Below are 57,671 nucleotides of genomic sequence, written 5' to 3' on the forward strand. Positions count from 1 at the left end.
CGCAGCCTCACGGGTAGCAAAACCGGCCTGCTGCCGGGGGCCGGACTTTTTGCAAGGAACAACATGACGATCGCTGTCGATCCGCGTACGGACGAGTTATTCGTCTACAACCAGACCGCGGACGTGACGCAGATCCAGGTGAGCGTTTTCGCCGCCAAGGCGAACGGCGACGTGCCGCCGGTACGGACAATCAGCGGTCCAGCCACGGGAATCACTGGCTCTGGCTTGCCGGGAAACAAGATCGCCATCTCCTCGGACGGGCGGCTCCTTGATGCCGAGCCGAACCTGCGCATTCTCGCATTCGCGCCGGGAGCAAGGGGGAATGTGGCGCCGTCTCAGGTCATCGAGGACTCCACCCCCGGTCCAGTCACCCTGGGCGGGATCGCGGTCCGGTCGAGAGGAGGCCGGCAACATGATGGAAATGACGATGATCAATGAAACGGACGAAGCTGGTGGCAAATAATCCGATCAAACTTAGGCCTCTGGCAACGAACGGCCGCTTTGGGTAAATCTGAAGGTCTGTTCAGGGTCGGCTACGGTCCGATACGTGGCCTGCGAGTTCACGCATGCGGGACGTTGGGCAAGCTTCGGCCAACTTCAGTCATCCGGACCGACGCTGCGATTGCCAACAATCAGGCGCCGGTTGCAGAAAAAGGCGGCAGTCAGAAATCGCGTAATACATAAACCAGCATATGTCGCTGAACTGGTTGCACTGGTGTGCCATGGTTACGAAGGGTGAGTCGTTCAGTCAAACAACGACACGGGGCCCATCATGAAGCATTTGCATATTGCACTGGCGGACCGGCAGCTAACAAATTAGCGCAGTGCGGCACAGCGCAAGCCGCTCAAGCCGCATTACCCAGGCACCCGATCCCGACCAGCGTGGCTTCGACGGCGGCATCGAGCGGCGTATGCGGCTCGCCGCCGAGCGTTGCGACAAGCCGCGCATTGTCGAGCCGGATCGGCTCACGCCACAGATAGCGCATCTCCAGCATTTCGCGCAGCGTCGTCACGAAAGGCGCGGCCGCATAGACCAGCATCCATGGAAAGCGGCGCTGGCGTGGCTGCCCGCCGTGCTGGCGCACCACCCGGCAGATAGCGTCGGCCATCTGCGTGCCGTCGGCGTCCCAGTGACCACCAAAATGAAAAGTCGAGAACGGCGGCAGCGACGCCCGCCGCTCGATCAGAGCGAGCATGGTGCGCGCCACGTCTGGAACATAGGCCCACTGATGCCCCACGCCGGGTTGCCCAGGCAGCCGTACGACATTGACCGGTCGACCAGCCTGCACGAGCCCTTGGGCGAACCAGCTATTGCCGGTAAGACGCGGGCCGAAGAAATCGCCAGCCCGGACGACGATCGTGTGCACACCCTGTGACACCGCCGCTTGCAACTGCCGCTCCAGCTCGACGCGGATCACTCCCTTGCGGGTTCGCGGCCGCTGTGGCTGGTCCTCGACCAGCGTCGGGAACGCATCCGGCCCATAGTTGTACACCGTGCCCGGCAACACGATCGTCGCGCCTGCGGCCTGCGCCGCTGCGATGGTGTTGCCGATCATGGGCAGCACGAGCTTGGCCCAGTTCCGGTAGCCCGGCGGATTCACCGCATGGACGATCACCGCGCAGCCGCGCGCAGCACGCATCACCGACGCCCGATCCACGGCGTCGCCCTGCTGCCAGTCGATGCCATCGCCAGCGCGCGCCACCTGCGCCGCCCGACGATGCAGTGCGCGCACCTGCCAGCCAGCTTCGCGCAGCTGACGCGCAACTTCGCCGCCGATTCCGCCTGTCGCGCCCAGCACGAGCGCCAGCTTGTCCTGCTGCCCCTGCTGCAGGGGAAGTGTGGTTGTCGCCATGTCGAGCCTCCGTATCGCTCTGATTGAATCCATGGCGTCATTGTGCTGTCGTTGTCGCACATAATAAATTACCGAGCACAGGCGATCTGATATACATTTATGTATGGCAGCAAATCTGAATTGGGAACTCTATCGGACGTTTCTCGCCGTACTGACCGAAGGCTCGCTTTCGGGGGCGGCGCGCGCGCTTGGCATCACGCAGCCGACGGCGGGACGGCATATCGAAGCTCTGGAAACGACGTTCGGTCAGTCGCTTTTCACCCGTTCACAGACTGGCCTGCTACCGACCGAAGCGGCTACGGCGCTGCGCGGTCACGTCGAAGCGATGAGCAACGCCGCGGCAGCGCTGGAGCGTACGGCGTCCGCCAGAGACAAAGAGATGCGCGGCGTGGTGAGAATTTCCGCGAGCGAAGTGATCGGCGTCGAGGTGCTGCCATCCGTGATCGCGCAGTTGCGGCGTGCGCATCGCGGAATCGTGATCGAGCTGGTAACGACCAATCGCCTGCAGGATCTGCTGCAACGTGAGGCGGATATCGCGATACGTATGACGCGACCTGCACAGGACATGCTGATTGCACGGCGCGTCGGCGCAATCGAAGTAGGACTGCATGCGCGCGACGATTACCTCGCCGCGTTCGGGACGCCAACCTCCCCCGACGAGCTCGCGCACCACGCACTGATCGGCTTCGACGACATCACCCCGTACCTGCGCACCGCAACGAAAGCATTTCCGGCGTGGCGACGCGAGGCGTTCTCGATCCGCGCCGGCAGTGATCTCGCTCAGCTTGCTATGATCCGTGCAGGCTGCGGCATCGGCTTCTGCCAGACCAACGTGGCACGGCGCGACCCGCGGCTTGTGCAGGTACTGGCGCAAGCCTGCACATTGACGCTCGATACATGGATTGCGATGCACGAGGGTCTGCGCGGCAATCCGCACTGCAACGCGGTGTTCAACGCCCTCGCCGACGGGTTGAGGACATATGCGGTCGGGGGTGGAGCAATTCCTGCAGCGTGACTGCTATTCTGCACCGGGGTCTAGTGCGTAACCTCATGCGGCGACATCGTCGCGCGCACACTGTCCCACGAGTGCCTTTCTGTCGATCTTGCCGTTCACTGTAAGCGGGAACGCATCGATGACAACGATCCGTTGCGGCATCGCGTAGACCGGCAAGCGCTGCCGGCACGCCCGCAGAACAAGCGCGGTCTCAACCTGGGGATTCGTCACGAAAGCGACGAGGCCGGTGGCGCGCCCGACTTCGTCGAGCGGCCAGGGGACAACCGCGCACAGCGCAGCATCGCTGGACGCTCGCACGACATGTTCGACTTCTTCTAACTCGATCCGGTTGCCGCGAATCTTTACCTGCGTATCGAGACGTCCCTGAAACACGATTCCGTGCCGCGCCGTTTCGCGCGCGGCGTCGCAGGATCGATACCAGCGATGCGCAGACAGACCCGGATAAGTCCTGGCAATGAACCTTCTATTGCCGGGTTCGTCAGTCGACAGATAGCCGCCGGCAAGCTGCGGGCCACCAATCAGCAATTCGCCCGTCTGCTCCGCAGCGACCGGTTCGAGCTCGGCATTCACGATCATTAGTTCCACCCCTGGGAGCGCCCAGCCCAGCGGGATGACCGCGTGCTGCGGGTCGTCCAGGAATTCGGTAGTCACCTCGAAGCACGTGCTGGCGATGGTCGCTTCAGTCGGTCCGTACATGTGCAGGAGCCGGCCATTCGGCGCGGCCCGCATCCACGCCTGCGCCAGCGAGCGAGGCAACGGCTCGCCGCCGAACAACGACACTCGAAGATTGGGGAATGCACCCGGTGTCAGCTTGCGCATTTGCTGCATGAAGCCAGCTGCTGAAGGCACGCTATTCCAATGCGTAATCTGGTGAGTCTGGATGAAGCCCGCGTTATAGACGGGATCGACGGTTTCAGGCACGTACAGGCAGCCCCCGTTTGCCCAGCAGACGAACATGTCGTGCACGGACGGATCGAAGCTCAGCTCGCATAGCTGCACATAACGCGCATCGCGCACTTTATCCACCAGTTGCAATTGGCCCTTCACATACGCATCGGCATTCGCATGCGTGATCGGCACGCCCTTCGGCTCTCCCGTCGAGCCCGACGTAAAGAGTAGGTAAGCGACGTCGTGCACGGAGCCCTGATGCTGCACATGCGGCGCGGCCGGCAGCGGCGAAATAGCGGGGGCAGCGGAGGGCAGATGCGATCCGTCCGCGTCTTCGTCGAGCAGGAAAATTTGGGGGCTTTCGTCGACTAAGGACAGCACTTCATCGAGCGACGCGGCGCAACGCCGATCGACCAGCATCAACGGCGCACCGGATCGCTTGATGATGGCTGCGATCCGCGTAGCCGGCATCTTTGGGCTGAGTGGCACATAGGCCATACCGGCGTCGAGAATTCCCAGCACGCCAGCATAGGCGGCGACGCTGCGATGTCCAAACAGCAAACATCGGCCCGTGTTGCCGCTCCGTGCAAGCGCCGTCAGTCCCGCAGACACGCGACGTGCCCGAGTTTCCATTTCGCTGTAGCTGTAGAGACGGTCATCGACCCATAACGCAGGGCTGTCCGGCTGGTTCGTAGCAGAATCGAAGAAGTAGGATTGCAACATCTGACCGACTCCGTAGCACACAAATTTTGACCATTTTTAGCGAGTACCGCTCCGCTGCCGCAAGTCGCCTGCATGCGGCGCAACGACATCTTCATTCCTAAGCAATTGAGACTTGAGTTCTTCGATACGATCTTTTATGCGAGCCGCTTCGCTCGGCGGCAACAGATTGCCCACGCCGTGCAGATAGCATTCGAGTTCGTGGATGCGAATGCCGAGCGCCCCTGATGGACGGTCAATGAATAAAATATCGTGCAACGCGATCGACCGAATGACAAAAATCGGCACATCGGATCGCATAGCGCAAATCCTTTCCGAGTGAGCACCGCGAACGGCGCTTAGCGGATGGAATTCGCCAAGCATCAATCCAGCGTTCATATAATGCGGCTTCAATATCGAGTGAGCGCAGTCTATGAACTTGTAGTACGACTCCGGCCGAAGATTTCTTGGAAAGATGCACAGCGATAGCAGATCCGAGCGCCCCGACATGTTCCCGGCAACTTTGTTAAAAAAGGATGTCATGCGCATCATGACGTCGGTAAATACATCGAAGCTCATCTCGCCGACATCCAATGCACAGAAATGAATTGCCGTCGCTTCGTGGGCGGCCTGCGCAAACGGGCAAACCGCCCCCTTGCGCCCCAAATCGGGATGCGGTTGCATGATGAACCTTTCGATCCACGCGAGTCCGGTCGCGAAAGTCGCGCGAAGAGACGCGTCCGAAATCGAGTCGATTTCGGTGGACGGGCATATCGACCGCTCTATTTCCAGGAGCGCTCTGGTCGTCGCCCCTTGTATTAAGCCGACGTCACTAATATCTGTCATTTTCCGGTCCTCGATTAATATGGATCAAGGTTGCTTCTGAGACGCATGCCGGCGAGCTATCGCCTGTCCCTGCGATGCGTCGCCATGACCGCATGGCAAGTCGAAGTATTGACGCCGAACCGGTCTTCGAACGGACTCGTGGCGAGTGAAGTCAGGCGCACGTTCCAGCGGTGTGCCAGCTCCATGGCCTTCGCTAGCCCATTCGCGCGCCCCGTCAACAGCCGGAGCCCCTTACGGGGCTGCGGATCGCACGCCAGTCCATCCGATTCGATCCGGAATGGAGAGCGAGCCAGAAATGTTTGATGCCTTTAAGCACGCGTGGAATGCTGCGCTGTGCTTGAGTCACAACATTATTGATGTCTATTGGTCTGGTCTGTGCGTCACCGAACTTAACTCGTCTGAAGAAACGATGTCCGGACGGGGTGAGTCTGCGCAGGGGAGATCAGGCGGGAAGATTGGCTGGCAGCGATCGCCGCTGCCAAGCTCAAGATGCAACGCCGCTGATCTGCATGGTTTCGACAACGGCCACGCCGACGGCAACCAGGACGGTGGGACGGACGCGTCCGCTTTGGGGCCATTCACGGTCAATTGCCCAAAATGGCCGAAAGGCTGTTGAGGGTCGACTGCATATTCGTTGAAGTTGGACTTGGGCATTCGGTGCCGCGGCATGGCGGACGTCCGGTCAGCGGCAGTTTGCGTATAGGCCAACGCTGATGGACGCATGGCGACTTCGGCCGAACACTACCCACCCTCGTCCTACCACCCCTTATCCGTTCGGCCAAATCAAACATTTAGCCTACAAGGTTGAATGCAACCCACGTGGCCTCGCTTATAATTATCAAGCCGTCGGGAAACACCCAGCGGCCGGGTTTAGCAGCCCGTCGTCGAAAACCGCACACCCGCTCACGCGGGGCGTGCGTCTACCTCTGCACGTCTATATTTCTATGGGCGGGCCGTGGTGGGGAGCCGCAAGGCTCGCCGGTTTGTTTTCGACCCGGTCTGCTAACCTGCTACGTGCCCGCTCACCCACTACCCAAGCGAGTGTCGGGCGATCCAGGAAGTACCAGGGAGATCGCACCATGAGCAAGTCCACCAAAAATCAACCCGCTTCACGTCCACCTGTCGACGCACTCCAGTACGAAAAGCTCGCTCTGTCGGCATTCCATTTATCCGACCGGCACCTGGATCAACTGGACACCTTGATCACACTTGTGTCCTCGATATGTAGGAATCCTTCCATCACGATCGAAGAAAGACGGCGTCGTCAGACGCTCCTTGAATTGCTGGTCGACACGATGGAGCAGTATCAACAGGAACTCGAATGCGACCGCGAGTTGTACCAGGTAATCGCACTCGACGCGAAGGGCGTTGCGCACAGCCGCATCACGGCACGCCAAGCGGCAAACCTGCTTGCAGAGGCGTCGCAGAGAGCGAAAGAACCCGTAGCCACCGCAAACGCGCCAGAGCGCGAAAGCCCGTCATCGGAAAGTGCCGCAGCGTTGAATGCCGACGCCGTCCTGCGACCGGTTGTCGCCACACACTAGGCGATCAGGAAGGGCCACCGAGTGGCACGATGGCCCATCCGAATCGTTCGGAGATTCGTGCACTGAGACGACTGTCGTCCGTCTCAGTGCGGACATCAAAGACGCTCAGCCGGAGCGAAGAATGGCCGCTTTCATCCTGAGTCAATCACGGAAGGCTGAGCCAACTCGAAAACATACGGAGCCCTTAGTCAGCCAGCGCCGCGAGCAATTGATTCTTGACGATCGCGGTGGCCAGCGGCTGCCGCCCGAATTCATACCAGCCGATGTGCCGGCGCCACGCCGTGCCCGGAATCGGCTTCACCGACAGTAGCGGGTCCTCGTCCCAGGCGGCGTGCCGCAAACGCGGCACGATCGACACGCCCACGTTCTGTCGCACCAGATCCGCAATCGCGGCGATCGAGTTCATTTCCAGAATCGGGTTGACCTCGACGCGCAGCCGCCGAAGCAGGCTCGCCACATGGGTACCTGTCAGCGAGGTAGCTTCGAAGCCGATGAACGGGTGACGCTTCAGCAGTGAGGTCACCGGCACATCGGCCGGCGCGATCGCAGGATTGACCAGCAGTACCAGTGGCTCATCGTAAAGCCGCTCCCACGACTCGGGTAGCGTGGTCGCCCGGGGCTCGCTGACGATCACCGCCGCATCGATCTCCCCAGCGCGCACCTGGCGCGCCAGTTCGGCGCTGTCGCCGTGGGCGAGGCGCACCTTCAGGCCGGGGTAGGAAACCTTCAGCCGGATCACGTTGGCCGCCAGAAAACCCATCGACGACACGGTCGAGCCGATCGTAATCGAACCTTCAATGCTGGTTTCGTCGGCCACGCCGCGCAACAGCGAATCGTACGCGGCCACCACCGTGCGCGCCTGCTCGATGATCGAGCGGCCGGCATCGTTCAACTGGATGCTGCGCCCGCTGCGGTCGAATAACTGACGCTGGCACACGCGCTCCAGCGTGCGCATCTGCGCGCCGACAGCGGCGTGCGTGAGCGCCATGCGATCGGCGGCCGCCGCCATGGTCCCATGTTTCTCGATGGCGAGAAACGTCCGCAGCATTCGAATTTCACTCATGCGGGATCTCCTCCAAGGCCTCCGGGACGTACACGGATTGCGCGATTTTTCGCGGTTTCTCCAGGTCGCATGATCGCACGAAACGAAAAAATTTCTTTCCTTTCGGTAAAGAAAATAACGCTTTTTATTTTGTTTGTGGCCCGTGAGAATCGATTTGTCACGAATCAAGCCGGCAACGTCAGCGCGAGTCCAGCTCAGCCTGACGTCTTCGGCGTAGCCACGGTAAGGGTTCTCACAATGTCGCAAATCCAGCAATTTCCTTTCGTCAGCGTGTCCGGCAAGCCGTATGAACGCGGCGTTCAATATGGCCGCGCGGCGGCGGCGCGTGTGCGCCTGAGCGCTTCCCGCTACGGCCAGACGCTGCGCAATCTCGGCTACGGCGAAGCGTCGCAGACAGCGCTGATCCGCTCGCTCGAACAGGTCATCGGCGAGTTCCAACCGGCGTACCTGGACGAGATGCGCGGCATCGCCGTCGGCGCGGAAGTGCCGTTCGAGGACATCGTGATGATCAATGCCCGTACCGAGGTGCTGGCCAAGGCGCGAGCCGAAATGACGCTGCAGGCCGACGACGAAGACGGCTGTACCGGTGTGCTGGTGTTGCCGTCGCGCTCGTCGACCGGGCAGTTGATCCATGCGCAGAACTGGGACTGGAAGGCCGATTGCGTCGATACCGGCATCGTCTTGCGCGTACGCAGCGACGACGGCCCCGATTTCCTGACGTTCGTCGAGGCAGGCGGCCTCGCGCGCAGTGGGCTCAATGCCGCGGGCGTGTCGATCACCGCGAATTATCTCGAGTCCGAGCGTGACTTCACGCAACTGGGCGTGCCGCTGTCGCTGCTGCGCCGGCGCGTGCTGGAAGAGCCGGTGTTCGCGAACGCGTTGCGGGTGATCGCCACCACGCCGAAATCGTGTTCGAACAACATCATGCTCGGGATGGCCGAGGGCTTCGGTATCGATTTCGAATGTGCGCCGAACGAAGCTTTCCCGATCTATCCGGACGATGACCAGATGATCGTGCACGCGAACCATTGGGTCAGCCCGGTCGCCCGCACCAAGCTGTTGGACACCGGTTGCGAGAGCTCGCCGGACAGCTATTACCGCGACTGGCGCGTGCGTCAGTTGTTGAAGGCCGCACCGAAGGTGGATCGCGACGCGGTCAAGGCCGCGCTGTTCGATGCGTTCGGCACGCCGTATTCGGTGTGCCGTCCACCGCGTCCGGGCACGCGCCACACGATGACCGCGACGGTCGCGATGATCGTCATGGTACCGGGCGCAGGGGAAATGGATGTCGCACCGATGCCCGCGCTCAACCGGGTCTTCACCCGCTACAGCCTGCACCGCGAACCGCTCGCCGAAGCGGCGTGAGTTGTGAACAGGCATGTGTGCCGCGCAGCGCGAGGCATTCACGACACCGTTGAAATCGTCAGAGAGGAATGACCGATGTTCGATATAGAGAAGCGATCCGCTCCGGGTCATGAGAAAGCGCAAGCGCTGTATGACCTGGGTTCGACCACTGTGTACGCGAGCCGCCACGATCCGCGCTTTCCGTATGTGCTGTACGTGCCGCCTGAAGTGCTGACACCCGGCAACGACGTGGAACTGGTCGTCGTGATGCATGGCACCGGGCGCCAGTTCACGCAGTATCGCGATGCGTTCGCGCCGTTTGGCCGCTGGAACCGCTGCATCGTGCTGTGTCCGCTGTTTCCGGTGGGCGTGCGCGGCGACGGCGAGCGCAGTGGTTTCAAGCGCCTGATCGAAGGCGATATCCGCTACGACAAAGTGCTGCTCGATATGGTGACCGAAGTGGGCGAGCGTTACGGCAAGCGCTTCGACAAGTTCGCACTGTTCGGCTATTCGGGCGGCGGGCAGTACGTGAACCGCTTTGCGTACGCGCATCCGGAGCGGCTATGGGCCGCGTCGATCGGTGCGCCGGGCAACGTCACCGTGCTCGATCACACGAAGGACTGGTGGCTAGGCGTGGGTGGCTTCGAGCGGCACTTCGGCAAGCCGTTCGATCTGGCCGCGTTGCAGCGTGTGCCGGTGCAGATGGTGGTGGGCCGGGCGGATCTGGAAACCTGGGAAATCACGGTGCCCGAGGATAGCCCGATGTATCTGCCAGGTATCAACGATGCTGGGGCGACGCGCCCGGAGCGGCTCCGCACGCTGAAGGCGTCGTTCGAGGCCGCGGGCATTCGCGTGCGCTTCGACGAGCTGGCCAATATCGCTCACAACGGCATGCAGGTCGTCGAGGTGGTTCAGGATTTTTTTGCGCAGGCGTTGCGCACGCTGCGGGCCGGAGGATAAGCACATGCACATCCAAAGCGATCCCGGGAAGATCTGGAAAACCATTGTATCGACGGTGATAGGTGGCACCTTCGAGTGGTTCGACTTCATGGTGTACTCCTATTTTTCGAGCACAATCGCACGGGTGTTTTTCCCCAGCTTCGATCGCGGCGGGTCGTTGTTGCTGACCTTCGCTACGTTTGCGATCGGCTTTCTGGTTCGGCCGATCGGCGGCGTGGTGATGGGGATGGTCGCGGACCGGGCAGGGCGGGTGAAGGTGCTGTCGTGGATCATGGTCTTGATGTCGGTGGGTTCGCTGTTGTTGGGACTAACGCCGGGCTATGCGACGCTGGGTCTGGCTGCGCCGCTGCTGGTGCTGGTCGGACGCCTGGTGCAGGGCTTTGCGGTGGGCGCGCAGTTTGCGCTGTCGTCCGTGACGATCTATGAGGTGGCGCCGCCCGACCGGAAGATGTTCTACGGCAGCTTCAACATGCTGTCGCTGGGGATTGCGGGGATGTTGTCGTCGGGATGCAGCTTCTTCCTGTCGAGCCATCTGTCGCATGCGGAGCTGGAGACTTGGGGTTGGCGCGTGCCGTTTCTGATCGGCGCGCTGGTCGGGCCGATCGGCTTCTACATCCGGCATCACATTGGCGAATCGGACGAATTTCACCAGATGCAGGCGCGCCCCGCGGCGCGGGCGCCCATGCGCGAGCGGCTGCGCGATTTTGTCCGCGAAAATGGCGACGCCGTGGTGTGCGCGATGGGCGTGATGATCGCCGGCACGTCGCTGAATTATGTCTGGAATGCGTATCTGCCGACTTACGCGCAATACCAGTTACACCTGTCACTAAGTTCGTCGCTGCACGGGGTGTTTGTCACGAGCATCGTGGCGTGCGTGCTGTCGCCAGTGTTTGGCATGCTGGCGGACCGTGTCGGCGCATATCGGCTGTTCTGCTTCTTTATTGCGGGCTGGCTGACGTGCGTCTTTCCGCTGTTCTGGTACTTGCTGGCTGACCCCACCGCCAGCCGTCTGATGATCGTGCAAGTGATCGGCATGTTGTTCGTGACGCTGCAAGGCGCTGCCCATCCAGGGATGCTGGTCAGGATATTCACCGTGCAGGGGCGTTCCACCGGCGTGGCCATTTCGTATAACACCTCGGTCATGCTGTTTGGCGGGTTGGCGCCGTTCTATATCTCGGTGGTGGCGCGTTTCACGAACGCGCGCTTCATTCCGCCGAGCTACCTGTTCGGCACCGGACTGCTGGCGATCGTGCTGGTGCTCGTTACGCGCACTGGGCGACGGGTGTTGCAGGCCGACCGGCTGGAGCGCGGGCAACGGCGTGCGGCACGCGAGACCGGTATGCAGCGGGCGAACTCGGGTGATCGGGCGGTTTAGCTCGGCACCCGAGCAACCCGCGACCGGACGATGCAACGGATCTCATCCGATTTGCGGCTTTAGATAGCGGCAGGCACAAGCGCGAGCTTGGGTACCGGTGCAAACTCGGGCCGCGCTACATTGGGCCGTACGTTCGGATTCCACTGTGGGTCCGCCACCGGAGAACTCCCCTCGACAAGCCCGCTCGGGCCAGAAGCCGATGACGAGCCGCCGGCCCTCGGTTCCCGGTTCCCGTGGTCCGGCCGGCACCTGGATTAACTGGATACCTTGATCACACTTGCGTCCTCGATATGTAGGAATCCTGCCATGTCGCGTCACACTAAGCGATCAAGACAGGCCGGCGAGTGGTAGCGCGGTAGCCCGAATCCTTGGGACGAGAACTACGACTCGCCGCTCAGGCATCAGCCATGTAGGCAAAGCCGCCAGAGACGCTTTGCACGACGCATGCCAGCTATACCTTGCTATATGCACCAGGTACGACCTATAACCTAGACGCGTACACGTTCGTCTACGGGGGCTGTCGGCTATGTGAACAACAGCAGGAACGGTACGTTTTCAGTGTTCGCGACGCCGCGCAATTCGTCCTCGTCGACGACTCCGCTGGCTGGCGAATCGCAAACCGGCGTGTACGTCGGGATGATGCACACGTTCTGATATTCTTTCTAACGTGCTCCGGCGTGTGAATTCGACGTCGGTACCACTGGCAGGCGGTATCCACTCAAGAGGGTAGAGATCATCATGACCAGTCAGTCGAATTCGCGAGGCGTGATCGCCATCATTACGTTGCTCTTCACGGTGCTGACGGCGCTCTACCTGTTGATCGGTGGCGCATGGCTGCTCGCGGTCGGCGGCTCTGCGTACTACGTCATCACAGGCATCGTGCTGTTGGGCGTGGCCTGGCTGCTTTGGCGGCGTAGTCCTGCCGCGCTCGTGCTTTATGCACTTGTGCTTATCGGCACGGCGATCTGGGCTCTCCTCGAGTCGGGTCCCGACTTCTGGGCACTCGCGCCGCGCTCCGGTGTGCTCGTCATCTTCGGCGTGTGGTTGCTGTTGCTCATGAGCTGGCGGCTGGAAGGCGAGCGAAAGCTGGGTGTCGCGGCGCTCGTCGTCGCGCTCGTGGCATGGGCGGGCGTGCTCGTGTACGCGAACTTCAATGATCCGCAGCAGGTCAACGGCACACTGAACGCCGCCGTGCCCGCGAGCGGCGCCAGCAGCGGGATCGACGCCGCCGACTGGCCCGCCTATGGGCGCACCCAGGAAGGCACTCGCTACTCACCATTGCAGCAGATCACGCCTGAGAATGTGAAGAATCTCCAGGTGGCCTGGACCTTCCGCACGGGCGACATGAAGGGGCCCAACGATCCGGTCGAGATTACCAACGAAGTCACGCCCATCAAGATCGGCGACCTGCTCTACCTATGCTCGCCGCATCAGATCCTGTTCGCGCTCGACGCGAAGACGGGTACGCTCAAGTGGAAGTTCGATCCGGAACTGAAGTCTGATCCGTCGTTTCAGCACGTGACTTGCCGCGGCGTGTCGTATGTCGATCTTTCAGCCAGTGCCACGCCCGCCGCACCCGCTGCGGCGCCGGCGAGCGATGCCGCCGCAGCGACAGACGCCTCGGGCGCTGCTACCACGGCGGCGTCGGGCCCTGCAGTCGCGGACGCCTCGGGCGCTGTTGCCACGGCGGCCTCGGGCCCTGCAGTTGCGGACGCCTCCGGCCCCGCCGCCACGGCCGCCTGTACGCGCCGCATCTTCCTGCCGGTCAACGACGGCCACCTCTACGCGCTCGACGCGCTGACGGGCCAACGTTGCGCTGGCTTCGGCAACAATGGCGACCTCGACCTTCAACACGCCCAGCCGGTCACGACACCGGGCATGTACGAGCCCACCTCGCCGTCGATCATCACCAGCACGGTGATCATCGTGGCGGGCGCGGTCGAGGACAATTTCTCGAACCGCGAGCCGTCGGGTGTCATCCGCGGCTTCGACGTGCGCACGGGCGAATTGCTCTGGGCGTTCGATCCGGGCGCGAAGGACCCGAATCACATTCCGGGCCCGGGCGAACATTACACGTGGAATTCGCCCAACTCATGGGCACCTGCCGCCTACGACGCGAAGCTCGACATTGTCTATCTGCCGATGGGTGTGAAGACGCCGGATATCTGGGGCGGCGACCGCACGCCGGAGCTGGAGCGATACGCCAGCGGGCTGCTCGCACTTCACGCCTCGACCGGCAAGCTCGCCTGGTTCTACCAGAGCGTGCACCACGATCTGTGGGACATGGACCAGCCGTCGCAGCCGACCATCGCCGACATCACCGACAAGGATGGTAAGACCGTGCCGGTCGTGTACGCGCCGGCCAAGACCGGTAACCTGTTCGTGCTCGACCGCCGCACCGGTGTGCCGGTCGTGCCGGCGCCCGAAAGGCCCGTGCCGCAGGGCGCGGCGCCCGGCGACCACGTTGAGCCGACACAGCCGTTCTCACAACTCACGTATCGTCCGTCGAAGAACCTGACCGACGCCGACATGTGGGGCGCAACGATGTTCGACCAGCTTGTGTGCCGCGTGATGTTCCACCAGCTGCGGTACGAGGGCACGTTCACGCCGCCGTCGCTACAGGGCACGCTCGTGTTCCCGGGCAACCTGGGCGTCTTCGAGTGGGGCGGTCTTGCCGTCGACACCGACCGCCAGATTGCCGTCGCGAACCCGATCGGTTTGCCGTTCGTCTCGCGTCTGATTCCGCGCGGGCCGGGCAACCCGCTGGAACCGGTGGAGGGCGCCAAGGGCAGCGGCACGGAATCAGGCGTCCAGCCGCAGTACGGCATACCGTACGGCGTGACGATCAATCCGTTCCTCTCGCCGCTGGGATTGCCGTGCAAGCAACCGGCATGGGGCTACATCTCGGCGATCGATCTCAAGACCAATGAGATTGTGTGGAAGAAGCGCATCGGCACTGTGCGCGACAGTTCGCCGATTCCTCTGCCGTTCAAGATGGGGATGCCGATGCTGGGCGGTCCGATTGTCACTGCGGGCGGGGTCGCGTTCATTGGCGCGACGGCGGACAACTACATCCGCGCGTTCAACGTGAACAACGGCGAGCAGCTCTGGGAGGCCCGCCTGCCCGCAGGCGGTCAGGCGACGCCTATGAGCTATTCGATCGATGGCCGTCAGTACGTGGTGATCGCGGCGGGCGGCCATGGCTCGTTCGGCACCAAGCTCGGCGACTATGTGATTGCCTACGCGTTGCCGCAGCAGTAAGCGGCATGCGCCGCTTATTCCACCCCTGCTTCGCGCAGAAAATGCGCGATCGTTTCCTCGATCACCGACCTGGCCAGACCCTGCACAATGAACACGAGCCGTGTCGTGTGATCGTCGTCAGGCCACGCTTCAAGCCGCAACGGTTCATGCAGCAACTGCTGCACGCCGTGGAACACAACAGGCCGCGATTCGCCGATGAAATTGCCGATCCCCTTAACCCGCAGGATGCGTTCGCCGTGATAGCCGAGCAGTACCGTCAGCGCAGTTTCGAATGCCTGCATTGGCAATGCCTGAGAGTAAGTCAGGCAGAAGCTGTCGATGTCTGGATGGGCCACGCGTGACGCCGTCGCGCCACGCATCAGCAACTTGCGCGGCGAAGGCTCGGCACGCAACCAGGGCCGCAAGGCACGCGGCGTCAGGATGTCGAGCAGTTGTTGTGCGTCAATCTCGCCGTTGCGCACCGGGATGCGTGTCGCACCCGGATTCAGCGCCTCAAGCGCCGCTTCGAGGTCGGCAAGCGCGGCTGCATCGACCAGTTCCGCCTTTGTCAGCAACAGCCGGTCCGCGACTGCCACCTGCTGTCGCGATTCCTCATGTCGGGCAAGTTGCGCGGCGCCGTGTTTCGCATCTACGGTCGTCACGATGCCATCGAGTTGCAAACGACCTTCAAGCGCTGGGTCACCCAGCAGCAACGAGATCACCGGGCCGGGCCGCGCAAGCCCCGTCGTCTCGATCAGAATCCGCTCGAAGGCGGGAATCTCGCCGCGCGCGCGGCGCTCTAGCAGATCGGCCACGGTCGCAGCGAGTTCGTCGCGCACGCCGCAACACAGGCAGCCGTTCTCCAGCAGTGCGATGGTCTCGTCGCGCGAGGTGCTGACGAACAGATGATCGAGACCGATCGCGCCCAGTTCGTTGATCACCACCGCACAACGGCCCAGCGCCGGTTGCGGCAGCAGGCGATTGAGCAACGTGGTCTTACCCGAACCGAGAAAGCCCGTCAGCAACGTCAGGGGAATCGCAGCAGATTGCACGGTGGCTTGTCCTGACACTCAGATAACCTGCAGGTCTTTTCCGACGATGATCTGTCCGTCGAAATGTTTGCGCGCATCGGCAGCCCACATTTCGTCGGTGATCGCGGGATCGCCGCCCGGCACGAAATGGCTCAGCACCAGCGTCTTGACGCCAGCCGCCGCGGCGATCTTGCCGACCTGCTCAGTGGTGGTGTGGCTTTTCATGAGGTGATCGAGCAGCGTCGGGGCGTTGTCGACGGTCTTCATCAGCTTTTCGAGCGCGGGCAGGTACATCACTTCGTGCACCAGGACGTCGGCGCCTTTCGCGAACTCGGCAAGCGCCGGGTAGTAGGTCGTGTCGCCGGAGAAAACGACGGTGCGGTCGCGAGTCTCGAAGCGGTAGGCGAATGCCGGCTTGATCGTGTAGTGGTCGACCAGTGTCGAGGTGACGCGCACGCGGTCGTCTTCCATCACCAGGCGCGGGCCGTCGAATTCATGGATGTTGATCAGTGGCCGGAACGGCGGGCGGCCTTCTTCGCGCATTCGCACGTCGAGGTCGATCGCGTTCATGTCGACAAAGTCGTCGATCATCTTTGTCATGCGCGGCGGCCCGTACAGGTTGACGGGCGTGCGCAGGCCGGTGGCCCAGGCGAGGAACACGAGGTTGCCGAGGTCGGCGTTGTGATCCGAATGATGGTGGGTCAGGAAGATGTCACGGATGCCCGGCAGTTTGACGCCCGCTTTGGTCAACTGCAGCGCGACACCGTTGCCGCAATCGACCACGTAGGGCTGACCGTCGACCACCAGCACGTTCGCCGGTGCCGCGCGCAGGTCGGACGGCGTTGGGCCCCCCTTGGTGCCGAGCAGGATCAGCTGTGTGCCTTTTGCCGAATGTCCAGCGACGGGTGCCGTGGTTGCGGAGTTGGCCGGCGACTGTGCCTGGGCGTCCTGCATCCACGGCAGCGCTGCGGTGGTGCCTGCAGTAACGGCAATACGCATGAAATCACGACGGGAGCGTCCGAACGGCTGATCACTCATGAGTCTGTTTCTCCTGGCATGTTGTGGGGTGTGCTCGATTTTCCTGCGGAACAGGGCTCAAAAGCGATTGCGGGCTCAAAAGCGATTGAATTGTAGCGATATTACAAACATGCTTTCACGAGTTTTTTGGCGTCGTCGCGGGCACGACGGCGCTGGAATAAGCCGCTGTGTTCCATCGTTTACTCGTCATGCAACCACGTCCCGAGCGGCAAGGCCTTCCCGTAAAGCCCGCGGCGTGGATTGGCGCAAGCACACCGATGTGCTGGGTGACGCCGCCGACACGACGTCGAAAACGTCGGGAATTCATGTGGTCGTACATCATGGACAAACTGCTTCGTTTCGGGACATTGCTCGTCTGTCTCGGCTTTGCTGCGCCTGCACTCGCGCAAACGTATGACGAGCAACCGGTGCCTGCCGACAGCACGGACAGCACGAATTGCCGCGCAGTTGTCGGGCAGGCCGAAATCGATGGGACGATGCAGCAGGTCGTCGGACGTGCGTGCCTGCAAGGTGATGGGACCTGGCAGATTGTGCAAAGCCAGGATGGCAGCGTGCTCTGGTACCCCGTCGCAGCCTATCCCTATCCCGACCCCTGGTGGTGGGGGCCGCCGATATTCATTGGCGCGGGCGTGAGCTTTATCTTTGTCGACCATTTCCATCACTTCCACCACTTTGACCACTTTCATCAGATGGGTCACGTTCACTTTGCACCAATTGGAGCGGGCTTTCATCGCGGCCCGTTCCCGGGCGGTGGTATGCGTGGTTTCGCTGGGACGAGGGGATTCGGCGGCATGCATGGGGTCGGCGGAATGCATCGGCGCTAGCCGGACGACATACCAGCCACTGCACCCCATCAACGCGAGACCTTTAGAAAAACCAGGGCGTGCCGTTATCAAGTGATGGTCCGACAAAACGTGGACCGGGATCGGAGTCGTCCGGAAATTACTCGGTTCGGAGTCAATGAACGAACTGAGCCATGCTTCGGGTCACGACTTCCGGATGCGCACGTCGTCTACGGGCAGACTGATACCTCCAGTTTCCTTCTGTCCAACCTGCTCTAACAGATCACCCCGTCGACGTGCCGTTCCACATCGGAGCGATTGTGACCAGACAGAAAGGTACCCAAAGGCGTCGATACCTGTGGCGACGCAACGCAGGAGCAGACGGACTTGAGCAGACGTCGTTGAACGTGCCTCCCGCGCGGCGCACGGCAGTATTTGGACTCGTCCTCGTTCTGTTGAGCGTGCCGCTTCTAGCCTTCTGGGGAGCCTATGAGAGCTTGAGCGCCGGCTTCGCCGCACAAGCTGCCAACGAGGCGGATAAAGCTTTCGAGGAGGCCCGCTACAGCGTCGCATGGGAGGAATCTGCGGAGCGCAAGTATTTCCTGGACCCGCGTCCGGAAGTTTTACGCGAGCACCGCGAGGCCGGCCAGGCACTTGACGCGTCGCTGAGGAAGGCGCTGGCACTAGAACCCGGCAGCAGCACGATGCTGCTCGGCCTGCTGGAGAAGCACGCGAAGTATCGATCATTCGCAAAGCCGATGTTCAAGGCCGTTGATGATCACGACATCGCGAGAGCCAATGAGATCGACGAGGATTCGGCCGATCCACTCTTCGACGATATCGAGCAACAGGTCCTCGCAGCAGCGGCACAGCACCGCGACGATGCGACGATGCAACTCGACCGGCTCGTTGCCGTGCAACGGATCGTCCTGATATCGACCCCCGTAGTCCTGGCGATCGGCGTCGGGCTCGCGCTGCTGTTTCTTCAGATGCTGCGGCGTATTCGCAGGAACGTAGACGCGGCGGCCCAGGACGCGCTGCGCACGAGCGAACAGAGGCTGCAGGCGCTGGTCGCCAACACGTCGGATGCGATACTCGTTTCCGACGTCAACGGGACTGTGACTTACGAAGCGCCGACGCGACGACCGGATCCCTTGAACAACATGGGCCAGCTCGTCGGCACCAGTCTGCTCGATCCGATTCATCCGACGGACCGTCCCACGCTGCAGGGCCTGTTGGAGACTGTGTCGTCGACGGCTCGGTCCACGAAATCCATTGAGATCCGTACGCGAGGCGAGGGCGACGCGTGGCGCTATATTCAGCTTACCTTGACGAATCTGCTCGACGAACCGGCTGTCGGCGCGATCGTGGCGACAGCGAGCGACACCACCGAAAGAAAGAACTTCGAAGAACAGCTCGCGCGACGGGCGTTCTACGATACGCTCACTTCGTTACCGAACCGCGCACTGCTGCTTGATCGTGTTAGCCAGGCTGAAGCGCGCGCGCGTCAACGTAATGCGATGATCGGAGTCGTTTTCATCGACCTGGACAACTTCAAGCGGGTCAACGACAGTCTCGGGCATCACGTGGGAGACCGGCTGCTGATCGCAGCGGCCAAGCGCCTCGAAGGGTGCGTTCGCCCCTCCGACACCGTCGCGCGGTTAGGCGGAGACGAGTTTGTCATCCTGCTGGAACACCTGGGGAGTGAAGCAACGAGCGAAGGCACCCTGGTCGCGGACAACATCCTTGCGCAGTTTAGTCAACCGTTCGATCTCGACAACAAACAGTACATCGTCAGCGCGAGCGTCGGGCTGGCATTCGCGCACGCTGGGAGCGGCCGTAGCGATGCTGACACGTTGTTGCGGGACGCCGACGTCGCGATGTACCGGGCCAAGAACGGCGGAAAGGGCCGCTACGTGGTTTTCGAAGAGAACATGCATGCTGATGCAGTCAAAAAGCTGGAGATTGAAACGGACTTGCGTTACGCAATCGAGCATCGCGAACTACGCGTGTATTTTCAGCCCATCATGCAGCTTCAGGTGGCGGGGTGCCGCGAAATGGAAGCGCTCGTGAGGTGGCAGCACCCCACGCGAGGTTTGTTGCCGCCATCCGAGTTCATTGCGATTGCAGAAGAAAGCGGCCTGATCATTCCGCTCGGACGATACGTACTGGAAGAGGCTTGCCGGCAAGTCGCCCGCTGGCAGCAGGAGTTCCCTACAGAGCCGCCGCTGCAGATTAGCGTCAATCTCTCTCCACGGCAGTTCGATGATCCCAACCTCGTTGCCGACGTGGCTGCGGCGCTGTCCAGTGCTCACATCGGCGCTGCCTCGCTGAAACTGGAGGTCACGGAGGGCCTGATCATGCGGGATACGGCAAAGAGCATCGAGACACTCCGAAAGCTGAAAGATTTTGGTGTAACGATCGCAATCGATGACTTTGGTACGGGCTACTCATCGCTAAGTTATCTTCGCAAGCTGCCGCTGGATGTTCTGAAGATCGACCGATCCTTCGTTCAGGGCATTGGCACGAGTGCCGAGGACGATGCAATCGTTCGAGCCGTTATCTCCATGGCGCAGTCGCTTGGACTGTCCGTCACGGCCGAGGGGATTGAAACGAATGAGCAGGCAAGGCTCCTTCGGGAATGGTCCTGCCAAACTGGACAGGGATATCTTTTTTCACAACCCCTACCTGCGGAGGAGTTCACCGCTTTGTTTCGTACGCATTCTCCCGGTTCCAGCCGCAGCCATTCCGCGGGGGACTTCGCCACGGAACTGCTCGGACCCATGCGCGGCTGCCATCGGTTGAGCGTTGATCGGCCGCCTCTGCCGCATCTCGATCTCACGAACCGCCATGAGTACGGTAGGGCAGGACCTCAGGGTTTCAGATACGTCGAACGGTGATCCAAGGGCGTCATGTGTTCTGTCGTCTCACATCATGCCGCCAGGGCTTCCGGTGCCGCCCACTCCAGATCCACCGCTCCCGCCTGTGCCGGCGCCTGGCGATGTCGCAATCGGATGTGCGGCCCCCATCGTGGCCATAAGTGAGACAGCGGCTGCGTCCGGTTCGCCGTTGGCGTCGATTGCGCCGCGAGCGAGGAGCGCTTCGAGATCACTGTCCTCGCCTGGCTGGCCGACAGTGAATGCTGTGGTCAGAAAATTTGGGGCGGAGAGCGTAACGCCGTACGTTTGCTGCAGGCTTTGGACGACAGCGGCCTGCGCAGTCAGAACGTCGGTCTGATTCTGCAGCGTCTGCTGAAACTGCGTGTTCGCCGCGAAGCCGACGATGAGTTCGCTTTCATTCGTACCGAGTTGTGCCGCCAGATACGACAACAACAGATCCGTCTCCGGCGTGACGTTGTACGTGCCACCGGCGAACGCTGCGGAATGCAGCATCGTCCCGCCCGAAGTCGCTGCGATCATGCACGGCATCACTGCGCCGAACGTCGCGTGGTAGTTTCCGTTCGCATCTGCTGCGACCGACATCGAGCCCCGCGCGCAGTTGATGCTAATCGTTGCGTTCGCGAGTGCCTTGCCAGTTGCCGCCGTGCCGGCGATCGAAATCATCGACATGCTGCTTGTGCTACCGCTCCCGCCGCCACCACCGCCGCAGCCAGCGAGCAACGCAACGGATGCGATTAGCAACCCTGCGCTGACAGAACGGGTGACGTGCTGTTGTCGAGTGCTCATCGAAGTCTGCCGTTGGTTCGTATGTGGTCTAAACGATTCTGCGGGGGTGTCTATTCCATCTTTCGCGCAGCCTCTGATGCTGCGAAGGCATTGCGAAATTGGTTGCCCCAAGCTAGGTGGAGGCTCGGCGCCAGAGCTATTCCCGGCTCGGGCACGGCAAGCCGTTAGATCGCCCGATTGGAATATAGCGGCCACGCCGTACGTTTATTAAAGGTGTCGATGCTGGATGTTTCGAGCCACAGACGCGCATCGCGATTGCCATCGCCTGCCCGTCTGGCGGCACCAACCCTGCTCATGGCCGCTGCGCCGTGGTTCGTCGTCACGAGATATCACGCCAAGGAGTCTCAAACGCGCCATGAACGACGGTAGCGACCGGATGAGAGCAGGTTTGGGCAAGCGGGATTTGCGGCCGCTGTCGGCGTTTGCCGACGATGAGCTGTCCGCCAAGGAGCGCGCAACCACGCTCGTTCGGTTGGCGACCGACCCTGGGGCGGCCGGGCGCGTGGCCGATTACCGCGCGCAAAAAGCCGCGCTGACGGCATTGTTCGGAGACCCCCGAGACGACGCGCGTTGTATCGTCGTGCACCGCCGCACGTTGTGGTGGCAGCAGGCAGGCGTGGCGGCATCGTGCGTGGCCATGGGCGTGGCGCTCGGCTCGTCATCCGGTTGGGTGTCGGCGAATTTCGCGGCCGATCCACCCGCGTTCGCGGAGCGCGCCGACATCGCTTTCGCGGTGTACGCGTCTGAGCAACGCCACCCCGTCGAGGTAGCGGCGTCGCAACGCGATCAACTGGTCAACTGGCTGTCACGGCGCCTCGGTCAGCGGTTGTCGGTGCCTTCGCTTCGGGAATATGGGTATTCGCTGATTGGCGGTCGTCTGCTGCCCGGCGAGTCCGGCCCTGCCGCACAATTCATGTATCAGAATACGGCCGGCTCCCGGCTCACGGTGTACGTCGCAGCGGTTCCAAAGGACGCGACGGCATTCCGCCTGTTTCGTGCCGGCAATCGCAGCACGTTCTACTGGGGGAGTCAGGGGACGGGATGCGCGCTGACTGGCCACGTCTCCGAGGTGCAATTGCGATCCATGGCAATCGACGCATGCAGCATGCTTGGGCGGGCGTTCAGAAGCCGGAAAACCGGCGGCGGTTTGAACCCATGATGTTTTGCGGCGTTCGCATTTCCGATCATCCAGCAAGCCGGGGCACACTACCTCGGCGGGATGCGCCGATGCTGCCGCATCGGATACCGTGGGCGTGGACGTGTTGCTGACCGCTCCGAATGGAATATCGTGGCTCCGGTGGACGTTTACCATGCGCAGTCTCGCAAAGCGAAGCTGGCCGCACTCACGGGAGATCACGATGAAAACAACCAGACTGTGACGCTCGACACAACGATCAATCAGGTAAATGCAAATTTCCAGGTCGTCACCGAACTGCTGAAATCAATACTCGACACGAAAACCGTAGCATCGTTGAAGCAATCAGCCGACAGTTTGCAGCAAGTAACCAAAGCGTCTCAGACCGACAAAACCATAAGGATTGCTGTCAATATGGGACCGTCTGGTATTTCCTTCACTGACCTGGCGACCAAGATCAATCGAGACCCGTCAGTCGTGATTCGCGGAACTGCACAGCGGCCACTCGGACCTGGGGAAGAAAAATGAAAGTCGATGCGGGCAGGGCGGCCTTCATCGTGCTCTGTGTCGTCCTGTTTTCGGGCTGCGCCCTGTTTTCACCGGTCAAGACAGATACGAAACAATACGCGTTGAACCGCAAGCCCAATGATAAGAACAGCCATCGACCAGTGGAGCAGGATCGCGACCGCGCCAAAGTGGTCTTCAGTGTTCCCAATCGACGTCATCGACCGTGCTCCCCGATCAAAGATCGCGCCAGTGGAAGGCTGCTTACTACGAGAGCTAAACGTTCAGCCGGCCATAGTTATTCCAGTGTTCCGATCAGGCGACGAACTGGCACTGCGACGCCGGCGTGCGCGTGTCCATGTTGCGGCCGCGGTTCATGTGGTCGTCAACCTCAGCGGCGCAGCCGAGCATGCCTCGCAGTGAGGAGGTGCAGGCTAGACAACGCGCGACAGGACAATCAGTACGGTCGTCACGGTAATCGCCCCGCCGATCCGGGTCGCGATCTGGGCGAACGGCATCAGCGTCATGCGATTGGCCGCCGTCAGGATGGCGACGTCGCCCGTGCCGCCCTGGCCGCTGTGGCAGGCGTTCACAATGGCCGCGTCAATCGGATACATCTTCATCCAGTACCCCACCAAAGCACCGACCGACATCAGGGTCGCGACGGTCGACACGATGGTGATGAGGGTCGGCAGGGTGAAGGAGGCCATCAGCTTGTCCCATGGCGTGAGCGACACGCCAATGGCGAACAGCAACGGGTAGGTGACCGCCGTGGAGAAAAACTTGTACACAATGTAAGCGCCCTCCTGCAACTGCGGAGGCACCGCCTGCGTCAGTTTCACGACGACCGCGATGAAAAGCATCGCGACCGGCGCCGGCAGGCCGAACAATCGCTGACACAAAATCCCCACAACGTAGAGCGTCAGCGCGGTGATGCCTGCGGCGGCGATATGGGTCACATCCATATGCCCCGAGATTTCTTGCTGGGACGGGTCCATTTCGTCGTGCTCACCAGGCTGCAAGCGCCCTTCGCCCGTGAAACGAGGGTATCGCTTGCCGACGAAATTCAACGTGCCAGCGAAAATGATCGCCGACAAGCTGCCGAGCATGACTGGAGGCAGGACGGTCGCAAACAGGACGCCGGGGTCCTGATGCAGGATCCCGGCGTAGCCGACAGTCAACGGAATGGCCCCTTCGCCGACTCCCCCGGCCATGATCGGTACGACGATAAAAAAGAACGTGTGATAGGCGCCGAGACCCAACGCCGTGCCGACGGCCGTACCAACGGCGCCGGCCACGATGGTTCCGATCCCGAGCGGTACGAAGATCTTGAGGAAGCCCTTGATCAGGACCTGCCGGTCCATGCTCAGGATGCTGCCCACAATAATGGAAGCGATGAACAGGTAGAGAAAATTGGTGGACTTGGTGAAATCGATCGTGACCTTCACGATCTGCGCTGGCAGCAACTTGTAGTACACCAACGCAGACGGGATGAAGGTGGCGAAGATGGCGGCGGCGCCGATCGCGCGGATGACCGGAATGCGCTTGCCGATCTCGGCGAGCGTGAAGCCGAAGAATGCAAACATCACGATCACGAGCGAAATCTCGTTCGGCAGCTTGTCCATGTAGACAAAACCTGCGATGAGCGCGCCGGCAATCACGTAGATCGGCAGCGGAATGATGCCGATGCGGATTTCCATCAACCGCCACCATCCTTGGGGCCAGAAGGCCTGCTTCTTGGTTTGGTCCGGCGGTAGAGGTGTGGAAGCCGCTGTCTTCATCGAAGTCTCCTGAGCAGACATTTGCCTGCTTACCACCGTCACCCGTGTCTGGGGGACGTGCGCGGAGCTTCAAGCGTAGCATCGCGGACATAGCGCGGATACCGTGCATACCCCTACCAGACAGTCCACGACGGCGCTGCCCGGTGAGGAACCTGCGGGCGGGTCATGGAAGCGCGGCTTCGTCCACCTGAAAGGCTGCGGCCGCGCGTTGCAGGCTCATCGCCTGCTCCTTCAGCGACTGCGCCGCGGCCGACGCCTGCTCGACGAGGGCCGCGTTCTGCTGCGTCATGCTGTCCATTTGCGTGACCGCGAGATTCACCTGGTCGATGCCGGCGCTCTGCTCCGTCGCCGCCGCCGCGATCTCCTGCACGACGCCGGTTACGCGCATGATCGCGTCGCGCGCTTCGTCGATCGTCGAGCCGGTGTTCTCGACCAGCTTCGCGCCGCTGCCGACGCTATCCACCGCATGACTGATCAGCTCGCGGATTTCCTTTGCCGCGGTCGCGCTACGCTGCGCGAGGCTGCGCACCTCGCCCGCGACGACCGCGAAGCCGCGGCCCTGCCCGCCCGCGCGCGCTGCTTCGACCGCCGCATTCAGCGCGAGAATGTTGGTCTGGAACGCGATGCCCTCGATCGTCGCGATGATCTCGACCATGCGGCCCGACTCTCGCGAGATATTCTTCATCGCCGAGACGGCCTGCGTGATCATGTCGCCGCCGCGGTTCGCGATATTCGCTGCGCCGGCCGCAAGCTCGCTCGCGGTGCGCGCGTTGTCCGCGGTCTGGCGGACCATCGCCGTCATCTGCTCCATGCTCGACGCCGTTTCCTGCAACGACGCCGCCTGGCTCTCGGTGCGCGACGACAGGTCCGCATTGCCGTTCGCGATCTCGTTCGCGCCGCACGCGACGTTGTCGGACGCGTGCTTGATCTGGCAGATGGTGCCCGTCAGCGCGTCGCGCATCCGCTGCATCACGTGCAACAGGCTCGACGTGTCGCCCTCGCGCGTGCGGATCGCCACCGTCAGGTCGCCCGATGCAATCGCATCCGCCACGTCCGCCGCGTAGGCCGGATCGCCGCCGACCGTGCGCGCGATGCTGCGGTTCGTCACCGCGACGAGCGTCACGAGCACCGCCGACACCGCCACGAAGATCGCGCCGATCAGCCACAGCGACGCCATGAACGCAGCGTCGATGTCGTCGACATAGGCACCGGTCGCGATGATCCAGTCCCACGGCGCATAGCGCACCACGTAGCCGATCTTGCCGACCGCCTGCGCCGACGCCGCGCCAGAATGTGGGAAGACGTAGTCGACGAAGCCGCCGTCGGGCGCCTGTGCGACTGACGCGAACGTCACGTAATGGTGACGGCCGTCGGCATCGGCGCTGCCCGCAAGATCCTTACCTTCGAGTGCCGGCTTGATCGGATGCATCACCATCTGCGGCTTCGAGTTGATCACGAGGAAGTAGCCGTCTTCGCCATAGCGGATGCTGCGCAGGCGCTCGAGCGCCTGCTTGCGGGCATCCGCCTCCGGCAGCGCGCCGCTTTGCGCCAGCGCCGCATACTCCGTCACGATGCTGAGCCCGACGTGTGCGACATTCGTGAGGTCGTGCTTACGTTCCTCGATGCGCGTCTCGCGCGACTGCCACGCCCCCGACACCGAGACGGCGAGCAACGCGACGAGGCTGATGATCAACGGCAGCCACAGCTTCTGCGTAAAACTGAGTTTGTGCATCCTGAGTCCTCTTGCGAACGAATGAAAATCGCGCAGAGTTGCCGTGCGAAGCGGCACGTGAATGGGCGCGCCTGGTGGCGCCGGTGGACTGTCCGGCGTCCCGGTGGTTCCTGCCCGAGTTATCGGCGGAGACGGGCGAAAGCTTCATCCTGTGAAACCCTTGGTCACCACCATGCCGCTGCCGGCGAAAAATCGAGGCGCGGCCAGCCGGGGCCAGAGAAATTCGCCCGGAGTCGACATCTGGTAGCCGTTTGTGTTGCGGCGCGGCTAACCGTCGGCTTTCATGAAGCCGCGATGCGTGCGGAAGGGTGGGCGTCCGCCTGCGCCGTCGTCGGTTACTGCGGACAGTGGCGTAGCACTATTTGATGGTATCGGCGGCGGCCTTACACACAGCAGCGTCCTGATCGCCTGTGCCGCCACTACAGCCGATAGCGTCGACAAGCTTTCCTCCTTCTACAAGCGGAAACCCGCCCGGCTATGCCACCAGCCCCGCTTCGAGCGTGCTTACGTATGCATGTCCGGTCTCAAACTGATTGTAGACAACCCGCGTTTCGCGACGAAATCTTGTTGACAGTGCGTTTCCGAGTTGTGGTGATCGGCAGATGGGCGAGCAGCACGTCGGCAAGCCCAGCAAGTTCTGCTTGCTTTCCTGCAGATCCGCGCGGCGAGGCTGGCTCCGCCAGCAGCTTGTATCCGCGCGTTGCACGGCATAGACTGAGAATTGAAGTGGAGATGGCATTCCTCCATAACCGCCCGCAGGGGCTAATGATGCCTACAGGCCTGGGTTAGGGTACTGTGGGCACGCCTCGACTCGCTTCGTTTGTCTGAAGCGCGCGCCATCGTCAAGCTGGCGTCGCCTCCCAGTTTTCATCACTGTACCGATCGCGTCCGTCCGCCTCACTGATTGCAGTCGAGCGCGTAGCCGGACGTCGGAATCTCTGCTCAGACTCCATCCCGCCGTGTGGAACCAGTGTCTCGCGCGGTCGACGGAATCTGGTTGTAGGCGCACGTGTGCGGCTGCCAAACAGGAAGGGGATACGCATGGTCTTTCACAGCATCCTGTTCGAAAAACCAGAGGACGGACCCAGGGGCGGTGACGTGCCGGAGCCGGATTTTTTTGCCGATCTCAATCTCGACCAGATTATCTCCGCAGTCACGATCGGATGGGACGACTACAACCTGAAGCCGTTCTTTTATACCGAGTTGTCGCGTGAAGCGGCGATCACGTATCGGCACGAGGTCATGCAGGATCTCGACGATGCTGATGTGCTCGACAGCATCAATGCTTTCGCCCAGGGCATGCGCAAAATGCGCGAGCACCTGGCACAGGCGGAAAAACTCCGCTACCGGCTCCAGAAGGAGTGGTGGTTCCTCGAAGCGATCGTGGTCTATTGCGAGACACTTGTGGCCTTTGCCCGGGATCTGCCGCTGGCAGCCCCCACATCGAAAGGACTAGGAGCGTTTCATCAATACCTGACTGGATATGTTGTATCGGAGCGCTTTCAGTCGCTCACACATGACGCAGAGCATATCAAGAGGCGCCTTTCGGCGATTCGATATTGCGTGCTCATCAAGGGAAACGCGGTCACGGTACGCCACTACGATGCGGAAATTGACTACAGTGCCGACGTTCTGCGGATCTTCGAAAGATTCAAGCAAGGGGCCGTCAAGGATCATCGCGTCGAGCTGCGCGACTGGCTAGACATGAATCACGTCGAAGCCCACGTCCTGGATTTCGTCGCGCAACTACACCCGCGGGAGTTCCTGGAGCTCACCACATACAGCGCGAACAACGCGAGCTATCTCGATGCCACGATCCGGACGTTCGACCGCGAAGTCCAGTTCTACCTCGCGTTTCGCGGCTACATCAGTATCTGCAAAGCGGCGAACCTGTGCTTTTGCTACCCGCGCGTGTCATCCAGCAACAAAGCCGTGCGCTGCGACGAGACGTTCGATCTGGCACTCGCGCACAAGCTAACGAGCGAAAACGCGGGCGTCGTCCAAAATGATTTTCATCTCGATGACGAAGAACGCCTGATCGTGGTATCGGGTCCCAACAACGGCGGAAAAACGACCTTTGCCCGCACCTTTGGCCAGCTGCATTATCTGGCGAGGATTGGTTGTCCAGTTCCCGGCCGTAATGCCACGCTCTTTCTGTACGACCGGCTGTTTACGCATTTCGAGCGCGAAGAAAATACCAAGGATCTGCGCGGCAAGCTCCAGGACGACTTGATGCGCGTCCATCACATCATGACGCACGCTACGTCGCGTAGCGTCATCATCATGAACGAGATCTTCAGCTCGACAACGCTGACTGACGCACTTTTCCTAAGCCGGAAAATCATCGGCGAGATCCTGGAGCGCGATCTGTTGTGCGTTTGCGTGACCTTCATAGACGAGCTCGCGCATCTCGGCGAACAGGTCGTGAGCATGGTCAGCGAGATCAAACCGGGGGACCCGGCTTCCCGCACCTACCGGGTGAGAAGAAAACCCGCTGACGGTCGTGCGTACGCGGTGTCGGTCGCAGAACACTATGGTTTGACCTATGACCGTCTGAAGGAGCGGCTCGGGCTATGAAGGCATATCTCCTCTACAGGGACCGCGACTTCAATATGCACCGCGAGGCCGAGTGGAACGAGGCGGCGCTGGTACAGGACCTGGAACTGAACACGCTCTATCAGGCGATGGCGCAGGGTGACGCGTTTCTCTATGACGTCATCAAGCGGATCGTTCTGGTCAGTTCGGTCATTCCGGACGAAATTACCTATCGCCAGTCCATTCTCAACGACTGCATCCTTCACGAAGCCACCGTGCGACAGCTCTACGCTATCGCGATTGAGGCGATCGAAACAGAGCGCAAGAGCTACTATAGTTTCTTTTCGTCCTCGGCCAGTTCGGTGTTGTACGGTGCGCGGGAAATGATCCAGCAATTTGTCGCCGTGCTGAAGACGCTGAGGACGGTGGCGGACTCGCAGGCGGGGCAGTTCCGGTCAGAAGGATTTGCTCAATTTTTCTCGATGATCGAGCGCGAGTTGACGGACGAGTATTTTGTGACGATCCGGCATTGTCTCAAGGAGCTCAAGTTCGGTGGCGGAGTGCTGATCAGTGCCGGACTGGGCACGGGCAACAAGGGAATCAGCTACGTGCTGCGCAAACTGCACGAAAAAGATCCCAATTTTCTGAAGCGGCTGCTCGCCAAACGATCGCCCTCGTTGACGTTCCGTATTGCCGATCGAGACGAGAATGGCGCGCGTGCATTGGCGGAACTGGAGGCACGGGGTATCAATCTCGTCGCCAACGCGCTTGCGCAATCAGCCGACCACATTCTCAGCTTCTTTACGATGCTGCGCACCGAGCTGGCTTTCTACCTCGGGTGCGTCAACCTGCATAACGAACTGACACGGCGGGGTCTCGTCATGTGCATTCCGGTTCCGCGGGAGCGCGTTGAGAGACAGCATGCCATTGAAGGGTTGTACGACGCGAGCTTGGCGCTGCGCTCCGGGCGCGCGCCCGTCGGCAATGATATGCACGGGGACGGCAAGGAGCTCGTCGTCATCACGGGTGCCAATCAGGGCGGAAAGTCGACGTTCCTGCGAGCGGTCGGACTGGCGCAGATCATGATGCAATGCGGAATGTTCGTCACGGCGGCGTCATTCTCGGCGAACGTGTGCGACGGGATTTTGACCCACTACAAGCGCGAGGAAGATGCATCAATGAAGAGCGGCAAGCTCGATGAGGAACTCAAACGAATGAGCGAAATCATCGAACACATCAAGGAACACTCACTGTTGTTGTGCAACGAATCCTTTGCCGCAACCAATGAGCGCGAAGGTTCCGAGATTGCGCAGCAGATCATCGTGGCGCTGTTGCAGAAACGCGTGAAAATCGTATTCGTGACGCACCTTTACGCGTTGGCTCACGGGCTGCATGAGCGGAAGACGCAGGGCATGATGTTCCTGAGAGCGGAGCGGCGAGCCGACGGAGAGCGCACGTTCAGACTGACGGAAGCTGAGCCCTTGCAGACCAGCTATGGAGAAGATCTGTACGCGCGGATTTTTCCCTACGTGAACCGCCCTGCAGTTTCCTTGCTACACTGAATGCAGTGGAGATGTATCCAGATTTGTACCTCACTCGAATCTGGTTTCCTATGCTTAGCATCATTGCGGCAACGTCGTACGCGCCCGTCACTCGAAGCATCCGTGCGTATCGTGGCGTCCTGCACGCAACGACGATTCATGCATCCTTCGGGAACCATCGGAGCGCCTCATGAAAGGCAGTCAATTGACGGTGTTTGCGGCCAATCAGAGCCACCGCAAGAGTCACATGACCGTCGTCGAATGGATTCTCGACAAGACGAAACAGGCCGGTATTGCCGGCGCAACGGTGATCGAAGTGAGCGAATGTATCGACGCGCATGGCAAGTACCACGCGGCGCGTTTTTTTGAATTGGTCGACCAGCCCGTCGTGGTCACGGTGGCCGCGGAAGATGTACGCATCGATGCACTGCTCGATAGCCTCCGACACGGGGGTGTTCAACTCTTCTACACGCGCTGTCCTATCGAATACGAGCTGCTGGGCGCAGGCACCGGAGAGGGCGGCGAGTAGAGGACGAGTAGCGGACTCCAGTTGCCCGGCAGGGAGGATCGCCCGCCGCGCGGACGCGATGCTGCACAGCACAATCGTGCGTCTCGGTGGCTGTGAACTAGAATGAATCAAGCGGTGGATGACCGGCCTGCCTCGGTCGAACAGCGCGGCGTTACTCCGGCAGTGGACGCGGCCAAATGCGCGCCGCCCGGAGCTGCAAGAACCCGTTGGGCGTTGGAGATGCACGATGAACGGCTATCAACTGACGTTCTACACAGAGCAGAACAGGAAGCACGGCCATCAGACCGTATGCGAATGGCTGCTGCATGAGGTCCGCCAACTCGGCATCGGTGGCGCGACCGTCATCAATTGCGCCGAAGGCTTCGGCCACGCGGGCTCGCATCATGCCGCCCACATGCTCAGGCTCGACGATCAGCCGGTGCAGATCATTCTTGCTGTGACTGAAAAGGAAGCCGGGCAGCTTCTGGATCTCGTGCGCTCCGAAAACGTGCACGTTTTCTACATGCGTTTTCCGATTGAGTTCGGTGTGATCGGTGACGACGTCCCGCATAAACCGTCGAAGCATTTTTCCCTGTTCGGCCGGTCAACGGGATAGGGGGAAATGCAAACCTTGCAAGCGTCGGCGCGTCACCTATACTCAAAACTGCTTTTTGTGGAGATGGCATTCCTCCCTAACCGCCGCTAGCAAGCTTTGCGGCTAATGATGCCTACAGGGTCCCCGGGCGCTTCGGGGCCGGTAGGCATTTTTCAGCCGGCTCGCCTTTTCGAGCATTCCGGGCATATCGTTGCCTAGAAGAACGCAAAAAACATGGAATGCGCAAGCGAGTCGCCGCGCGGCAATGGTTGCCGCCCCCGTCCATACGCTTTGCCGCGCCTTCGCGTAGCGTTCGGCGCGTGCGTTGAAATCCGGTCCCAAGGTGTCGTTCGGCAACCCTTCGTCTTCACGGAGGGGGCATGAACGCGCGCGATGTCGCCCTCCAGATTGCCCAGGTGGTGACCGTCATCGCACTGTCACCGCTTCTGCAAGGTGTCATCCTGCAATGGGAAGAGCGTGTGCAACGCGCACGCGGCCCTGGCATCTTCCAACCCTATCGAGACCTGTGGAAGCTCTTTCACAAGCAACTCGTCGTGCCTGACTCCGCTTCGTGGATTTACTGGACTGCACCGGTAGTCGCGTTCACCTGCATGCTCACGGTGCCGATCCTCATCCCGGTGCTCACTGACTTTCCACTGCCGCTTTCCGACATGGGCGACATCCTTGGCGGTGGCCTCATCCTGACATTGGGGTCGTTTGCGGTCGTGCTGGCGGGGCTGGATTCGGGAAGCGCCTATGGCGGCATTGGCGCAAGCCGCTCGGTGATGCTCGGCATTCTTGCGGAGCCCACGCTGATCCTCGTGCTGGTCGGCATCACGCTGCTGGCCAAAGCCATGCTGCCGTTCGTCGTGAACCATCTGCTTGTGGCACAGCCATCCGTGTACTGGAGTCCGGCACATCTGTTTCTCGTCTTCGCGTTTTTCGTCCTGCTGCTCGTCGAGACGGACCGTTTGCCGATCCACTCGAGCACGCACATCGAGGTGTACATGATCGAGGAGGCGCGCATCCTCGAATATTCCGGACCGCTTCTGGCGCTGCTCAAATGGGCTTCGATGATGAAGCAGTTCATTCTTTACACCATTTTCTGCAACGTGCTGACCCTGCCGTGGGGACTATCGCGGCATGGCACGGCGTTGGGCGCATTGGGTGCGGCGATCGATCTTTTCCTGCGCATGCTGCTGGTTGCGCTCGTCGTGGTCCTCGTCGAGACGGCGCAATCCAGGCTGCGCTTCTTCCGGTATCAGGAGCCGCTTGCGGCGTCGTTCATGCTGGCGGTGCTTGCGATCGCCGCCAATCAGCTTCGGTGATATGCCATGCTGCTCGCCCACCTGAGTCCGCTTGCTGCATCGCTCTTCAGCCTGCTGGCGATCGGCAGCCTGCTGCTTGCGTTTGTGATGCTGGGCTCGCGTTGGTTGAAGGACTATCTGCTCGCGTTCATGGCCGAGTCGTGGCTGATCGCGGCGCTCTCCGGCGCGGTGGGCTACTACGGCAACTATCACGAGCTGTATCTGATCGCGCTCCTCACTGCGCTCTTTCGGGGCCTGGTGCTGCCCTATCTGATCTGGCGAATCATCATCCGGCTGGAGGTCGAGCGGGAGTTGCATGTGATCCTGCAGCCAAGCTCTAGCATCGTGTTGGGTGCGCTGCTGGTGCTCTTCGCGTTTGTCGTGTCGAACCATCTAGGCAATGCGCTGGGCCTGGGCGGCACGGTGGTGGTGCTGGCGCTCACGGTGATGCTCTCGATGAAGCTCATCGGCTTTCTGATGCTGACGGTGCGTCATGAGGCGATCAGTCAGGTGCTGGGCCTCCTGATCCTGGAGAACGGTATCTTCCTGGGCTCCCAGATTCTCGTGCCGGGCATGCCGATGCTGATTGAACTGGTGTTGCTGTTCGATCTGCTCGTTATCGTCGTGAGCTTCGGCGTATTGGTCCGCTATCTGGTCGCGCATGTCGGCAGCACGAGCAGCCGTGAACTCAGACGGCTGGTGGGGTGAACATGATCGAGACATGGAGTGTCGTGATCGTAGTTTCACCGGTTGTCGCGGCAGCAATTTGCGTGGCGAGCCGGCGCGCACACGTCGCTGAGTACGCGAACCTCGCCGCGTCGATTGTCTGCGTGGTTGCGGCGGTTTCGCTTGTCTGCACCGTCAAGGATGGACATCGCTTTCTGCGCGACTACGTCGTGGTCGATGCGCTGGCTGCCTGGACGCTTGTTTGCACAGCGCTCGTGTATTGCCTCGCTTCGATCTATGCGGTTGGCTATATGCGACTGCTAGCAGAGGAGCGTGAGCGACTGCCGAACTTCTATGCGCTCTTCGCGCTCTTCGCGGCGACGATGATCTGTGGGCCGATCATGAACAATATCGGTGTCTACTGGATCGCGATCGAGCTGACCACGCTCGTTAGCACATTCCTCGTAGGCTTCGAGCGCGGCCAGGAAGCGATCGAAGCGGCATGGAAGTACATCATCGTCGTTTCCGCGGGCATCAGCCTTGCGTTGCTCGGAACGGTGCTCTTCTACTGGGCGGGCAGTCTTGTGATCGGCCCGACCTATGACATGACGTGGGACACGCTGCGCCGCGCGGCTCCCAGGATGAATCCCGCGCTCACCCAGATGGCGTTCCTGCTCGTACTGGTCGGCTATGGCACCAAGGCTGGCCTCGCACCGATGCATACATGGCTGCCGGACGCGCACAGTGAGGGGCCGGCGCCTGTGTCCGCGATGCTCTCCGGTGCACTGCTGAATACGGCGATGCTTGGCGTAGCGCGCTTCCTGACGATCACCGATGCCGCCAGTTCATCACTGCTGCCGCGCACCGTGCTTGTTGCGTTCGGCGCGTTTTCGCTCTTTGTCGCCGCGCTGTTCATTGTGCGTCAGGAGGGCGTCAAGCGGCTGATGGCGTATTCCAGCGTCGAACATATGGGTGTGCTGGCGCTCGGACTGGGATTCGGCGGCCCGCTCGCGATTGCTGCCGTGCTGTATCACATGCTCAACCATTCGTTGAATAAGTCGTTGATGTTCTTCGGCGCCGGCAACGTAATGCGCGTGTTCGGCACTAAGGACATGGCTGAAATCCGCTGCGTATGGGATCGCTTTCCTGTCACGGGCGCACTATGGCTGGCCGGCGCGGTGGCGATCACGGGCGCGCCGCCGTTCGGTCTCTTTCTAAGCGAACTGACGTTGATGCGCGCAGGGTTGGCGAGCTCGAACGTTTGGGCCGTGATCGTGATGTTGCTATTGCTGATCGTGATCTTTATCGGCTTTCTCAACCACTTCAGGGCCATGTACTTTGAAGCCCGGCGCGCGGGGCCGGCCGGGCCAACGGATCGCACGGTGAACCCGAGCGCCTGGATGACGGTTCCGATGTGGCTCGCCTTTGTGCCGGTACTGCTCCTCGGTGTGTGGTGGCCACAAGATCTGTGGCGTTTCTTTGAAGTGGTTGCCGCCGATCTGGGAGGGCAGACGCGATGAATAACTGCGCGCTCAAGGAAATCACGCTCGCCGAACTCGGGGCGGCCACCGACGATCTGCTCAGCCACGGGGGACGCATGCAGGCCGCGTACGCGTGGTTCCCGCGACCGGACGCTCCGGAAATGCGCTACATCGCGACAGCACCGGGGCGGCGCGAGTTCGTGGGCTGGCGCATCGAAACGGGCAACGCGCCCGTTCCCAGTCTTGCCAGCAGGTGCCCGCTGCTCGGCTGGTATGAGCGCGAGATCATGGAAATGAGCGGTGTCGCGTTTGCCGGACATCCGGAACCCGAGCGCCTCGTCACCGCATTTTTGCCGCCGACTGAGCGCGGCCCGCTCGAGCCGGCGGATGCGGCGCAGGCGAGCGCCGCGGGCACGCTTGCCGCCCCGACACTGCCGCAAGTATCAGGCAAGCACGTCCAGTTACTGCCGTTCGGTCCGGTGCGTGCCGATGTCGTCGAGTCGGCCCAGTTCATCTTCTACTACGTTGGCGAGGGCAATCTCCACTATCACCCGAATCTGTTCCTCAAACATCGCGGGATGGAAAAGCAGTTCGAGGGGATGGACGTCGAACCGGGTGTTCTGCTGGCGGAGCGCGTTGCGGGCATCGATAGCGTCGCGCACGCGCTCGCGTATGTGCAGGCGGTCGAAGACGCTGCGGGCTGCATCGTGCCCCCGCGCGCACGTTGGCTTCGCATGATGGTGGCGGAGCTCGAGCGTGTCTACAACCACTTGCATTACCTCGGCCACTTGTGCGACACGACCACGCTGAAGGTCGGCGAGGCCCAGGGCAAGCTGCTTGAGGAGCGCGCCAAGCAAATGAATGCGCTGGCGTGCGGCAGCCGCTTCTTGCGCAGCATTGTGTGGCCAGGCGGTGTACGCCGCGATCTGGATGTGGTGGCGATTGCCGAGGGCGTCGCGGCGCTCCGACCCGAACTGGAGCGGTATGTCGACCTGATCGAGCGGACCACCAGTCATCTCGATCGGCTCATTTCCACGGCGCCGCTCAGTCAGCAGCTCGCCTTCGATCAGGGCGCGACTGGACCGGTCGAACGGGCGTCAGGTGTCGATCGGGACCTCAGGCGGGATCACCCTTATGCCGCGTACGATGAACTGCCGCCCGCTGTCGCGACCCGGCGCGAGGGTGACGCGTTTGCCCGGATGAAGGTGCGGATCGCGGAACTCCGGACGAGTCTGGTGCTGCTCGACGACGCGATCATGCGCGGCATTCCTGCCGGGCCACTGCTCGAGCCTTGCCGCTGCGCGCCGAACGCCGAGGGGCTCGGCTGGGCTGAGTCGTCACGGGGCACCGTGCTCTATGCGCTGCACCTCGATGACAGGTCACGTATTGCGCGAGCGAAGATCAAGTCGCCCTCGTTTTCCAACTGGCGGGTGTTTCCCTTCACCGTGCACGACAGCAACATGATGGACTATGCGATCAACGAGGCGAGTTTCGGTTTGACCATTTCGGGTTGCGCGCGATAGGACGGAGCGACTATGTCTCTATGGACCTGGTTTGGACTGACGAGCGGCAGCGCAAGTACCGAGTGGCCGCTCAAGGGCGATGCGCACGGTCAGCAGGGCGTGCTCGGCATGCCGCGTTACGATCCGGCCAGGTGCCAGGATGGTTGCGACGCGTGCGCCAAGGCATGTATCACGCACGCGATCACCTTTTCTCCCGAGCGTGGAGCGCATGTCCCTCCAGAGGTGGATTGGGGCCGTTGCATTGTGTGCCAGCGATGTACCGAAGTGTGTCCGACAGGCGCCTTCTCGCCATCGACGGACTGGGCGGTCGGTGTGACGAATCGAGATGACCTCGTGTGGGACGAGGCGCTGGCTTCCCGCGTGCCACGCGAGCTGGTCGAACGGACGCGCCGCACATTCCGCCGCAGTCTGCATATCCGCCATGTCGACGCGGGATCGTGCAATGGCTGCGAATCGGAACTGCAGGCGTTGAACAATCCGTTCTACAACCTGCACCGGCTTGGCATCTTCTTCACGGCGTCACCGCGTGCGGCCGATGTTCTGCTTGTCACCGGGCCGGTGACGCATGCGATGCGTGCGCCGCTGCTGGCGACGTATGAGGCGATGCCCGATCCGAAGTGGGTCATCGCGACAGGAACATGCGCGGTGTCGGGCGGCGTCAGCGGCGGAAATTATGCTTGCGGCAGCGGCCTCGACGGCGTCTTGCCGGTCGACGTCTACCTGCCGGGTTGTCCGCCTAATCCTGCTGCGATCATTCACGCGCTGCTATTGATCGTTGGTCGCGCGGAGCAACGGATGCGAGGAGGGCAGTTTGAGCGCTGACCTGATTCTGGCGGCGAGCGTCCTCTGGCTCGCCACTGCCATCCTGTCGCCGGTGCGCTCAGTCCGGGCGTTGCCCCGATACTTGCTGGCCGCAGGCTGCGTGCTGGGCGTCGCCGCGTGTCTGATCGCTTTACCCACCGCAACCCCCCGCGTTGAATTCCCGTTTGCGCTCGCTTCGCAGCGCATCGCCTTCGCGCTTGAACCCTCAGCGCTCTGGCTGCTTGGCTTTGGTCTTGTACCGGCGACCTTCGCCTGCTGGCTTGGCTCGCCCCTCTCGGGCCGTTCTGGCACGTGGTGGGCGGGGGCATCGCTGAGCCTGCTCGGCGCGCTCGGGGTATTCGGTCTGCAGGACGGGATGTCAATGCTCGTCGCCTGGGAGGTGATGAGCCTGGGGGGAGCGGTGATGCTCGCCGGCGAGCGCGAGCACGCGCGCGAAGCCGATGGCAAACCCGTGCTGCTCATGCTCGCGCTGCTCGAGGTGGGCGCGATTGCGCTGGTCTTCGCGATTCTGCTACTCGACCACGCGTCGGCCGATATCGGTTTCGACGCGTTCAGTGCCCATGCGCCGCACACGTCAGCGCTTCTGTCGTGGGCGGCCGGTATCGCGCTGCTCATTGGCTTCGGCGCGAAGCTCGGCCTCATCCCTTTCTACGAGTGGTTTCCGCGTGCGTACTCGAGCGGCAGTGGTGCGACGGGCGCGCTGTTCTCCGGCGTCGTACTCAATGCGGCTTATTTCGCGCTGAGCCGCGGCTGGAACAGCTGGCTGGGCGTCGCCCACGATAGCGGCACGGCGTTCGGGCTCGGTGTGGTCGCGATCGCGATTGGCGTAGTCAGCGCGGTGCTGGCGATCCTGTTCGCTTTCCAGCAGGACGACTGGAGAGCGCTGCTCAGCTACTCGTCCGCGGAGAACGCGTCGGTCGCGGTGGCGATGCTCGGCGTGACGCAACTCTTTCGCAGCGACCATTTGAACGATCTCGCCGGCCTCGCGTGGACCGTCGCGTTGTTGCATCTCGCCGGACATTCGCTTGCCAAAGGCGCGCTGTTTCTGGTCGCTGACGGCATCCAGGCGTCGACGGGCAATTACGACATCGTGCCGCGCGGCTGGATCAGAAACAGCGGCTTCATGCTGGGGCTCGGCGCACTTTTCGCGGTGATGAGCCTGGCGTCAATTCCCCCGCAGGCGGGCTTTGTCAGCGAGTGGTACGTTTTTCAGTCGGTGTTTCAAGGCTTTCATTTATCGGCTTTTACCGGGCGTCTTGCGCTGGTGCTGGCTGGTGCGGGCCTCGCACTCGCTGCGGCGGTGGCACTGGCGACGTTCGTCAAGCTGTTCGGGCTGGGCCTGTTGGGAATGCCGGACCCGGACTATCAACGTCCGGTGCCCCGGCGAAGTGCCGCGGCCGTCGGCGTGCTGGGACTTTGCGTGCTTGCGGTGGCCGTCGGTGCGCCGTTGTGGCTCAACGCGCTGGCGAGCGGAGCCCGGACGCTGTTTCAGGCCAACAGTCCCCAGGCAATGGTATCGGGATGGCTGCTGGTGCCGCTGACCGACAAGTTTGCATTTATCTCGCCGTCGAAGCTCGTCATCGTGATGCCGTTGCTGGCGCTTATCCCGCTCGCCCTGTTGCGGCTCACGAGAACGCGCCCGGTGCGGCGCACGGCGGTCTGGTTTGGCGGCATGACCCCGCATGGCCGTGACGCGTTGACTACGCCGCTGACGTTCTCGAATGCGATGCGCACGTTCTACAGCTTCGTGTATCAGCCGACCATGAGCACCGAGCGCGAACATGAGCAGCGCGAGTACTTCATCAAGCGACTGGTGTTTTCCGAGGGCGTGACGGACCTGTTCGAGCGGCATCTTTTCGAGCCAGCAGTCCGAATCGTGACGTGGTGTGCTGACAAGCTGCGCGCATTACAGTCCGGCAACCTGAACTTCTACCTCGCGCTGATCGGCGGTCTGCTTGTGGCCATACTTGCGTTGACACTCGTGTAGCCTGCTTTGAGCGGACGATCGCACGGAAGAGGCCGTCAATATCTGCCGCAGGCCATCATCGGTTAGCGCCGTGAGGGCATTCACTCCTCGCATTTCACATCCTGCTTTCGTACGACGATGATCACCGGATAGGTCCCGTGCTCGAGTTCTACGCGCGCGACCACGGCCATCGTCGTGCTGTCGATGTCGTCGTACACGCTGACCTTTTCATGCCGAAGGCTTGTGACACCGGTACAGGCAGACGCGCGGCCCTCGTCGGAGACCTTGCATTGGATCGGGTTGTCTGCAAGGTAGCGATATCTGTCTCTATCGGGGGTCGCAAGGTATTCACGAAAGCTCTGCGCCGATCCACCGATGCCGGTGACATACCCAATGGCGCACTGCAATGTGGGTGTATCGCTGCTCCCGGATGTCTGGGCTGTCGCGGCCGTGCTTGCGGCCGCGATGACCGCCGCGAGTATTAATGCAAGGAGGTATTTCATGGCGCAAATCACCATTGTCGGATTGAAGTGCTGGATTGTAATGGCATCTTACCCAAGGGGTCCGAAAGCGAAGATCGGCTGCTATTGCCAGATTTGCAGCGCTGTTCAGGGGCGGCGACGGAAGTTCGGCGCCACGCGGGGTGCGCGCGCGTGATGTCGGATGAATGAGCGGATGCGCGTTCAGGACGGACCCATGATCTTCCTGATCAAGCGCACGAATTGACAGTCAATCGACAGGAACGCCTATTGCTTGAAGTTAGTTATTCACGGCGCGTAAATGTCAGCCGCCCACGGAGTTCATGTCCGGCTCGACGCTGTTGTCGTGAGGGGTTTTTTAATATCCCGCATACACCCGTAATTCAGGTCCCACTGTCGCTGAATCAGGTGCCCGCTGCTTTTGACAGACTGAAGAGGAGGGGCAAATGGAAAATCGTCCTCATACCAGGGAGAATCGGTTACTGGGTCTTCTCCCCGCAGCGGAATGGGTACGTCTGAAAACGCAACGGGTGTCAGTTGAGATAGCGCCGGGATGGAGGGGGTACAAGGCTGTCAACCACGTCGACCGAACCCGTTTACGGTCTGGTCAAAGGTACAAGCTTCGAACGCTTCTGTTTCTGGTCCTGGCGTGCTGCCTGAGTACGGCGCTACCGGCGCAAACGTCGGCATCCACCGATGCCGGGCAGGCGAGCGCGAAGACAGTTCACCACGCCGGACTTGACCGCTCCGGCAAGACACGCAAGGGCAAGGCCTCTTACTACGGCCGTAAGTTCTACACAAAGAAGATGGCTGACGGTACGCCCATGGATCCGCAATCCAATGCCGCCGCGAGCAAGACTTTGCCGCTTGGCACCAAGGCCCGGGTCACGAATCTGGAAAACGGCAGCAGCGAGGTGGTCGAAATCAGGGATCGCGGCCCCTACGTCAAGAATCGAATCGTCGATGTGTCGCCCAAGACCGCCGATAAGCTTGGTTTGAAAAAAGATGGCACCGCCCCAGTCGAAGTCAAGCCGGTGGAAATTCCGCAGCCCGACGGCAGTGTGAAGTCGGGCACAGGCGCAGCGGAAACCCGGCACGACAAGTCGACGGTCGGCTCTCAAGGATTTTGATCTACGGTTGCAGCATCAACGGACGCGGTGTAGATTCTCCGGCGGCAAATTGACCGAAGAACAGGTGAGGAAGTGGCTCTTACTCACCTCGGCTATTGCCAGTCCCTGGAATGCATCGATTCCATAGTGAACCGACCCGTCAACGCATCAATCCATCGCGAGCAGACGATGCTCCGGGCGCCGGTTCTTCAATCGAAATTAAAGTGGCAGGAACAGGCTGATTCCCGGAGCCGCTTGCGGTGCATAGACAACGGGTGGCGCGCCGTAATAGCTCTGATTGCCGTAATAGCCTTGATTGCCGTTATCGTGGCCATGGCGATGATCGTCATGCCCATATGCCTGCCGGGGCGCGGCGTGCCCCTGGCTATGCTGCTGGCCCTCATGGTGATCGCTTTCCGCTCGCAAAGGGGATGTGGTGAAGAGGCAGGCGATCGCTAACGTAAGGCCAACTGCGCTCAGGCGTCTCGCTCTCAGCGCGCCTTTGTCAGGCGCGTGCGTGATTGAGGTTTTCATGATGTATCCCTATGTTCGGACCGAGCCCTTACTGCGGTGCGTGGGCCGGTCCGGCTGTCAACTGCGCAACGCAGCCCCGAGTCATCCCTTGCTTGCCTTGTGATGCTTATCGCCGTGGAAAATCAGATCGGCATTGCTCTTCTGGGTATCCGACATGCTGTTGTAGAGTGCCTCGAAAGCCGGTGTGAGTTTCTTGATACCGTCAGCATGGGCATCGACAACCTGACCGTAAGACCGGAGATCGTCGACTGCGCTCATGCTGTTGGTGTTAGCAGTGCGGGTCTGCCTGAGCGAATCCATCGTGCTGGCATTGTCGCGCATGACCTGCGCGACGGGTTGCCAGAGCGATTCTTGCGCTGCAGTGATCTGAAGCCTCGCGTGAAGGTTGTTGATTCGCGTATCCACCGGGGTATGGGCCGCAACGGTCATAACATGTCCGCTCGCCTGGGTCTGCCCTGGCGTGGCCGCGCTTGTTGGCGCTGCGAGCATTGCAAGACCAAGAAGCAACGCTGCCGCGAGCACAGACACGGGGCGCGGTTGGGATGGGATAGTAGTGCGCTTCATGGTTCGTCTCCAGAGAAATTCGGTCAGGAACCGAATCGCCGCCGAAGTACCCATGCTGCGAGCGAAAGCGCGTGCGAATTCGATTGAATAGATTACTTGTGCGCCGACTCCCGATCGATGTCTGTCCGGTGGCGGACGTTTGCGCACGCCGCTCAATCTGAGCTTTGCAGTTCAGCACTTGAGCGGCATAGCGCACCCCCGTGTTCATAGGGTGTGGCCACACCGCTCCAGGCTTTCTCAAGAATGCGCGATTCCGGGTGCGGAACCGGCAACCACTTACGCGTCAAGCGGCACCAGCTCGAGTATTGCGGGATTCGGTTCGTCGCCAGTTCAGCGATCCTCAGTTGTTCGGCACGATCACCACAGTACCGTTGGAAGAGGTCGTTCCTCTGGCCCCGGTAGTGCCCCTTGCTCCCGTGTTACCGGTTGCGCCGGTGTCGCCTGTAGCACCGGTGTATCCCGTGTCGCCTGTCGCCCCTGTCGCCCCTGTTGCGCCAGTCGCGCCTGTGTGGCCGGGTGTCCCGCCGTATCCCATGTCGCCTTTCTGCCCATTATTTCCTGTGAGACCCTGCGGTCCTGCCGGACCCGTGCATGCGGCTAACGCGAACACCGTCAGCGCCGCGACAATCAGTTTGGAGTGTTTCATGGTGATTCCTTCCCTTTCACATACGTGAATCACTCACGTTGTCGTGAGCAATCTGCAGATTTGAATCGCTTCCTGACGGGTCTCGTCAGCGCTAGCGCACCGGGGCGTTTCTCGCGGGAAGGCGAAGCGTCGCCAGAGTGCTCGCGTTCCCTCAGGGAGGCGGCCAGCGGATCGTCTCCATGCTCAACGACACTACGCTGACTTCGCTGACAACTCGGTACGCTAGCCGACAGGGACACAAGGATCGCTCGCGCTTAGGCGAAGTGGCTCGGGTGAAGGGGCTGACCAGACATCGCTTCTACGTTTAACGCAATCCGGTACGAGCCTTGACCGCTACCGTACAGATTACCGAGTCGATTTGTGCGATCGTGCCATTGCAACCCGCACGTACCGGTGAGTTTCGGCTCACTCTCGCGAGGCGGGCATCGGCAAACAGCGGACTATGTATCCACCGCGACCGGAAGGGCGCGATTTGGAGACGACATGTCAGCTCATCCTCTCGTCTGTCTGGTCAGTTGGCGCAATTGGTGTTGACGCGCAAATCGGGCTTGTCGAGCGCGGTAATGATGGGGAACCTGTATGAGCGATCTGAAAGACGACCTGCTGCGAGCGCTGCGAGACGCTTACGCGACGGAACGCCATGCCGAGCGGCGGTTGAGAACTTACGCAGCCGGAACGGTGCGCTATCGAGAAATCAACGAACGTATCGATGCTGATCTGACGGACGCGCTGGCGAACCAGAAATCGCTGGCGATTTGCCTCAAGCGTATCGACGGCAGCGACGCCCTCCTGCAGACGATCCCGGATGATCCGGGCGACGCTATCGAGACAGATAGCATTGCGCAAACTGAGGAGAACGTCGCGAAGGATCTGGCCAGCCTGATAGCCCTCAAGCACAGCGAGATCGCGTCTTATACCTCGTTGATTGCCATCGCCGAAGCTAGCGGATTCTTTGAGACCAAGTCCGTCTGTGAGGGCGTCGTACGGCGGCATGTCGCAATGGCGGATTGGCTCATTGGCCGCATTCCTTCGACCGCAAACGCATCTCCGGAACGCGTGCAACTGCTCGCGAGCGCGACCCACTGACCGCCCGCCGTCGATCCGGATACGCTCGAGATTGCCTCTATCAAGAAGGTCCACTTGTTTATTACTTCGCTTGCATTCCTCTCGCACGGCCTGCTTTCCTTGTTGTGGTGGCAGATTCTCCTCGCGACGCTGGTATTGACACACGTGACGATTGTCAGCGTGACGGTCTACCTGCACCGTTGCCAGGCACACCGCGCGCTTGATCTGCATCCCGCCGCGAGCCACTTCTTCCGCTTCTGGTTGTGGATGACCACTGGCGTACTGACCGGGCCATGGGCTGCGATTCACCGAAAGCACCACGCGAAATGCGAGACTGATGAGGATCCTCACAGTCCGCAGACTCGTGGTATCTGGGCGGTACTGATGGGGGGCGCTGAACTCTATCGCGCCGAAGCGAAGAACGAAGAAACGCTGCGTAAGTTCGGCCACGGCACGCCGAACGACTGGATAGAACGGAACCTCTATGCGAGGTACCCGGACCTCGGCATCAGCCTGCTAATGGTGATTGATGTTGCGCTCTTCGGTGTTATCGGCATATCGGTCTGGGCCGTTCAGATGATGTGGATCCCGTTCTGGGCAGGGGGCGTCGTGAACGGCGTTGGACATTTTCTGGGTTACCGCAATTTCGGGTCCGCCGATGCGAGTACGAACATCATTCCATTGGGCCTCCTGATTGGCGGGGAGGAACTTCACAACAACCACCATGCCTATGCGACATCCGCCAGGCTGTCGAACAAGTGGTATGAGTTCGATATCGGCTGGATGTACATCTGCATCCTCGCTGCGCTGGGATTGGCGCAGGTAAGGAAAGTGGCGCCGAAGCCGCATCTTGTCAAAGGCAAGATGGTGCTCGACGACGATACAGTGCAAGCCATACTTCGCAACCGCTACGAGGTGATGGGGGACTACGCGAGGACGGCCGAACGCGCGTACCGGCAGGAGTTGGAGCGTATGGGACACATCAGCCGCCATGAAAGGCTCCTGCTGATGCGCGGTGTAAGGAAGGGGTTTCGCGGCGCCTACGCAGCGCAAAGCAATCGTTGTCAAAGGCAACTGACAGCCCTATGTGATCGCAACCAGAAACTGCGCACCTACGTCGAGTTGCGCGACGACCTGTCGTCAATCTGGGAACGGTCGAATAAATCGCAAGAGCAGTTGCTTTCCCAGTTGCAGGAATGGTGCCGCCGTGCCGAGCATAGCGGTATCCACGCACTCGAGGAGTTCTCGCTGCGCCTTCGCCAGTACGCCTGATTGACGGCAAAGCCCTTGCCGCGGCCCGACCTGAGGCGTTGCCGCAGGGCGATCACGTGTTCTATCTGATGCGCTCTCCCCGCGGTTGTTTTTACTGATCCGACCGCCACCGTACAGACTTACCGCGTCATTCCGTGAGACCGTCTATCTGGACCCGCATGCACCAGCGATGTTGAGTCGCCTCCCGCAAGGCAGGCCTTTTGGGAACGCCGGTGACGGGTGCTGGCGCCGCAGTCATTTACTGTGACCGCGCGCCAACTGCACGGAACGTTTCGCCGGTTCTTCGCGTCCGGTAGGGCGTGAAATGGGGATCAAAATGTCAGCTCATACCACGTCCGCCGGGTTATCGGCTTACGGTTCTGTCTCGAGGCGCGCCGTCATCTCGGACGAAATGATGGAACATGCTCTGCCGCAGACCACAGTCGTCCCTTTCGCTCGTTCACCAAGGATCGGCGATCCTGTTGGCGCACCGCAACTGAAGGATCAGATTCTGGCGATGGTGGCCCACGAGCTTCGTGGACCCTTGACTCCGCTCGGGCTCGCTGCGCAACTCATTCGCCGGGTGTCGGCGGATCGGCCGGAGGTCCTTCGGTCACTCGCCATGATCGACCGGCAAATTTCACTCATTGCCCGCCTTGCGGACGACTTGATGGACGCTACACGGGTCGACCGGGGTGCACTTCGCATCAGCAAGGACCGCGTCGACATCGCCACGGTTTTGGCCGCTCCGTTGACCGCGGCTGCGCTGGAAACAGGCAGACGCAACCAGGCATTCACCGTGGAGATTGCCGACAGGACGGTATGCATTGACGGCGATCCTGTCCGGCTCGCACAGGCCGTCCACAACCTGCTGCATAACGCGGTGAAATACACGCCGGAAAATGGGTGCATCACCATGCTCGTGTTCGCGGAAGGGAAGAATCTCGTCGTATCCGTCAGGGACAATGGCCTGGGCATAACAGGCGAGCTCCTGCCACATATCTTCGATCTTTTCGCTCAATCCAGCCGAACGATTGCGGCAAGTGCCGGCGGCCTGGGGGTGGGGCTTGCCGTCGTGAAGGCGGTCGCTGAATCGCATGGCGGTACGGTGTCGGCGACGAGTGCCGGCCCGGGTACCGGTAGCGAATTCACGCTTCGGCTGCCCATCGTGATTGAGCGTCGTATCGGTGGCTTATGAGCGTTTCCTGAGGCGCGCCTTGGCATTGCCATACGATGCCTGCGTCTTGCCGATGACCTGCTCGACGCGCCCCTTCCATGTGACCGTCCGGTTTCCGATGGTCTTGCCGAGGCCGGTGCGCAGCTTGCCGGTGATCTCTCGTATCCAGCCCTGCATCTGGTCCTTGTTCATCACCTGACTCCTTGAGCGCTGCTTCGATCGCAACAGCATGACGTCCGCGGGCAAAACAGTCGGTCCGCCACCGTACACCGATCAACTCAGGTGTAGCAGCGCAACTTTCGGGAGAACGTCTGCAGCGTGCCGACGCGACTTTCCGTGACGCACCGGCACCAGTCGTGCACTACGCCGCGCGCCAGCTCAGCCACTGCCGGCCTGCAGCCGTCATATTGATGACGCCGCCGGTGCGCGACTCGTATGCAAGCCCACGAGTCAATAGTTCGTCGGCCATGGAGCGCGGCATCTCTGATCCGGAATCCGGAATTCGATCGAGTGATTTGAGGGCCTGGACGGCCCCAGTCGAGAGTTGCATGTACATGATGGACCCCTGAAGCTGAGATCTCATGCCCCGGATGAAATTCTCCCGTCTGTACGGTGGCGGCTACTTGGCCGCTCCGTCGTCAAATCGCGTAGACAGACTTTCTTTCAACTCAGAGAACCTTCAGCGCGGACACCTCGAACCCATGGCTGACGGCCGTCAGAGCGCGCGGCGACGCGCCATCCCCCAATGTGCACAATCAAACTATAATTTACAGAGGGTTCAGTCAGACTCGGAGTTCAGAGCATGCTGCTACGGAGCGGCGGCTTCGCTAATTTGTCTGACGCTTTCGCCCAACTGCCGTCGAAACTAGACAATTCCAGGAACAAATCGGCGAAGACGGTGCAGTTTCCGTGGGAGTGCCCGGGGAGCGACACATGCAAAGCCAACCTCGTTTCAAAGAGAATCACCTGCTCGCGGTTCTGCCGGAAGTGGAATCGCTTCGCCTTACCCCGCATCTGGTGCCGGTTGAGATGCCCTTGGGGCACGTTGTGTACGAGTCGGGCGATCACCTCCGTGACGTGTATTTTCCGACCACGTCCATCGTCTCGCTGCTGTACGTCATGGAAGACGGTTCGTCCGCTGAAATTGCGATCGTGGGTAACGAAGGGCTCATCGGCATCGCGCTTTTTATGGGCGGGGAAACCACGCCAAGCCGGGCGATCGTGCAAAGCGCAGGCGCGGCGTATCGGCTGGATGCCAGGATTCTGAAAGAGGAATTCCATCGAGCCGGCCCGGTGCAGCGATTGTTGTTGCGCTATACCCAGGCGCTGATTACGCAGATGGCCCAGACCGCCGTTTGCAACCGGCATCATTCGATCGACCAGCAACTGTGCCGTTGGCTGCTGCTCAGCATGGACCGCCTGCCGTCGAACGAGCTGAAGATGACGCAGGAGCTCATCGCCAACATGCTTGGCGTGCGGAGATCCGGCGTGACAGAGGCGGCGTTGAAACTGCAGGATGCGGGACTGATTCGCTACAGTCATGGCCACATCGAGGTGCTGAATAGACCGGGGCTAGAACAACGCGTGTGCGAATGCTACGGCGTGGTGAGACGGGAATTCGACCGCTTGCTGCCTGATCTGAGGGCGTTATAAGAGGCGCATCTTCTGCTCGCGAGAGCGAATTATCAATGGCTCGCGCCGCGCCATTCCCGGCTGGTCAAAGCTCGATTGAACACCCAGTCCGCCAACGAGAGCGCCCTTGGCCGTGCATCGGCACGCGGCGCTCGTGAACACTCGCTGGCAATACAAACAAAGCGACCCCTGCGTCCACCACCGTACCGACTGCGTGGTAAATCAAGGTCATGCTCACTCTACCGGAAAGATTTTTCAGGAGTGTTGCGGATGCCCGCCAGCATCAAATTTGAACGTTGCTGAGATACCTCGCGGAAACCATGAAGATTCCGGGCGACTAGCGAAACAGCGGCGACCTGTCTCGTCAAAACACGGAGTCGGAAAGGAGAAGTTCCATGTTGGGAACTATATTGATAGTTTTGCTGGTACTCATTTTGATCGGTGCGATACCGACCTGGCCGCACAGCCGTTCGTGGGGCTATATGCCCAGCGGCATGCTAGGCGTGGTCTTGCTCGTCGTGGTTGTGCTACTCGTTATGGGCAGGATATAGGCGCGAACAGGCCACGATGTCGTACTGTCCTCAACAAGATCCATCCGTGGAGCGTTCCTGCTATCTCCACGGGGGATACACCTGTCACATTGCCTTCAGATCGGGCAGCAGTCTTTCGCATTCCTTTCTGACAACTTCGTAGCATTCGCACACGCGTTTTTCGAGCCCAGGTCGGTCCAGCACCTCGATGCGGCCATAGCTGTAACGGATCAGCCCGGCATCCTGCAGTTTCATCGCGGCTTCTGTCACGCCGGCGCGCCGGACGCCCAGCATGTTGGCGATCAGTTCCTGCGTCATCGTCAATTCGTTCGACGATAGCCGGTCGATGCTAAGCAACAACCACCGGCACAACTGCTGGTCGATTGAATGGTGCCGATTGCACACTGCGGTCTGCGCCATCTGTGTGATTAGTGACTGGGTGTAGCGCAGCAACAGGCGCTGCACCACACCAGCCCGATGAAATTCGTCTTTCAGGATACGGGCATCCATTCGGTAGGCCCGTCCTGCGCTTTGCACAACCGCCCGGTTCGGGGTGGTTTCACCGCCCATGAAGAGCGCAATGCCGATCATCCCTTCGTTACCCACGATTGCAATTTCGGCGGACGCGCCATTCTGCATGACGTACAGCAGCGAGACGATGGACGTCGCTGGGAAATAGACGTGGTCGAGACGGTCGCCGGACTCGTAGATGACCTGCCCCAGTGACATATCCACTGGCACCAGATGCGGGGCGAAGCGTGCCCACTCTGCTTCGGGCAGCACCTTGAGCAGGTGATTGCCGTTTCGATGATCTTCCTTCAGCATTTGCCACATCCCCGCAGACGATCAGGAAACCGTACCGCTTGCGCCGCCAGCTTCGGGCAGACAACACATCGATACGGGTAGTTGGAGCAGCTCGCATGGTATATCGAGCATAGAGCTGTGCGTTTCTTTCACATTTAACACGTTTCCGCTTGATCTGTTGGCGAAGCGAATCTATAGATGCAAGATACCGCCGGACCTGAATTTGGATCAGTCGCGACGGATTAGGCGCTACACTGGCATTCCAGCAGTCTACAGCGGCGTGCCATGAATGATTCCAATAACACTTCCACGGCACCCGGGCCGGCTGTCGCGCCGCGAATAGTCGCGATCGGCGCGTCAGCCGGTGCCCTTCATGCGCTGAGCTTGTTTTTCAAGTCGGCTTCCTCGATCCCGAACGACGTTGCCTTTGTGATTGTGGTCCACCTGGCTCCCGGCTCTGAGAGTCATCTTCCGGAGTTGCTGGCGAAAGACACGCCGTTAGCTGTGTCGGTCATCGAGGACGGCGCAACGCTGCACGCGGGATACGTCTATGTTATTCCACCGAAAGTATCTGTTGTTGTCACGCAAGACACGTTCAGGCTACGGGCCGCCGTTGAGCGTCCAACAATCCCCATGCCGATCGACGAATTCTTCACGTCGCTGGCCGCTGATCAACGCGACCGCGCTATCGGGATCGTGCTCACTGGCGCGAATGCGGACGGTTCTGCGGGCCTGAGAGCCATCAAGGCCGAGGGCGGTATGGTCATGGCGCAAACGCCTGAAACGGCCCAGCACAGCGCAATGCCCAGCCATGCAATCGCAACGGGGCTGGTCGACTATGTGTTGCCCGTCGAAAACATGCCGGCAGCACTGTTCGATTACATCGCACGCTCCAGTGCCGGGACGTCTCCGGCCTCCGCTGCTTCCGCGCATCCGGTCGACCTTGAGCCGGTGCTTCGGGCGCTTGCTGCTGCCGGATCGGATTTCAGGGGCTACAAGCGGGGGACGCTGGAGCGTCGCATTGCCCGTCGCATGACCGTCAACCGGATCGACAGCCTTGATGCGTATTGCGAGATCCTGAGAACCACGACCGGGGAAGCTCAGGCACTGAGCCTCGATATGATGATCGGTGTGACCGAGTTCTTTCGCGATCCCGAGGCATGGAACGCGCTGTCCGAACGGGTCCTGACCAACCTTCTCGAAGAGCCGGACGGCGAGCAACCCGTTCGTGTGTGGGTGCCGGGATGTGCGACAGGTGAAGAGGCCTATTCGATGGCCATGTTACTGACCGAAGAGCTCGAAAAGCGCCGGGCGACGCGGTCGTTCATGATCCTCGCCTCTGACGTGAACCGCGTGGCGCTGGGACGCGCACGACAGGGTGTCTATTCACCGAGCGTAGCGTTACCCATCGGCGAAGACCGGCTCGAGCGCTTTTTTCTCGTGCATGCCGATGGATACCAGGTTCGGCAGGAGCTTCGCGAAAAGGTCCTGTTCACCCCCCAGAATCTGATTGCCGATCCTCCGTTCTCCCGCGTGGATCTGATCAGTTGCCGGAACCTGCTCATATACCTTGAGCCGGAGGCCCAGCAACGGGTGTTTGAGCTATTCCACTTCGCGCTCAATCCGAAGCGTTATCTGTTTCTGGGGCGATCGGAAAGCACCGATCCCGATTCCACCCAGTTTCAGGAAGTGTCCAGGGCCTGGCGTATTTATCAGCGCAGTCCGGTCGTCGCACCGGCCGTCTCCGGCTATCGATTTTCCACAAAAACTGTACGCCACGAGGAATTTCCGCCCACGAGTCGCGTCGGTACCCGCAGCAAGGGTTACGCCGAACTGGTCAACGCTACCCTGCTGGAAGAACACAATGCGGCGTCCGTACTGATCAATTCTGCTCACCAGGTGCTCTACGTGAGCGGCTCGACCGACGATTACCTGAGGCAACCCGCTGGTGAGCCGACGGGCAACATTCTCGACATGGCGCGCGAGGGTCTGCGTCTCAAGCTGCGAATCGTCTTGCGCCGCGCGACCCAGGACCAGACTGCTTCACCCGTCAGCGAGATTGTCTCTGACGGCGGTGCACCGGCGGTGAAGATCACGGTAACCCGACCGTTCGACACCGCGCATGCGGGCAAGGCCTTGCTCGTCATCTTCGCCCGGTTGCCAACTGCCGAGCGGCCCGTGTCGCTTGTGCCCTCCGGCGTGGATTCGGACCTCTGGCACCTGGAGAGCGAGCTTCGCACGACCCAGGCGGAACTTGGCAGCACGATCGAGGAACTGGAAGAGAGCAACAGCGAATTACGGGTATCGAACGAAGAAATTCTTTCAATGAACGAGGAGCTGCGCTCGGCAAACGAAGAGCTCGAGACGTCGAAAGAAGAACTGCAGGCAGTCAATGAGCAGTTGAACGCCCTCAATTCTCAACTTGAGCAGAAGGTCCATCAGATGGAGGTCCTTAGCGAGGACGTGACGAATCTGCTTGCCAGCACGGACATCGCGACGCTGCTTCTCGACCAGAATCGCGTGATCAAACGCTATACGCCCAGCGCGGGGCGGATTTTTGGACTTGCGCCGCCGGACATCGGACGCGTATTTGCAGACGTCCTTGGTAATCCGCTTGGCGACGCCCTGCAGAAGGATGTCGACCGGGTACTTCTGGGGCTGGACCATAAGGTTGAGAAGGAAATCGTAACCGCGACCGCAGAATGGTATGTGCGCCGCGTCACGCCCTACATCGCCATTCGCGGCGCGCCGCCCGCTGGCGCTGTGGTGACCTGGACCGATATCACCCATATCAAGCTGTCCGACGAACGCGCCCGGCGCCTCGCTGCGGTGGTTCAGGATTCGAACGACGCCGTAACGGTATTCGACCTCAAAGGCCGCTTTATCGCCTGGAACCGGGCCGCATACGCGATGTATGGCTATAGCGAGACCGAGGCGCTGAGCATGACCGTCTCCGACATGTTGCCAAGCGGCGCCAGGGAGGATCATCTCGACTTCATCCGCCACGCTGCCAACAATGAGGCGCTGCATTCCTATGAGACGCAGAGGGTAACGAAAGACGGGCGGCGGCTCGATATATGGATAACGTTATCGGTTCTGTCGGACGATCTGGGCAGAGCCGCCGCTATTGCGACAACGGAGCGCGATCTCACCGACCGGAGTGTCAGCAACGCCCAACTTCGCGAACGCGCGGAGCGTCTTGCACTGGCCGACCGGCGGAAAAACGAATTTCTGGCGATGCTCGGACATGAACTGCGTAATCCGCTCGCTGCCCTGCGTTCAGCAGGCGATCTGCTCGCCTCCGCAACGGTTGCCGCGCCGCAGAAGGCGTGGGCTACCGGCGTCATACAGCGACAGGGGCGCGCGATGACGCAACTGGTCAACGACATGCTTGACCTCACGCGCATCACAAATGGCAGCATCGAATTGCATCGTCAGACTGTCACGCTGAATACGGTTGTTCGCAGCGCAATCGAAGTGTGCCAGCCTATGATCGACGAACGCAATCACCGCCTGTCGGTCTCGCTACCCGAAGAGCCCGTGGAGCTGTATGTCGACCCTGTGCGCCTGTCGCAGGTTCTCGAAAATCTTATTATCAACGCGGCCAGATACACCGTTCCCGGTGGGGAAATCAGTCTGACAGCGGAAAGAAACGGGCACCGGTTGTCACTTCGTATCAGGGACAACGGAAGAGGCATACCGTCTTCGATGCTCGGTAGTCTTTTTGACATGTTCGTGAGGGGACCGGCGTCCGACGGACGGATTCATGGCGGGCTGGGCGTCGGCCTGTCTGTGGTTCGCCGGCTGGTCGAGTTGCACGGCGGCACGGTCAGGGCCAGCAGTGATGGCGAAACCGGCAGCGAGTTCGTCGTCGACCTGCCGCTGGACGTGACGCGTCCCGAGGCGGCGCCGGCCGACGCTGCGCGGGTACCGGCCAGGACGCTGTCCAGGCGCATCCTGATCATTGACGACAACACGGATGCGTGCGAGGCGCTTGCCCTGCTTCTGACCAGCGAAGGTCATGTGGTGGAGACACGCACCGATGGCATCCAGGGGCTCGGCGCCGCCGCGACATTCAGGCCAGACACCGTCCTTCTGGACATCGGGTTACCCGGAACGGACGGGTATGAAGTAGCACAGAAGCTACGGGAGTCCGAGGTGACGCGAAACACCATGCTGATAGCCGTCACCGGCTACGGGCAACCAGCCGACCGGCTCCGCACGGCCGAGGCGGGGTTCGACCATCATCTGACCAAGCCGGTGGATCTTGAGGTGTTGATGCGGTTGCTTGCCGAGAGAGGGAAACCGGCGACAGACCAGTGAAGTCGCTAGCCAGCCAGCCCGATCGATGGCGCGGATGCCAGCGCGCGATGACGTTCGAAGCCGCCCCGTCGTAGAAAGTCGCAGCACTGTCGGCAGATTTTCGAATCGACGTCAACGAAGTAGCACGTTGAAACGACGACAATTTTCTGTACGAAAACTTTCCGTGCCTTACCGATGGCTGAGATGCGAGGGGAATCCCCTCCTTACCAGGCATTTGGAAATGTTGTCATCACTTACCCTGAGTGCTCAACTCGTAAGGAGATCAAGCATCATGAGCATACAAGGTGTAAGTGGTTCGCAAACCGGCACGAACCTGCTTTCTGTCGGCGCCGCTCGCCGCTCGAGCGGCGGCGGCGAAGCGGCGTCGTCCTCGTCTTCTTCGTCGACCAGTTCGACGGACTCGAACCCGCTGTTGTCGGCACTCGAGGCGGCGTTGTCGGCGCTTGGGATTGGCAGCACGTCGTCGACCACGGCTACATCGGGTACGTCGAGCACGACGGCTTCTTCGAACGCGTCCAGTACGGCAGTCTCTTCCAACTCCTCCACGAGCGATCCGTCGTCAATCAGTTCGGTTTCCGGAGCCCTGCAGGCCTTTCTCGGGGCGCTGTTTCAGTCGCTAGGGTCGCTTCAGCAATCGGGCAATGGTGACGGCTCCACGTCCAATAGCACGACCGGTTCGACGAACTCGATCGCGGCTTCTTCCTATGGGGATATTGGCGGGGCGCTGAACGCGCTCGCACAGGAACTCGGGTCGGGCAGCACGGCGAGTTCGAGTGCTGCGTCCGGTACTTCGGATGCAAGTAGCAACGCTTCTTCGTCATCGTCGCAGACGTCGACACTGCAGACGGATTTTCAGTCTCTCTTGAACTCGCTCGGCGATAGCAACTCGGGTACGTCGCTTCAGTCGTTTGTGCAGACGCTCGCGGATAACCTCAAGGGAAACTCGCATATGCAAACGGTTGGGAGCCTGGTGTCGACTACGGCTTAAGGTAACGAAAGTACAGGCAGTTTTCCGTCCTTCCTGATGATTCCATCAGGAAGGACGGACGCCGAACTCGCCTGTCAGCGGACATTCACTGACACACCTTACGCGCGTTGTTCTGCGCAAGTGCTGAGGGACAAGTCATTGCGCGCTAAATCACTGCGTTGCGCACGTGAAACTCGATGCGACGTTCACGTCGCCAGAACCGTTATACCGCGGGAAGCTCGGATATTCGCAAAGCGGCCGGGTACGCCCCGGCACACCCGCTGTATCCGCGACGGTCTGCGCAGGCGGTGTCACGCCATTTTCGACCCAGTTTTCCAAGGTCGAGAGTGAGTCCCATGATGCGTTGAACACCGTGCTGACCGCATGCCCATATCCGGGAATCTCGTAGAAGCGCACGAAGTTGGTCACGGCTGGGGCGCCCATTGTCGCTTGCAAACGCTGATAGTACTGTTCGCTCGAGCGCGTGCTAACCAGCGCGTCGGCCATACCGTGCGCCATCAGGATCTTGCCGCCTTTCGCGTTGAACGCCGATAGATCCGTCTTGTTGACATCCTGCAAGCCCGTCAATTGACTGATACGCGCTTGCAGACTGCCGGGATTCTGCGGGTCGACGGTGAGCGAGTTGTAGTTGGGGTCACGTGTCACAAAGTAGCGGATCCACTGGTCCCAGAACACGCTGAGATACGGGGCGGTAGTGGGCATCGGCGAGGCCGGTTGCGACGTGCCCAGCGCGAGCGTCGTGACGGTCGGTTGCAACGCTGAGGCATTCGCGACACCAAGGTCCGCGCCGTAAACGTTGAAGCCGGGAAACTGCGTTTCACCGCTGGCAAGTGGGTAACCGAAGGTGATCGGTGTGTTGTACACGTTGAGCGCGGAGATCTGCGCGTCCGACAGACAGGTGTCGCCCGTGTCTGCACCGCCGGCGCAGCGTAGCGCAGTACCGTTGACCGTCGCCGTAGCCGGATTGAAGGTGGCGTTGCAGGCTGCGACGTTGCTGATCAGGCCGTCGGCGACACCGTCGAGTGTGTCGCAGGCAGCCAGCACGGCGTTGAGCAGGACTTTGCGCTTGGCCTGATCCAGATAGGCACCGGGTGCCGCGAGCGCACGCGTGATGCGGCCGAACTGCAGGTCGAGACTGGCGGCAGCCCAAGCGGGATAGAGAACGATCGAGCCGTCCCAGTCTTGCGGCCAGCGTTGCACCACGGCAAGTGCCTCGCGGCCGCCGGACGATCCGCCTGCGAAGTAGGCGCGTTTCGGCGCCTTGACCGCATAGCGGGCGTCGATCAGATACACGGCTGCGTCGCGGGTCTTCTTCAGCGCGTCGCCGGAGAAGTTCTGGACGGCTTCGTCGTTCACGCCGAACGAGCCATCTTCGCTGCCCAGCGCGTTGGCCTGATGCCCCGAATCGCTCGCGAATATCGCGTAGCCGCGTCCGAGCGGGGTGAGTTGCGCTGTGGGCCCAGCCGGCACGTTACCGGTCGGCGCCGGAATCGTCCCGTCATAGCCGCCACCGCCGAACATCATGATTTTATTGTTCCAGACGGTAGGCATTGCAATCTGGAATTTGATTTGGGGCGCCGCCGGATCGACAGGATTGATCGCGCCGCTGACGAGGCAATATTCTCCAGTCGCCTGCGCGCCGGTGCCCGCAGATGGAATGGTGGCGGCCGCAGTCACAGTTGCGCCGGTGGTGGGCAGGCCGATGGAAGACGCCGGCACGGTCTTGCCGGCAAGCTGTGCGCAACTGAGCGGCGCCGCCGCGGTTGAGTTGATGGTGTTGTCACCGCAACCGCTGAGCAACAGCACGGTAAGTACCGGTGCAACGACCAACGAGGAACCGATGCCGCCGAGTTTTCGGACGATATGCTTCATTTGCATGGCCTGTCTCCGTTATGGGGTGTTGCGCCCGTCTACGGTTCGGCTGCTTCGCGGCTGCAGATGAGGACGCCTTGCAAACTTGGCGCGGCTCGGCCTTCCTGTCAATCCTTCTCTCAAGGTCCCGGCACGAATCAGCCCGGATTGTCCGCGACCGAGATCAGGGCCAGCGCCGCTGGCAGGAGCGGTTGCGCCGCCTCCTTTGCAAGCTGTCCGCAGACGTAGGCGCCGTCGATAAGAAGTGCGATCTGATTGGCCAGATTGTCGGGCCTGGCAACGCCGATTTGCCTCGCTAGCGTACCAAGACGGCGGCGCAACTCGGCCTTATGCCTGAGGGCCACCGCCCGCGCGGGATGATCTGGCGCCGGAAACTCAGTTGCTACGTTTAGAAACGGGCAGCCGCGGTATTTCGGTGCGGCGATGTCACGAGCGATCCACTGTAGGTGAGCCTTGAGTTCATCTCTGGGGGCGTTCCGGTGGCGCGTCGCGGTCTTGTCCCATGCGATCCAATAATTCGTGTCATCCCGCTCGAGCACCGCGGCGACGAGCTCGTCCTTGGTTGTGAAGTGCCGATAGAGACTGGTCTTCGCAACCCCTGACCGTTCGACGACGAGATCGACGCCGACGGCTCTGACGCCTTCCTGGTAGAACAGATCAGCCGCCGTATCGAGTATGCGTTCCCGAACGCTGGCGGAACCGGTGGTTCCGGCTTCTTTTGCTGTGGCAGGTGTGCCTCTGCTCATGGCAAATCCTCTTGAGAGATGGAAACTTTATGCTTGCCGGCTACTGTACCAGGATATCTCTTGACACGCTACAGATCTGTACTCTAATCTCCGGAAAAACATACAGGTCTGTAGCGTTGTTGCTTCACCAAACTGCTATCCCGCCGTTCGAGAAAACACCATGACAACTGGAGGTCTGCAATGACGTTAAATCAAACCGTGGCCGTCTTCGGCGCCTATGGCCACACTGGCCGCTTCGTGGTGTCGGAACTGGTCAGGCGCGGCTGGAGACCTATCATTTCCGGACGCGATGCCAGCAAGCTGAATGCCCTCGGAGCCGCTTATCCTGGGCTGGACGTTCGACCTGCGTCGGTAGATGACCCGGATTCGCTCGACCGGGCGCTTGCGGGTGCGGCCGCTGTTATCAATTGCGCCGGCCCCTTCGCCAGCACGACTGCGCCCGTGATCGAAGCCGCATTGCGTGCGCGGATTCCGTATCTGGACGTCGCCGC

The 57,671-nt window shown here is 61.0% G+C and carries 48 protein-coding genes, 2 pseudogenes and 2 riboswitches (1 of these 52 running past the window's edge); of the genes and pseudogenes, 31 read left to right on the plus strand and 19 right to left on the minus strand.

Translation table 11 applies throughout. The features are described 5' to 3' along the window. Positions 1-438, plus strand: a pseudogene (locus HHL24_RS00005) (hypothetical protein); the annotation flags it as partial. A 407-nt stretch (positions 439-845) separates the two neighbouring features. On the opposite strand, the gene HHL24_RS00010 reads toward HHL24_RS00005, so the two are convergent. Beyond that, positions 846-1,853 (minus strand): NAD-dependent epimerase/dehydratase family protein, encoded by a 1,008-nt coding sequence (locus tag HHL24_RS00010; RefSeq protein WP_169483344.1) that lies wholly within the window; start codon positions 1,851-1,853, stop codon positions 846-848. Between the two features lie 103 nt (positions 1,854-1,956). Here HHL24_RS00010 and HHL24_RS00015 point away from each other — a divergent pair, with 103 nt between their 5' ends. Next, complete coding sequence (locus tag HHL24_RS00015; protein ID WP_169483345.1) at positions 1,957-2,868, plus strand: LysR family transcriptional regulator; 912 nt, start codon at positions 1,957-1,959, stop codon at positions 2,866-2,868. A 33-nt stretch (positions 2,869-2,901) separates the two neighbouring features. Here HHL24_RS00015 and HHL24_RS00020 read toward each other — a convergent pair whose 3' ends face one another. Both HHL24_RS00020 and HHL24_RS00025 read right to left on the minus strand, forming a co-directional pair. Further along, positions 2,902-4,479: an amino acid adenylation domain-containing protein gene (locus HHL24_RS00020; RefSeq protein ID WP_169483346.1), complete on the minus strand. Its 1,578-nt coding sequence runs from the start codon at positions 4,477-4,479 to the stop codon at positions 2,902-2,904. Between the two features lie 36 nt (positions 4,480-4,515). Further along, positions 4,516-5,301, minus strand: a complete 786-nt coding sequence (locus HHL24_RS00025; RefSeq protein ID WP_169483347.1) for a DUF6875 domain-containing protein — start codon at positions 5,299-5,301, stop codon at positions 4,516-4,518. A gap of 295 nt (positions 5,302-5,596) precedes the next feature. Between HHL24_RS00025 and HHL24_RS00030 the strand changes: the two genes are divergently transcribed. Next, positions 5,597-5,917: a hypothetical protein gene (locus tag HHL24_RS00030; protein WP_169483348.1), complete on the plus strand. Its 321-nt coding sequence runs from the start codon at positions 5,597-5,599 to the stop codon at positions 5,915-5,917. 463 nt (positions 5,918-6,380) lie between these two features. Beyond that, positions 6,381-6,845, plus strand: coding sequence for a hypothetical protein (locus HHL24_RS00035; protein ID WP_169483349.1), 465 nt, complete (start codon positions 6,381-6,383; stop codon positions 6,843-6,845). A 184-nt stretch (positions 6,846-7,029) separates the two neighbouring features. Here the strand turns inward: HHL24_RS00035 and HHL24_RS00040 are convergent, their stop codons facing one another. Then, positions 7,030-7,908, minus strand: a complete 879-nt coding sequence (locus tag HHL24_RS00040) for a LysR family transcriptional regulator (protein WP_230417272.1) — start codon at positions 7,906-7,908, stop codon at positions 7,030-7,032. A gap of 237 nt (positions 7,909-8,145) precedes the next feature. On the opposite strand from HHL24_RS00040, the gene HHL24_RS00045 reads away from it, so the two are divergent. The 4 genes from HHL24_RS00045 (at position 8,146) to HHL24_RS00060 (ending at position 14,848) form a co-directional block, all read left to right on the plus strand. Then, complete coding sequence (locus tag HHL24_RS00045) at positions 8,146-9,273, plus strand: C45 family autoproteolytic acyltransferase/hydolase (RefSeq protein ID WP_169483350.1); 1,128 nt, start codon at positions 8,146-8,148, stop codon at positions 9,271-9,273. A 186-nt stretch (positions 9,274-9,459) separates the two neighbouring features. Next, positions 9,460-10,212 carry an alpha/beta hydrolase gene (locus tag HHL24_RS00050; RefSeq protein WP_169483562.1) on the plus strand — a complete coding sequence of 251 codons (753 nt, stop codon included), beginning with the start codon at positions 9,460-9,462 and terminating at the stop codon, positions 10,210-10,212. Positions 10,213-10,216: 4 nt separating this feature from the next. Then, positions 10,217-11,587 (plus strand): MFS transporter, encoded by a 1,371-nt coding sequence (locus HHL24_RS00055; protein ID WP_169483351.1) that lies wholly within the window; start codon positions 10,217-10,219, stop codon positions 11,585-11,587. A gap of 738 nt (positions 11,588-12,325) precedes the next feature. Beyond that, positions 12,326-14,848 (plus strand): glucose/quinate/shikimate family membrane-bound PQQ-dependent dehydrogenase, encoded by a 2,523-nt coding sequence (locus HHL24_RS00060; RefSeq protein WP_169483352.1) that lies wholly within the window; start codon positions 12,326-12,328, stop codon positions 14,846-14,848. Between the two features lie 14 nt (positions 14,849-14,862). Here the strand turns inward: HHL24_RS00060 and HHL24_RS00065 are convergent, their stop codons facing one another. Both HHL24_RS00065 and HHL24_RS00070 read right to left on the minus strand, forming a co-directional pair. Beyond that, a complete protein-coding gene (locus HHL24_RS00065; RefSeq protein ID WP_169483353.1) occupies positions 14,863-15,879 on the minus strand; it encodes a CobW family GTP-binding protein in 1,017 nt (338 codons plus the stop codon). 18 nt (positions 15,880-15,897) lie between these two features. Beyond that, positions 15,898-16,857 (minus strand): MBL fold metallo-hydrolase, encoded by a 960-nt coding sequence (locus HHL24_RS00070; RefSeq protein WP_169483563.1) that lies wholly within the window; start codon positions 16,855-16,857, stop codon positions 15,898-15,900. Positions 16,858-17,216: 359 nt separating this feature from the next. On the opposite strand from HHL24_RS00070, the gene HHL24_RS00075 reads away from it, so the two are divergent. Both HHL24_RS00075 and HHL24_RS00080 read left to right on the plus strand, forming a co-directional pair. Then, positions 17,217-17,720: a hypothetical protein gene (locus tag HHL24_RS00075; protein ID WP_169483354.1), complete on the plus strand. Its 504-nt coding sequence runs from the start codon at positions 17,217-17,219 to the stop codon at positions 17,718-17,720. Between the two features lie 365 nt (positions 17,721-18,085). After that, a complete protein-coding gene (locus HHL24_RS00080) occupies positions 18,086-20,578 on the plus strand; it encodes a putative bifunctional diguanylate cyclase/phosphodiesterase (RefSeq protein WP_329606564.1) in 2,493 nt (830 codons plus the stop codon). A gap of 27 nt (positions 20,579-20,605) precedes the next feature. On the opposite strand, the gene HHL24_RS00085 is transcribed toward HHL24_RS00080, so the two are convergent. Continuing rightward, positions 20,606-21,364 (minus strand): hypothetical protein, encoded by a 759-nt coding sequence (locus tag HHL24_RS00085; RefSeq protein WP_169483356.1) that lies wholly within the window; start codon positions 21,362-21,364, stop codon positions 20,606-20,608. A gap of 355 nt (positions 21,365-21,719) precedes the next feature. Here HHL24_RS00085 and HHL24_RS00090 point away from each other — a divergent pair, with 355 nt between their 5' ends. Both HHL24_RS00090 and HHL24_RS00095 read left to right on the plus strand, forming a co-directional pair. Continuing rightward, positions 21,720-22,523 carry an anti-sigma factor family protein gene (locus tag HHL24_RS00090; RefSeq protein ID WP_169483357.1) on the plus strand — a complete coding sequence of 268 codons (804 nt, stop codon included), beginning with the start codon at positions 21,720-21,722 and terminating at the stop codon, positions 22,521-22,523. Between the two features lie 129 nt (positions 22,524-22,652). Next, entirely contained in the window at positions 22,653-23,027 is a 375-nt protein-coding gene (locus tag HHL24_RS00095) for a hypothetical protein (protein WP_169483358.1), read from the plus strand. Positions 23,028-23,437: 410 nt separating this feature from the next. Here the strand turns inward: HHL24_RS00095 and HHL24_RS00100 are convergent, their stop codons facing one another. From HHL24_RS00100 to HHL24_RS44950, 3 genes and pseudogenes are all read right to left on the minus strand, one after another. Next, positions 23,438-24,784 (minus strand): 2-hydroxycarboxylate transporter family protein, encoded by a 1,347-nt coding sequence (locus HHL24_RS00100; RefSeq protein WP_169483359.1) that lies wholly within the window; start codon positions 24,782-24,784, stop codon positions 23,438-23,440. Positions 24,785-24,947: 163 nt separating this feature from the next. Continuing rightward, entirely contained in the window at positions 24,948-26,516 is a 1,569-nt protein-coding gene (locus HHL24_RS00105; RefSeq protein WP_169483360.1) for a methyl-accepting chemotaxis protein, read from the minus strand. Positions 26,517-26,874: 358 nt separating this feature from the next. Next, positions 26,875-26,979, minus strand: a pseudogene (locus tag HHL24_RS44950) (GlcG/HbpS family heme-binding protein); the annotation flags it as partial. Positions 26,980-27,235: 256 nt separating this feature from the next. Continuing rightward, positions 27,236-27,298: riboswitch (Fluoride riboswitch) on the plus strand. 259 nt (positions 27,299-27,557) lie between these two features. Here HHL24_RS44950 and HHL24_RS00115 point away from each other — a divergent pair. From HHL24_RS00115 to HHL24_RS00160, 10 genes are all read left to right on the plus strand, one after another. Next, positions 27,558-29,093: a MutS-related protein gene (locus HHL24_RS00115; RefSeq protein ID WP_169483361.1), complete on the plus strand. Its 1,536-nt coding sequence runs from the start codon at positions 27,558-27,560 to the stop codon at positions 29,091-29,093. Continuing rightward, entirely contained in the window at positions 29,090-30,613 is a 1,524-nt protein-coding gene (locus HHL24_RS00120; protein WP_169483362.1) for a MutS-related protein, read from the plus strand. Before HHL24_RS00115 ends, HHL24_RS00120 begins: the two co-directional genes overlap by 4 nt. A 169-nt stretch (positions 30,614-30,782) precedes the next feature. Then, the gene (locus HHL24_RS00125) at positions 30,783-31,121 is read left to right on the plus strand and encodes a DUF190 domain-containing protein (protein WP_169483363.1); all 339 of its coding nucleotides are present in this window, start codon (positions 30,783-30,785) and stop codon (positions 31,119-31,121) included. 226 nt (positions 31,122-31,347) lie between these two features. Next, entirely contained in the window at positions 31,348-31,716 is a 369-nt protein-coding gene (locus HHL24_RS00130) for a DUF190 domain-containing protein (RefSeq protein ID WP_169483364.1), read from the plus strand. 50 nt (positions 31,717-31,766) lie between these two features. Beyond that, a riboswitch (Fluoride riboswitch) is annotated at positions 31,767-31,838 on the plus strand. A 237-nt stretch (positions 31,839-32,075) separates the two neighbouring features. Next, entirely contained in the window at positions 32,076-33,023 is a 948-nt protein-coding gene (locus HHL24_RS00135; RefSeq protein WP_169483365.1) for a respiratory chain complex I subunit 1 family protein, read from the plus strand. 6 nt (positions 33,024-33,029) lie between these two features. Next, entirely contained in the window at positions 33,030-33,710 is a 681-nt protein-coding gene (locus tag HHL24_RS00140) for a hydrogenase (RefSeq protein WP_169483366.1), read from the plus strand. 2 nt (positions 33,711-33,712) lie between these two features. Continuing rightward, the gene (locus HHL24_RS00145) at positions 33,713-35,188 is read left to right on the plus strand and encodes a proton-conducting transporter transmembrane domain-containing protein (protein ID WP_169483367.1); all 1,476 of its coding nucleotides are present in this window, start codon (positions 33,713-33,715) and stop codon (positions 35,186-35,188) included. Next, positions 35,185-36,672, plus strand: coding sequence for a hydrogenase large subunit (locus HHL24_RS00150; RefSeq protein WP_169483368.1), 1,488 nt, complete (start codon positions 35,185-35,187; stop codon positions 36,670-36,672). Before HHL24_RS00145 ends, HHL24_RS00150 begins: the two co-directional genes overlap by 4 nt. Before the next feature lie 12 nt (positions 36,673-36,684). Further along, complete coding sequence (gene nuoB, locus HHL24_RS00155; RefSeq protein ID WP_169483369.1) at positions 36,685-37,494, plus strand: NADH-quinone oxidoreductase subunit NuoB; 810 nt, start codon at positions 36,685-36,687, stop codon at positions 37,492-37,494. Continuing rightward, positions 37,484-39,481, plus strand: a complete 1,998-nt coding sequence (locus HHL24_RS00160; RefSeq protein WP_169483370.1) for a proton-conducting transporter transmembrane domain-containing protein — start codon at positions 37,484-37,486, stop codon at positions 39,479-39,481. The genes nuoB and HHL24_RS00160 overlap by 11 nt, the downstream gene beginning before the upstream one ends. An 80-nt stretch (positions 39,482-39,561) precedes the next feature. Here the strand turns inward: HHL24_RS00160 and HHL24_RS00165 are convergent, their stop codons facing one another. After that, positions 39,562-39,963 (minus strand): hypothetical protein, encoded by a 402-nt coding sequence (locus tag HHL24_RS00165; RefSeq protein WP_169483371.1) that lies wholly within the window; start codon positions 39,961-39,963, stop codon positions 39,562-39,564. A 422-nt stretch (positions 39,964-40,385) separates the two neighbouring features. Between HHL24_RS00165 and HHL24_RS00170 the strand changes: the two genes are divergently transcribed. Next, positions 40,386-41,069: a septal ring lytic transglycosylase RlpA family protein gene (locus tag HHL24_RS00170; protein WP_230417275.1), complete on the plus strand. Its 684-nt coding sequence runs from the start codon at positions 40,386-40,388 to the stop codon at positions 41,067-41,069. A gap of 198 nt (positions 41,070-41,267) precedes the next feature. Here HHL24_RS00170 and HHL24_RS00175 read toward each other — a convergent pair whose 3' ends face one another. The 3 genes from HHL24_RS00175 to HHL24_RS00185 form a co-directional block, all read right to left on the minus strand. Continuing rightward, entirely contained in the window at positions 41,268-41,582 is a 315-nt protein-coding gene (locus tag HHL24_RS00175) for a hypothetical protein (RefSeq protein ID WP_169483372.1), read from the minus strand. A gap of 81 nt (positions 41,583-41,663) precedes the next feature. Next, a complete protein-coding gene (locus HHL24_RS43775; protein ID WP_230417276.1) occupies positions 41,664-42,200 on the minus strand; it encodes a Spy/CpxP family protein refolding chaperone in 537 nt (178 codons plus the stop codon). Between the two features lie 286 nt (positions 42,201-42,486). Further along, on the minus strand, positions 42,487-42,792 hold the full coding sequence (locus HHL24_RS00185) for a collagen-like protein (RefSeq protein WP_169483373.1): 306 nt from the start codon (positions 42,790-42,792) through the stop codon (positions 42,487-42,489). A gap of 579 nt (positions 42,793-43,371) precedes the next feature. Between HHL24_RS00185 and HHL24_RS00190 the strand changes: the two genes are divergently transcribed. The 3 genes from HHL24_RS00190 (at position 43,372) to HHL24_RS00200 (ending at position 46,306) form a co-directional block, all read left to right on the plus strand. Continuing rightward, positions 43,372-43,878: a DUF892 family protein gene (locus HHL24_RS00190; RefSeq protein WP_169483374.1), complete on the plus strand. Its 507-nt coding sequence runs from the start codon at positions 43,372-43,374 to the stop codon at positions 43,876-43,878. Between the two features lie 54 nt (positions 43,879-43,932). After that, the gene (locus HHL24_RS00195) at positions 43,933-45,129 is read left to right on the plus strand and encodes a DesA family fatty acid desaturase (protein WP_169483375.1); all 1,197 of its coding nucleotides are present in this window, start codon (positions 43,933-43,935) and stop codon (positions 45,127-45,129) included. A 316-nt stretch (positions 45,130-45,445) separates the two neighbouring features. Beyond that, positions 45,446-46,306 carry a sensor histidine kinase gene (locus HHL24_RS00200; RefSeq protein ID WP_169483376.1) on the plus strand — a complete coding sequence of 287 codons (861 nt, stop codon included), beginning with the start codon at positions 45,446-45,448 and terminating at the stop codon, positions 46,304-46,306. Here HHL24_RS00200 and HHL24_RS00205 read toward each other — a convergent pair. After that, a complete protein-coding gene (locus HHL24_RS00205) occupies positions 46,301-46,477 on the minus strand; it encodes a CsbD family protein (RefSeq protein WP_169483377.1) in 177 nt (58 codons plus the stop codon). The genes HHL24_RS00200 and HHL24_RS00205 overlap by 6 nt on opposite strands. A gap of 169 nt (positions 46,478-46,646) precedes the next feature. Further along, positions 46,647-46,841, minus strand: coding sequence for a hypothetical protein (locus tag HHL24_RS00210; protein ID WP_169483378.1), 195 nt, complete (start codon positions 46,839-46,841; stop codon positions 46,647-46,649). A 377-nt stretch (positions 46,842-47,218) separates the two neighbouring features. Here HHL24_RS00210 and HHL24_RS00215 point away from each other — a divergent pair, with 377 nt between their 5' ends. Together HHL24_RS00215 and HHL24_RS00220 are read left to right on the plus strand one after the other, a co-directional pair. Beyond that, positions 47,219-47,938, plus strand: a complete 720-nt coding sequence (locus HHL24_RS00215; protein WP_169483379.1) for a Crp/Fnr family transcriptional regulator — start codon at positions 47,219-47,221, stop codon at positions 47,936-47,938. 374 nt (positions 47,939-48,312) lie between these two features. After that, positions 48,313-48,468: a DUF3309 family protein gene (locus HHL24_RS00220; RefSeq protein WP_169483380.1), complete on the plus strand. Its 156-nt coding sequence runs from the start codon at positions 48,313-48,315 to the stop codon at positions 48,466-48,468. Positions 48,469-48,552: 84 nt separating this feature from the next. On the opposite strand, the gene HHL24_RS00225 is transcribed toward HHL24_RS00220, so the two are convergent. Next, a complete protein-coding gene (locus HHL24_RS00225) occupies positions 48,553-49,272 on the minus strand; it encodes a Crp/Fnr family transcriptional regulator (protein ID WP_169483381.1) in 720 nt (239 codons plus the stop codon). 264 nt (positions 49,273-49,536) lie between these two features. Here HHL24_RS00225 and HHL24_RS00230 point away from each other — a divergent pair, with 264 nt between their 5' ends. Together HHL24_RS00230 and HHL24_RS00235 are read left to right on the plus strand one after the other, a co-directional pair. After that, a complete protein-coding gene (locus tag HHL24_RS00230) occupies positions 49,537-53,574 on the plus strand; it encodes a CheR family methyltransferase (protein WP_169483382.1) in 4,038 nt (1,345 codons plus the stop codon). A gap of 271 nt (positions 53,575-53,845) precedes the next feature. Beyond that, on the plus strand, positions 53,846-54,562 hold the full coding sequence (locus tag HHL24_RS00235; protein WP_169483383.1) for a hypothetical protein: 717 nt from the start codon (positions 53,846-53,848) through the stop codon (positions 54,560-54,562). A 150-nt stretch (positions 54,563-54,712) separates the two neighbouring features. Here HHL24_RS00235 and HHL24_RS00240 read toward each other — a convergent pair whose 3' ends face one another. Continuing rightward, positions 54,713-56,440, minus strand: a complete 1,728-nt coding sequence (locus HHL24_RS00240; RefSeq protein ID WP_169483384.1) for a tannase/feruloyl esterase family alpha/beta hydrolase — start codon at positions 56,438-56,440, stop codon at positions 54,713-54,715. Positions 56,441-56,571: 131 nt separating this feature from the next. Then, a complete protein-coding gene (locus HHL24_RS00245) occupies positions 56,572-57,180 on the minus strand; it encodes a TetR/AcrR family transcriptional regulator (RefSeq protein ID WP_169483385.1) in 609 nt (202 codons plus the stop codon). 180 nt (positions 57,181-57,360) lie between these two features. On the opposite strand from HHL24_RS00245, the gene HHL24_RS00250 reads away from it, so the two are divergent. Beyond that, positions 57,361-57,671 carry the 5' portion of a saccharopine dehydrogenase family protein gene (locus tag HHL24_RS00250; protein WP_169483386.1) on the plus strand. Its footprint extends 721 nt past the window's final position, so only the first 311 of its 1,032 coding nucleotides appear in the window; it begins with the start codon at positions 57,361-57,363; its stop codon lies beyond the right edge, outside the window.

The sequence above is a fragment of the Paraburkholderia polaris genome (assembly GCF_012927345.1).
In the GTDB taxonomy this organism is placed as follows: Bacteria; Pseudomonadota; Gammaproteobacteria; order Burkholderiales; family Burkholderiaceae; genus Paraburkholderia; species Paraburkholderia polaris.

What these genes read in the sequence shown, in the direction of transcription:
- HHL24_RS00175 (WP_169483372.1), bottom strand. Translation starts at nt 41,582, where the DNA reads ATGAAAACCTCAATCACGCACGCGCCTGACAAAGGCGCGCTGAGAGCG.
- HHL24_RS00090 (WP_169483357.1), top strand. Translation starts at nt 21,720, where the DNA reads ATGAACGACGGTAGCGACCGGATGAGAGCAGGTTTGGGCAAGCGGGAT.
- HHL24_RS00020 (WP_169483346.1), bottom strand. Translation starts at nt 4,479, where the DNA reads ATGTTGCAATCCTACTTCTTCGATTCTGCTACGAACCAGCCGGACAGC.
- HHL24_RS00150 (WP_169483368.1), top strand. Translation starts at nt 35,185, where the DNA reads ATGAATAACTGCGCGCTCAAGGAAATCACGCTCGCCGAACTCGGGGCG.
- HHL24_RS00245 (WP_169483385.1), bottom strand. Translation starts at nt 57,180, where the DNA reads ATGAGCAGAGGCACACCTGCCACAGCAAAAGAAGCCGGAACCACCGGT.
- HHL24_RS00085 (WP_169483356.1), bottom strand. Translation starts at nt 21,364, where the DNA reads ATGAGCACTCGACAACAGCACGTCACCCGTTCTGTCAGCGCAGGGTTG.
- HHL24_RS00135 (WP_169483365.1), top strand. Translation starts at nt 32,076, where the DNA reads ATGAACGCGCGCGATGTCGCCCTCCAGATTGCCCAGGTGGTGACCGTC.
- HHL24_RS00215 (WP_169483379.1), top strand. Translation starts at nt 47,219, where the DNA reads ATGCAAAGCCAACCTCGTTTCAAAGAGAATCACCTGCTCGCGGTTCTG.
- HHL24_RS00120 (WP_169483362.1), top strand. Translation starts at nt 29,090, where the DNA reads ATGAAGGCATATCTCCTCTACAGGGACCGCGACTTCAATATGCACCGC.
- HHL24_RS00140 (WP_169483366.1), top strand. Translation starts at nt 33,030, where the DNA reads ATGCTGCTCGCCCACCTGAGTCCGCTTGCTGCATCGCTCTTCAGCCTG.
- HHL24_RS00025 (WP_169483347.1), bottom strand. Translation starts at nt 5,301, where the DNA reads ATGACAGATATTAGTGACGTCGGCTTAATACAAGGGGCGACGACCAGA.
- HHL24_RS00170 (WP_230417275.1), top strand. Translation starts at nt 40,386, where the DNA reads ATGGAAAATCGTCCTCATACCAGGGAGAATCGGTTACTGGGTCTTCTC.
- HHL24_RS00235 (WP_169483383.1), top strand. Translation starts at nt 53,846, where the DNA reads ATGAGCATACAAGGTGTAAGTGGTTCGCAAACCGGCACGAACCTGCTT.
- HHL24_RS00205 (WP_169483377.1), bottom strand. Translation starts at nt 46,477, where the DNA reads ATGAACAAGGACCAGATGCAGGGCTGGATACGAGAGATCACCGGCAAG.
- HHL24_RS00055 (WP_169483351.1), top strand. Translation starts at nt 10,217, where the DNA reads ATGCACATCCAAAGCGATCCCGGGAAGATCTGGAAAACCATTGTATCG.
- HHL24_RS00075 (WP_169483354.1), top strand. Translation starts at nt 17,217, where the DNA reads ATGGACAAACTGCTTCGTTTCGGGACATTGCTCGTCTGTCTCGGCTTT.
- HHL24_RS00015 (WP_169483345.1), top strand. Translation starts at nt 1,957, where the DNA reads ATGGCAGCAAATCTGAATTGGGAACTCTATCGGACGTTTCTCGCCGTA.
- HHL24_RS00060 (WP_169483352.1), top strand. Translation starts at nt 12,326, where the DNA reads ATGACCAGTCAGTCGAATTCGCGAGGCGTGATCGCCATCATTACGTTG.
- HHL24_RS00240 (WP_169483384.1), bottom strand. Translation starts at nt 56,440, where the DNA reads ATGCAAATGAAGCATATCGTCCGAAAACTCGGCGGCATCGGTTCCTCG.
- HHL24_RS00115 (WP_169483361.1), top strand. Translation starts at nt 27,558, where the DNA reads ATGGTCTTTCACAGCATCCTGTTCGAAAAACCAGAGGACGGACCCAGG.
- HHL24_RS00220 (WP_169483380.1), top strand. Translation starts at nt 48,313, where the DNA reads ATGTTGGGAACTATATTGATAGTTTTGCTGGTACTCATTTTGATCGGT.
- HHL24_RS00200 (WP_169483376.1), top strand. Translation starts at nt 45,446, where the DNA reads ATGTCAGCTCATACCACGTCCGCCGGGTTATCGGCTTACGGTTCTGTC.
- HHL24_RS00045 (WP_169483350.1), top strand. Translation starts at nt 8,146, where the DNA reads ATGTCGCAAATCCAGCAATTTCCTTTCGTCAGCGTGTCCGGCAAGCCG.
- HHL24_RS00030 (WP_169483348.1), top strand. Translation starts at nt 5,597, where the DNA reads ATGTTTGATGCCTTTAAGCACGCGTGGAATGCTGCGCTGTGCTTGAGT.
- HHL24_RS00210 (WP_169483378.1), bottom strand. Translation starts at nt 46,841, where the DNA reads ATGTACATGCAACTCTCGACTGGGGCCGTCCAGGCCCTCAAATCACTC.
- HHL24_RS00130 (WP_169483364.1), top strand. Translation starts at nt 31,348, where the DNA reads ATGAACGGCTATCAACTGACGTTCTACACAGAGCAGAACAGGAAGCAC.
- HHL24_RS00185 (WP_169483373.1), bottom strand. Translation starts at nt 42,792, where the DNA reads ATGAAACACTCCAAACTGATTGTCGCGGCGCTGACGGTGTTCGCGTTA.
- HHL24_RS00010 (WP_169483344.1), bottom strand. Translation starts at nt 1,853, where the DNA reads ATGGCGACAACCACACTTCCCCTGCAGCAGGGGCAGCAGGACAAGCTG.
- HHL24_RS00040 (WP_230417272.1), bottom strand. Translation starts at nt 7,908, where the DNA reads ATGAGTGAAATTCGAATGCTGCGGACGTTTCTCGCCATCGAGAAACAT.
- HHL24_RS00070 (WP_169483563.1), bottom strand. Translation starts at nt 16,857, where the DNA reads ATGCGTATTGCCGTTACTGCAGGCACCACCGCAGCGCTGCCGTGGATG.
- HHL24_RS00100 (WP_169483359.1), bottom strand. Translation starts at nt 24,784, where the DNA reads ATGAAGACAGCGGCTTCCACACCTCTACCGCCGGACCAAACCAAGAAG.
- HHL24_RS00105 (WP_169483360.1), bottom strand. Translation starts at nt 26,516, where the DNA reads ATGCACAAACTCAGTTTTACGCAGAAGCTGTGGCTGCCGTTGATCATC.
- HHL24_RS00145 (WP_169483367.1), top strand. Translation starts at nt 33,713, where the DNA reads ATGATCGAGACATGGAGTGTCGTGATCGTAGTTTCACCGGTTGTCGCG.
- HHL24_RS00190 (WP_169483374.1), top strand. Translation starts at nt 43,372, where the DNA reads ATGAGCGATCTGAAAGACGACCTGCTGCGAGCGCTGCGAGACGCTTAC.
- HHL24_RS00230 (WP_169483382.1), top strand. Translation starts at nt 49,537, where the DNA reads ATGAATGATTCCAATAACACTTCCACGGCACCCGGGCCGGCTGTCGCG.
- HHL24_RS00225 (WP_169483381.1), bottom strand. Translation starts at nt 49,272, where the DNA reads ATGCTGAAGGAAGATCATCGAAACGGCAATCACCTGCTCAAGGTGCTG.
- HHL24_RS43775 (WP_230417276.1), bottom strand. Translation starts at nt 42,200, where the DNA reads ATGGGTACTTCGGCGGCGATTCGGTTCCTGACCGAATTTCTCTGGAGA.
- nuoB (WP_169483369.1), top strand. Translation starts at nt 36,685, where the DNA reads ATGTCTCTATGGACCTGGTTTGGACTGACGAGCGGCAGCGCAAGTACC.
- HHL24_RS00035 (WP_169483349.1), top strand. Translation starts at nt 6,381, where the DNA reads ATGAGCAAGTCCACCAAAAATCAACCCGCTTCACGTCCACCTGTCGAC.
- HHL24_RS00165 (WP_169483371.1), bottom strand. Translation starts at nt 39,963, where the DNA reads ATGAAATACCTCCTTGCATTAATACTCGCGGCGGTCATCGCGGCCGCA.
- HHL24_RS00125 (WP_169483363.1), top strand. Translation starts at nt 30,783, where the DNA reads ATGAAAGGCAGTCAATTGACGGTGTTTGCGGCCAATCAGAGCCACCGC.